39 protein-coding genes, 1 tRNA gene and 1 pseudogene are annotated in these 44898 nt (G+C 67.4%); 17 read left to right on the forward strand and 24 right to left on the reverse strand.

Going from position 1 to position 44898, the window contains the following annotated elements; translation table 11 throughout:
• Window positions 1–85: 85 nt before the first annotated feature.
• From BPODLACK_RS19225 to BPODLACK_RS19245, 5 genes are read right to left on the reverse strand one after another with little or no spacing between them, the layout of a single operon-like run.
• On the reverse strand, window positions 86–751 hold the full coding sequence (locus BPODLACK_RS19225; protein WP_096274709.1) for a GntR family transcriptional regulator: 666 nt from the start codon (window positions 749–751) through the stop codon (window positions 86–88).
• A 6-nt stretch (window positions 752–757) separates the two neighbouring features.
• Window positions 758–1492 (reverse strand): HAD family hydrolase, encoded by a 735-nt coding sequence (locus BPODLACK_RS19230; RefSeq protein ID WP_159405991.1) that lies wholly within the window; start codon window positions 1490–1492, stop codon window positions 758–760.
• Entirely contained in the window at window positions 1489–2364 is an 876-nt protein-coding gene (locus tag BPODLACK_RS19235) for a sulfurtransferase (protein ID WP_096274711.1), read from the reverse strand. Before BPODLACK_RS19235 ends, BPODLACK_RS19230 begins: the two co-directional genes overlap by 4 nt.
• Window positions 2361–3722 (reverse strand): LLM class flavin-dependent oxidoreductase, encoded by a 1362-nt coding sequence (locus tag BPODLACK_RS19240; protein WP_159405992.1) that lies wholly within the window; start codon window positions 3720–3722, stop codon window positions 2361–2363. The genes BPODLACK_RS19235 and BPODLACK_RS19240 overlap by 4 nt, the downstream gene beginning before the upstream one ends.
• 59 nt (window positions 3723–3781) lie before the next feature.
• Entirely contained in the window at window positions 3782–4555 is a 774-nt protein-coding gene (locus BPODLACK_RS19245; RefSeq protein WP_096274713.1) for a hydroxyethylthiazole kinase, read from the reverse strand.
• A 168-nt stretch (window positions 4556–4723) separates the two neighbouring features.
• Here BPODLACK_RS19245 and BPODLACK_RS23630 point away from each other — a divergent pair, with 168 nt between their 5' ends.
• Window positions 4724–4900 (forward strand): hypothetical protein, encoded by a 177-nt coding sequence (locus BPODLACK_RS23630; protein ID WP_232513028.1) that lies wholly within the window; start codon window positions 4724–4726, stop codon window positions 4898–4900.
• Between the two features lie 269 nt (window positions 4901–5169).
• Here BPODLACK_RS23630 and BPODLACK_RS19255 read toward each other — a convergent pair whose 3' ends face one another.
• From BPODLACK_RS19255 to BPODLACK_RS19265, 3 genes are all read right to left on the reverse strand, one after another.
• Window positions 5170–6549: a cytochrome P450 gene (locus BPODLACK_RS19255; RefSeq protein WP_159405993.1), complete on the reverse strand. Its 1380-nt coding sequence runs from the start codon at window positions 6547–6549 to the stop codon at window positions 5170–5172.
• Window positions 6550–6766: 217 nt separating this feature from the next.
• Window positions 6767–7009 (reverse strand): hypothetical protein, encoded by a 243-nt coding sequence (locus BPODLACK_RS19260; protein ID WP_236577720.1) that lies wholly within the window; start codon window positions 7007–7009, stop codon window positions 6767–6769.
• Between the two features lie 248 nt (window positions 7010–7257).
• Window positions 7258–7749: a hypothetical protein gene (locus tag BPODLACK_RS19265; RefSeq protein ID WP_159405994.1), complete on the reverse strand. Its 492-nt coding sequence runs from the start codon at window positions 7747–7749 to the stop codon at window positions 7258–7260.
• A gap of 113 nt (window positions 7750–7862) precedes the next feature.
• On the opposite strand from BPODLACK_RS19265, the gene BPODLACK_RS19270 reads away from it, so the two are divergent.
• Window positions 7863–8276, forward strand: a complete 414-nt coding sequence (locus tag BPODLACK_RS19270; RefSeq protein ID WP_159405995.1) for an ATP-binding protein — start codon at window positions 7863–7865, stop codon at window positions 8274–8276.
• A 1-nt stretch (window position 8277) separates the two neighbouring features.
• Here BPODLACK_RS19270 and BPODLACK_RS19275 read toward each other — a convergent pair whose 3' ends face one another.
• Genes BPODLACK_RS19275 through BPODLACK_RS19285 form a run of 3 tightly spaced genes read right to left on the reverse strand, consistent with a single transcriptional unit; the run spans window position 8278 to window position 10918 of the window.
• Window positions 8278–8922 (reverse strand): TetR/AcrR family transcriptional regulator, encoded by a 645-nt coding sequence (locus BPODLACK_RS19275; protein WP_096274718.1) that lies wholly within the window; start codon window positions 8920–8922, stop codon window positions 8278–8280.
• A 27-nt stretch (window positions 8923–8949) separates the two neighbouring features.
• Entirely contained in the window at window positions 8950–9831 is an 882-nt protein-coding gene (locus BPODLACK_RS19280) for an LLM class flavin-dependent oxidoreductase (RefSeq protein WP_159405996.1), read from the reverse strand.
• Window positions 9832–9874: 43 nt separating this feature from the next.
• A complete protein-coding gene (locus BPODLACK_RS19285) occupies window positions 9875–10918 on the reverse strand; it encodes an alpha/beta fold hydrolase (protein ID WP_159405997.1) in 1044 nt (347 codons plus the stop codon).
• Between the two features lie 212 nt (window positions 10919–11130).
• On the opposite strand from BPODLACK_RS19285, the gene BPODLACK_RS19290 reads away from it, so the two are divergent.
• Both BPODLACK_RS19290 and BPODLACK_RS19295 read left to right on the forward strand, forming a co-directional pair.
• A complete protein-coding gene (locus BPODLACK_RS19290) occupies window positions 11131–12222 on the forward strand; it encodes a Rieske 2Fe-2S domain-containing protein (protein WP_159405998.1) in 1092 nt (363 codons plus the stop codon).
• A 29-nt stretch (window positions 12223–12251) separates the two neighbouring features.
• On the forward strand, window positions 12252–13337 hold the full coding sequence (locus BPODLACK_RS19295; RefSeq protein WP_159405999.1) for an NAD(P)H-dependent amine dehydrogenase family protein: 1086 nt from the start codon (window positions 12252–12254) through the stop codon (window positions 13335–13337).
• A 78-nt stretch (window positions 13338–13415) separates the two neighbouring features.
• Here the strand turns inward: BPODLACK_RS19295 and BPODLACK_RS19300 are convergent, their stop codons facing one another.
• The 3 genes and pseudogenes from BPODLACK_RS19300 to BPODLACK_RS19310 form a co-directional block, all read right to left on the reverse strand.
• The gene (locus BPODLACK_RS19300; protein WP_096274723.1) at window positions 13416–14348 is read right to left on the reverse strand and encodes an oxidoreductase; all 933 of its coding nucleotides are present in this window, start codon (window positions 14346–14348) and stop codon (window positions 13416–13418) included.
• 161 nt (window positions 14349–14509) lie between these two features.
• Window positions 14510–15220, reverse strand: a pseudogene (locus BPODLACK_RS19305) (monooxygenase); the annotation flags it as partial.
• Window positions 15221–15408: 188 nt separating this feature from the next.
• On the reverse strand, window positions 15409–15963 hold the full coding sequence (locus BPODLACK_RS19310; protein ID WP_006437620.1) for a dihydrofolate reductase family protein: 555 nt from the start codon (window positions 15961–15963) through the stop codon (window positions 15409–15411).
• A gap of 158 nt (window positions 15964–16121) precedes the next feature.
• On the opposite strand from BPODLACK_RS19310, the gene BPODLACK_RS19315 reads away from it, so the two are divergent.
• Window positions 16122–18350, forward strand: a complete 2229-nt coding sequence (locus tag BPODLACK_RS19315; RefSeq protein WP_006437619.1) for an acyltransferase family protein — start codon at window positions 16122–16124, stop codon at window positions 18348–18350.
• A gap of 31 nt (window positions 18351–18381) precedes the next feature.
• On the opposite strand, the gene BPODLACK_RS19320 is transcribed toward BPODLACK_RS19315, so the two are convergent.
• The 4 genes from BPODLACK_RS19320 to BPODLACK_RS19335 form a co-directional block, all read right to left on the reverse strand.
• Entirely contained in the window at window positions 18382–19500 is a 1119-nt protein-coding gene (locus tag BPODLACK_RS19320; RefSeq protein ID WP_024497363.1) for an ABC transporter ATP-binding protein, read from the reverse strand.
• A gap of 11 nt (window positions 19501–19511) precedes the next feature.
• The gene (locus BPODLACK_RS19325; RefSeq protein WP_006437617.1) at window positions 19512–21005 is read right to left on the reverse strand and encodes an ABC transporter permease; all 1494 of its coding nucleotides are present in this window, start codon (window positions 21003–21005) and stop codon (window positions 19512–19514) included.
• Between the two features lie 58 nt (window positions 21006–21063).
• Entirely contained in the window at window positions 21064–22089 is a 1026-nt protein-coding gene (locus BPODLACK_RS19330) for an extracellular solute-binding protein (RefSeq protein ID WP_006437616.1), read from the reverse strand.
• 103 nt (window positions 22090–22192) lie between these two features.
• Entirely contained in the window at window positions 22193–22759 is a 567-nt protein-coding gene (locus tag BPODLACK_RS19335; RefSeq protein WP_006437614.1) for a SanA/YdcF family protein, read from the reverse strand.
• Window positions 22760–22920: 161 nt separating this feature from the next.
• Between BPODLACK_RS19335 and BPODLACK_RS19340 the strand changes: the two genes are divergently transcribed.
• From BPODLACK_RS19340 to BPODLACK_RS19365, 6 genes are all read left to right on the forward strand, one after another.
• A complete protein-coding gene (locus BPODLACK_RS19340) occupies window positions 22921–24294 on the forward strand; it encodes a WS/DGAT/MGAT family O-acyltransferase (protein ID WP_006437612.1) in 1374 nt (457 codons plus the stop codon).
• A 235-nt stretch (window positions 24295–24529) separates the two neighbouring features.
• Window positions 24530–27886 carry a (Fe-S)-binding protein gene (locus BPODLACK_RS19345; RefSeq protein WP_006437611.1) on the forward strand — a complete coding sequence of 1119 codons (3357 nt, stop codon included), beginning with the start codon at window positions 24530–24532 and terminating at the stop codon, window positions 27884–27886.
• 122 nt (window positions 27887–28008) lie between these two features.
• Complete coding sequence (locus BPODLACK_RS19350; RefSeq protein ID WP_024497365.1) at window positions 28009–29262, forward strand: pyridoxal phosphate-dependent aminotransferase; 1254 nt, start codon at window positions 28009–28011, stop codon at window positions 29260–29262.
• Between the two features lie 128 nt (window positions 29263–29390).
• Entirely contained in the window at window positions 29391–31172 is a 1782-nt protein-coding gene (locus BPODLACK_RS19355) for an SDR family oxidoreductase (protein ID WP_096274733.1), read from the forward strand.
• Window positions 31169–32095 carry a metal-dependent hydrolase gene (locus BPODLACK_RS19360; RefSeq protein WP_096274734.1) on the forward strand — a complete coding sequence of 309 codons (927 nt, stop codon included), beginning with the start codon at window positions 31169–31171 and terminating at the stop codon, window positions 32093–32095. The genes BPODLACK_RS19355 and BPODLACK_RS19360 overlap by 4 nt, the downstream gene beginning before the upstream one ends.
• Before the next feature lie 9 nt (window positions 32096–32104).
• Window positions 32105–33232, forward strand: a complete 1128-nt coding sequence (locus BPODLACK_RS19365) for a PDR/VanB family oxidoreductase (protein WP_096274735.1) — start codon at window positions 32105–32107, stop codon at window positions 33230–33232.
• Here the strand turns inward: BPODLACK_RS19365 and BPODLACK_RS19370 are convergent.
• A complete protein-coding gene (locus tag BPODLACK_RS19370) occupies window positions 33194–34852 on the reverse strand; it encodes a DHA2 family efflux MFS transporter permease subunit (RefSeq protein ID WP_024497369.1) in 1659 nt (552 codons plus the stop codon). The genes BPODLACK_RS19365 and BPODLACK_RS19370 overlap by 39 nt on opposite strands.
• Window positions 34853–34964: 112 nt before the next feature.
• Here BPODLACK_RS19370 and BPODLACK_RS19375 point away from each other — a divergent pair, with 112 nt between their 5' ends.
• Window positions 34965–35555 carry a TetR/AcrR family transcriptional regulator gene (locus BPODLACK_RS19375; RefSeq protein ID WP_024497370.1) on the forward strand — a complete coding sequence of 197 codons (591 nt, stop codon included), beginning with the start codon at window positions 34965–34967 and terminating at the stop codon, window positions 35553–35555.
• Here BPODLACK_RS19375 and BPODLACK_RS19380 read toward each other — a convergent pair whose 3' ends face one another.
• The 4 genes from BPODLACK_RS19380 to BPODLACK_RS19395 all read right to left on the reverse strand — a co-directional run bounded on the left by BPODLACK_RS19380 (window position 35556) and on the right by BPODLACK_RS19395 (window position 40956).
• Window positions 35556–37271, reverse strand: coding sequence for a hypothetical protein (locus BPODLACK_RS19380; RefSeq protein WP_024497371.1), 1716 nt, complete (start codon window positions 37269–37271; stop codon window positions 35556–35558).
• Window positions 37272–37348: 77 nt separating this feature from the next.
• On the reverse strand, window positions 37349–38785 hold the full coding sequence (locus BPODLACK_RS19385) for a UDP-glucose dehydrogenase family protein (RefSeq protein ID WP_024497372.1): 1437 nt from the start codon (window positions 38783–38785) through the stop codon (window positions 37349–37351).
• A gap of 77 nt (window positions 38786–38862) precedes the next feature.
• The gene (gene dcd / locus BPODLACK_RS19390) at window positions 38863–39435 is read right to left on the reverse strand and encodes a dCTP deaminase (protein WP_024497373.1); all 573 of its coding nucleotides are present in this window, start codon (window positions 39433–39435) and stop codon (window positions 38863–38865) included.
• A 21-nt stretch (window positions 39436–39456) separates the two neighbouring features.
• The gene (locus BPODLACK_RS19395; protein ID WP_024497374.1) at window positions 39457–40956 is read right to left on the reverse strand and encodes an HNH endonuclease; all 1500 of its coding nucleotides are present in this window, start codon (window positions 40954–40956) and stop codon (window positions 39457–39459) included.
• Window positions 40957–41115: 159 nt separating this feature from the next.
• Here BPODLACK_RS19395 and BPODLACK_RS19400 point away from each other — a divergent pair.
• The 5 genes from BPODLACK_RS19400 to BPODLACK_RS19420 all read left to right on the forward strand — a co-directional run bounded on the left by BPODLACK_RS19400 (window position 41116) and on the right by BPODLACK_RS19420 (window position 44440).
• Window positions 41116–41189: transfer RNA gene (locus BPODLACK_RS19400), tRNA-Gly, on the forward strand.
• Between the two features lie 458 nt (window positions 41190–41647).
• Complete coding sequence (locus BPODLACK_RS19405) at window positions 41648–42352, forward strand: Crp/Fnr family transcriptional regulator (protein WP_024497375.1); 705 nt, start codon at window positions 41648–41650, stop codon at window positions 42350–42352.
• A gap of 79 nt (window positions 42353–42431) precedes the next feature.
• Window positions 42432–43001 carry a DUF6448 family protein gene (locus BPODLACK_RS19410; RefSeq protein ID WP_024497376.1) on the forward strand — a complete coding sequence of 190 codons (570 nt, stop codon included), beginning with the start codon at window positions 42432–42434 and terminating at the stop codon, window positions 42999–43001.
• The gene (lepB, locus tag BPODLACK_RS19415) at window positions 43001–43420 is read left to right on the forward strand and encodes a signal peptidase I (RefSeq protein WP_081712367.1); all 420 of its coding nucleotides are present in this window, start codon (window positions 43001–43003) and stop codon (window positions 43418–43420) included. The genes BPODLACK_RS19410 and lepB overlap by 1 nt, the downstream gene beginning before the upstream one ends.
• Window positions 43421–43669: 249 nt before the next feature.
• The gene (locus BPODLACK_RS19420; protein WP_159406000.1) at window positions 43670–44440 is read left to right on the forward strand and encodes an NADPH-dependent F420 reductase; all 771 of its coding nucleotides are present in this window, start codon (window positions 43670–43672) and stop codon (window positions 44438–44440) included.
• Window positions 44441–44451: 11 nt separating this feature from the next.
• Here the strand turns inward: BPODLACK_RS19420 and BPODLACK_RS23635 are convergent.
• The coding region (locus BPODLACK_RS23635) for a LysR substrate-binding domain-containing protein (protein ID WP_236577721.1) at window positions 44452–44898 on the reverse strand (447 nt) is incomplete at its 5' end.

A 44898-nucleotide genomic window follows, 5' to 3' on the forward strand; every position in this document is an offset into this window, starting at 1 on the left:
CCCGGTCGTACTTCTTCCGCTTCTCTGGCATCGTGCTCCTCATTATCGATGCCTCTACGGTTCGGGGGGAACCTCAGACCGCTGTTCAGGGGCTGGGGCTCTCCCCCGCCGCAACACCCATCGTCCGGGAGACGAGCTGCGAGATACGCACATCCCGATCGTGATTCAGGTGTTCGAGCATGAGCAAGCGGGCCTTCTCGGCTGATCCGTCGATGATCGCCGACATGATCTGCTCGTGCTCGCTCACCGAACTCTCGAAGCTTTCGCGACCGGTCGGGGCGAACCACGGTGCGCTGACCTTGATCTGGTCTCGCAGGTCCCGTTCCATGCCGTATATCGTCTCGTTGTGCGCCGCCCGCATCACGCAGTCATGGAAGACGTTGAGTGCGTGTCGAATCTCGACCGGATCGGTGTGACTCGCGCTCTGCGCCAGCGCCTCTCTGAGCCGGGCGATGTCGACCGGTGTGTGGCGTTCGGCGGCCGCCGCTGCGGCACTGGACTCGAGAATCGCTCGCACCTCGAAGATCTCGAGCATCTCCTCGTCGCTGCGGATTCGCAGGACGAATCCCCGCGACGCCGCGATCAGGAGCCCCTTGCGTTCGAGGAGCCCCAACGCCTCTCGAACAGGGGTCCGCGACACCCCGAACTCCTCGCTCAGCGCCTGAGGGATGAGGGTCGCGTCGGCGGGATAGTAGCCGTGCGTCAAACGCTCGTGCAGCGCTTCGTAGACCGCGTCGCGGGCGCTCTTCATCGGCGGTCACCTTCCGTCGGGTGGGGCGGACTCTGCGAGCCCCTCGATCCTCGCAGACAACCCGACAAGCGTGTCGACACGAACCGGCCTCAGGTCGTCGACGACGAGTGCGGTGTCGTCGGCGAAGCGGTGTGAGTCCGTCTGCACGCCGACCAACGGGATGCCGAGGTGCCGGGCCGTGAGTTCGTCCCACTTGCCGTCCCCGAGGATCACCATCCGCCAGTCGTCGATCTTGTGACGACGCGATGCCTGACCGATGGCGTCGCGCACGATCTCGGCGCGGTTGTCGTGCTCGGTACCGGTGGCGAGCTGTGCGTCGTCCGGTTCGACGCCGAGCACGCGCAGTTTGGTGCGGGCCAGGGCACGAAACGACCCGGTGGCGAAGGCACCGTACACATCACGCCGTGTCGCCAATTCTGCCAGCAGCTTTCGTGAACCGGCGATCTCGTCGACCGCTCCCGTGGACACGTGAGCGTCGAACTCCTTGGCGTAGAGTCGCTCCAGTTCCGCGATGAACTCCGGGTCGGCGGGAATGCCGTGCTTGTCCTCGTACACCTCGTTGGTCACCGCCGAATCGGTGTATGCACGGTAGGCCTCCCACGGCTTCGCGAGCACATCGAGGCCATGCCGGGCGAGCACGTCGATCGCCACCCGGTCATGCGTTGCGGCCGAGTCGAGCAACGTGCCGTCGATGTCGAAGATGACCAGCGTCGGCGTCTCCGAAAGGGCTCCGTGGGTCATCGCGGCCGCATTCCCGTCACGAGCGGGAGATCGGGATGACTCCGCCATTCGCTCAGCGAACCGTCAAAGACCCGGGGTTGCGGGTAACCGGCCTCGACGAAGGCCAATGCCGCACCCGCGGCGTTGATCCCGCCGCCGCAGTAGACGATCACTTCGGCATCTTGATCTATCTCACGCTCCTGCAGCGCCTTCCGGGTTCGCTCGGTCGAGAAGGTGCCGTCGTCGTTCAGCAGGTCGGGGTAGGGCACGCTCAGACTGCCCGGGATGTGACCGGGCCTGTCGCCGCCGGATTCACCGGTGTAGTCCGGAGACCGGAGTGCACATACGAGCGTGGTAGACGATCCTTCGTCATCGGACACCGCACGTACCTCGGCGAGGTCGGCGAACACCGGGGTGCCGAGGTCCCGGATCTCCACGCCGGTGGCAGCGCCGACGATCTCGGAGTCGCCGGTGGCGACCGGGTAGCCGCGGTCTGTCCAGCGGGCGAATCCGCCATCGAGCACGCGAGCACCGTCGTACCCGAAGGACCGCAGCACCAGCCACACGCGCGCGGCGTAGGCGCCGGTGAGCTGGTCGTACACGACGATGTCGTCCTCCGGGTTGAGGCCGAGTTCCGCTGCTGCCACGGATATCTGGTCGATGGTCGGCCGCGTGAAAGCAATCGTCGACGACGGATCGGAGAAGGCCGCGAACAGGTCGGCGAACCGGGCTCCCGCGATGTGGGCGGCGCGGAAGACCTCGTGACCGGGACCGAACACCGTCAACCCGGCATCGTCGACCGACCGCGCGATGCTCGCGTCGAGCACGACGACGGAATCGGCGTTGCGGTGCAGCCATTCCGCCGAGACGAGTGCGGAGTCGGCGCGGGTCACGCGCCGGCCTCGGCGACGCCCTTCACCCGGTTGCGCCATTCGCCACGTTCCGGACGGTTGAGACCGAGGTTCTCGCGCAACGTGTCGCCCTCGTACTCGGTGCGGAACAGGCCGCGACGCTGTAGTTCCGGCACCACGTGATTGGCGACGTCCTCGAAAGCCGCGGGCACATGGGTCGCCTGGATCATGAATCCGTCGGCGGCCCCGGCGTCGAGCCACTGCTCCATCGTGTCGGCGATGTCATCGGCCGAACCGATCATGTTGCCCTCGGTGCGCGCACCGTACCAGCGTCCGATCTCGCGGATGGACAACTTCTCGCGCTCGGCGAACTCCACGACCTCGCGGTAATGGCCTTCCACGCCAACCACTTCGAGCGACGGGAGCGGACCGTCGAGGTCGTACTTCGTGAGATCGACGTTGACGTGGTACGCCAAGCGGGACAGGCCGGCCTCGTGGTCGACGAGTTCGAAAAAAGCCTCGTGCTTGGCCATCGCGTCGCGGACGTCGGTGCCGACGACAGTGGTGGCGGCGGGCAGGATCTTGAGCTGCTCGGGATCCCGGCCGTGGGCGGCCGCGCGCCGCTTCATGTCCTGGTAAAAGTCAACGGCACTCTCGAGCGACTCGTGGCTGCAGAACGCGACGTCGGCCCAGCGGGAGGCGAAGTCGCGTCCCGTCGGCGACGCGCCGGCCTGCACGATGACCGGGTATCCCTGCGGCGGCCGGGGCACGCCGAGCGGCCCCTGTACCTGGAAGAAACGGCCCTTGTGGTCGATCGCCTCGACCTCCTCGGGACGAGCGAAGCGGCCGGACTCCTTGTCGTGGATCAGCGCGTCGTCGGACCAGGAATCCCACAGGCGGGTGGTCACCTCGAGGAACTCCTCGGCCCGCGCATACCGCTCCTCGCGATCGGGCAGCTTGTCCTGGTTGAAGTTCTGCGCCTCCGCATCCTGAAAGCTGGTGACGACGTTCCACCCGGCGCGTCCGCCACTGAGGTGATCGAGCGTACCCATGGACCGCGCGAGGTTGTACGGCTCCTGGTAGCCGGTCGACATCGTCGCGGCGACACCGAGCCTGGTGGTCACCGAGCTCATCAGGGTGATAACCGTCATCGGGTCCAGACGCGGTGTGCCGGTACCGAATTTGACCGCCGGCTCGAAGGAGTCGCCGAGACTGCGCGGTACGGCGAGCGCGTCGGGCACGAACGCCACGTCGAACTTGGCGTCTTCGAGGACCCGGGCGATGTGCAGATAGTGCTCCGCGGTGAGGAAGCCGTCCCCGGCGTCGGGATGCCGCCAACCGACCGTCCCCTGCGGGCCGGCATTCATGAATGCGGCCAGGTGGATCTGCTTACGGGACATGTCATTCGCTCCTTTGCGACTGATCTGCGGTTGACGATGGGCGGGGCGCGTCTGCCTCGTCAGAGAGTGGAGAGTTCGTCGAGGAAGGCCACGGCGAACCATCCGGTGCCGGTGGTGCGAGTACCTGCCCGCTCCCCCGCCGCGGCGAATGCGGCGTGCGCGGTGCGTGCTGCGGTGAACGGATCGACGACAGCACAGTACGCCGCGCTGAGTGCACCGAGGCTGCAACCGGTGCCGGTGACCTGAGGCATCTTCGCGTCACCGCCCATGACCGAGGTCGCCCGGCCCGACGGTTCACAGATGTAGTCGACCTCGCCGGACACCGCCACCACCGCGTCGAGGCGGACGGCCAGGTCCTTGACGGTGTCGATGACCTCCGAGGAGTCGAGCGTCGAGTCGACGCCGCTGCCGCCGGCGCCGCCGGCCAGTGCCGAGATCTCGCTGGCGTTGCCGCGGATGATCGACGGCTTGTACTTCAACAGCGACGTCAAGATCTCGTCGTATTCGCCTGCCCCTGCGCCGATGGCCACGGGATCGAACACCCACGGGGTGCCCGCCGTATGCGCGGTCGCGGCGGCCTCCTCCAAGGCCTCTGGAGTCACCGACGACATCAGGGCTGCACCGTTGATCCAGACCGCGCCCGCCCCGGCGGGGAACGCAGCGGTGAAGCCGGGAGCCGCCCCGATCGCGGGACCCGCACCCAGCGCGAGCAGCACGTTCGCGCTCAGGTTGGCCGCAACGTAGTTGGTCAGGCCATAGATGAACGGGGCCTTCTCCCGGAGGCTCGCGATGGCAGTCTTCACATCGGGCGACTCGATCGTCGTCGTTTCCATCGGTACTGCTCCTCGCACTTCGCACTCCGGGACTAGAACTGCATTTAGTTGTATACAGTTGGATGCGAGCCGAGCCAGCCAGTTCGTAGTTAAACTCAGCCCGGTTTCAACACATGCCACGTGCCTCACGGCGACTCCCGGCACAGTGGGCGACGGTATACGGCACGCGTGACCTCACCCCCGACGACCGGCGTGCTGCTGTCTGTGTTCGCCGTTCTGCTCCTGGCCTTCGGCGCCGACTTCCACTTCTCCCGGCGGATCGCGAAACGCCACAAGCTCTCGGCGCGGATCTTCATGACGGTCAACGTGTCGGCGAGCTCGCCACGGCTGTCGCCCTGGTCCTGACATGGGTCGCTCTGTGGAGTCCGGCGGCGTGGGAACGGATCGACAACCTCCTGGTCTTCGGACCTGGCACGGTGGCGATGCTGTGTGTCGTGATCCTCACGGTCGAGACGGTCCTCTCCCGCACGTCGGATGCATGGCGGGGCCATGGGTTTCGACAGGCTCAACCGGCAGAACAACCCCGCCCAACCGGCAGAACAACCGCGCTCAACCGGCAGAACAACCCCGCCCAACCGGCAGAACAACTCGATCCTCGAACTCCCGGCGGGGGGTCACCGGCCGACCGGGACCAGCTCGATCGTGAGGTCGAAATGGTTGATCGCGTGCGGCATCTCGGTGACCCCCGACCGCACGCGCGGCGACAGGACGTTGTCGCGGAAACGGTACTGACGCAGCAATTCTGCGATCACCAGAGAACTGAACAGCATCACGACGTTGCGGCCCGGGCACTCCCCCGGGCCGTCGCTGAACGGCACGACACCGGCGAGGTCCTGCGCTCGACCGTCGAGCCAGGCGTCGGGAGTGAACTCCTGCGCGAAATCCATCGCCTCGTCGTCGCGCTGGAAGAACTCGCCGATGACGATCGTGGTGGCACCGGCCGGCACGACACCGCCGGCCCACCGCACGTCCCGTTTCGCCTCGCGCAGGATCGCCAGCGTGGTCGGCCACAGCCGCAGCGATTCCAGGACCGTCGCACGCACGACGGGGAGCCGGGGCGATCCGCCGGACTCGCCGGCGCGAGCGTCCTCCCGCGCCCGTTCGCTTGCGTCCGGATGGGCGGCGAGCAGGGCGAGCGAACGGTGCACGGCGACCGCCACGGCGTCGAAGGCGAAGAGCCACTGGGGAATCTGACCTACGGGGTCGGCATCGGTCCGGTCGTCGACCGGCGCATCCCGGATGGCGCCGGCCAAAGAATCCTGTGGCGCTCGGGCGACGAGTTGTTCCAGACGACGCCGGAAGCGCGAGTAGGTCGACTTGCGGCGCGGGAACGCGTACGCCCAGTTGGCATCATGACGCAGCACCGTGAGCAGATCGGTGACCTCTTCGTCGTCACGCGCCGCGTCGCCGAAGACGAGTCGACGCACCATCCGCCAATGGGATACGACATACCGATCCCAGGTGAGTTGTCCGTCCGGACACGAGGCGACGAGGTCGTCGACCTCGGACCGGACGATCTCCGCGCACCGAGCATGGAGCGAGTGGACAGGCGAGCTGGTCTGCAGCGCAGACTCGTTCAGCTGTCGACGCACCCGACGACGCTCTCCGTCGGAGATCAGGACTCCGGTCGGCTGGAACCTTCCCACCGCCGCCACCTTCTCCCGGGTCGCCGAGGTGAACGGGTCGGGGGTCGCGGCGAGGATCGTCTGGACCGCGATCGGACGCAGGGCCACGACCATGGCTCGCGGGAACCGCAGGCGCAGCGCGTCGGCCTCGTATCTCTCGCGGATGTCATCGAGGATCCGGGCCGCACGTGCGTGGGTGTCCAACCGCCCGCCGAGGCGCACCAACGCTTTGCGCCTGGCGAGGACCCCTTCGGACACGATCGGCGTCAGCACCCCGCCGATGATGCGTGCGGTGTCCAGCACGCCGGCGGTGGCGAGGCGCGGCGCAGGCGCGGTTTCGCGATCGTCGGTCCCTGGCGATGACGGCAACGGCTCTCCCTTCGTCGAGTACCTTGCTCGCAGGGCACATCGATCCCTGCCTGCGGCAGCCACATGAGATGCTGCCGCGGGCAGCGGGTACCCGCGCACAAGCGCGGCAAAACGAAGACTTCCGGCTCCGCAGACCCGTCAGCTGGTCGAGAGCGAGGCATCGAGCCGGCGGTGGCCGTCCCGGACGAGAACACCGTCGCCATCGACTCGAGTGACGTCACCCCACGGAATCAGAAATGATGTGATCCCGGCACCAGCGCTCCGGCCACGCCAGCTCCAGGTCCTCCTGAGACTCCTCGAGGTCGACCGTCACATCGATGTCGCGCACGCGGTCGATCGGGATGCGATCGAGCTCGTCGACATGCGGTCCCCCGCCGAGCATGCGGTACAGCAGGGCACGACCACTGAGGAGCTGCCGAGACGTGGGGCGGCCCGTCGTCGCGGATCTCGATCTCGACATCGTCGACGACACCAATCGGCACCCCGTCCCGGTCATGGATCTGCCTGTCCAAGAAGTGGATTCGAACATCGATCGTGGTGCGTCGGGACACCTTTCGACTCGCGTGCGAACGACCACCTGCCCCCACGGAGGCTGCAACAGGAAGAAGGCCACCCCGAAAGCCGCAAGGCACAGCCCCACCAAACCGGTCACGTTCTCCATGACCTTGAAGTTGTTGCGCCACCCGATGATCCACACGGCAAAGGCGGCTATTCGAATCGTGTGACAGCGCGGGACGACACCAGCACGCGGGTGGCCTCCGCGATGGCGGCTTCTACACCGGCGCGCATGGGTTCGTCTGCCGCGTCGTCGATGTCGAGATTGACGACGGTTCCGTGCGCCGAGAGCGACTGCTCGATCATGTCATCGAGCGGAACCCGGACGTACTGGGTCGTGGCATCTCCGTCAGCCCAGAGCATCACCCCCTGGTGTGCGGAGGCGACCGCGCTGACCACATCGCCGGACGAATGCGAGAGCTCGGCGGTCGCGCCACCCACGGCCATCCGGTGGCCGAAACGCCGGGCGTGCATACATCCCGCGTCGATGGGTACCCGTTCGCCGAACGCCGCACAGCATCGACACGACCACCATCGCGAGGACTGACGATGAGCACCGACGATCTTTCCGTGCAGTCGACGCACCGGGAGCCGGCCACCGTTCTGGAAGTGTCCGGTGTCCTCGACTCCGACAGCTACCTGCATGTGCGGGACGCCATCGTGACGGCGGCCTCCAGCGCACCGGGATGCCTTGTCATCGACATCCGCGCACTGACAGTGCCGGCGCCGTCGGCGTGGAAAGTGCTGACCAGTGCCGCGTGGCTCATCCGCCCACCACGATCCGTCGCGACATCGGTTCGCCGATCGCCGCGGCACGGGCGGCCGTTGCGGATGCAGTCGGCAAGTGGGACCGCGATTTCGTCTCGCTGGCACTCGTGCTGACCACCGTCCTGGTGCGAAATGCCCTGGTGCACACGTCTGCCGACCCCGAGATCGCGATCGAGGTGCGCGGCTCCGACCAGCTGTTCGTCGCCGTCAGCGATGACAGCTCGGACGTCCCCGCGCGAGTCGAGGACGAGCACGGTCATACCCGGGCCGCGTCCGGACTCGCGGTGCTCACCACGTTGAGCCGCCAGTGGAGCTACACGCCCCGCGGAACCGGCAAGACCGTATGGGCCGTGATCGGACCGGAAGAGGTCGCGCGTTTCACCGATCCCGAGCGTGAGGTCTGACTCAGCCGGCGAGCAGCGCCACTATCGCCCGTGCGAGACCGCGGCGCGCCAGTTGCTGATCCTGGAAGCTGCCCAGTTGCTTCTCCGACACCAGACCTCGCATCGCCCCGGGCAGGAATGCCGCGACCTCGCGAACCCGGTCGGGATCGACGTCGAGATCGGCGAAGGCCCGCTGACAGGAGTCGGTCCACGACGGCCCCCACGAGGCGAGCTCGGCCGCGGCCTTGGGGAACAGCCGCCGCAGTTCGTCAGGATCCCGCGGAAGGGCGGCCCGCAGCGTCTCGATGGCGCGCGACTCGGGGGCCGTCAGCCCCTCGTACATGAGGTCGATGATCGCCTCCACCCGTTCCGCCAGTGGCGCTTCGGGTTTCACACTGACCGGGAGGTCGCCGCGTTGTTCGGCGGTCCGATGCAGCACGGCCGCCCAGAGACCGTCGATGTCGTTGAACTGGTACTTGATCGCACCCCACGTGGCCCCGATGTCCTTGGCTATCCGGTTGCCGGACACCGACGACGGGTCGCCGGAGGCCAGCGAGCTGATCGCGGCGTCGAGCATCGCGTCGCGGGTGGCCTGCCCACGACGATTCGCACGCCGCGCACCGCGCACCGGCGTACCGGTCGGGGTGCGGGCGTCGACGGGTGCCATGATCGCCGATGGTAGCCGCTCGGGCGTTCAGCCCTGGCGTTCGGCGGCGACGAGTTCACGGACGGCCGGCGCCACCTCGTTCGCGAACCTGGCCAGATCGTCAGGATCATCGGTGGCCAGGACGTATGTGCTCATCCCGAGGGTGACCGTGAGATCGGTGAGCTGCTCGGCCCACTGCGCAGGGGTGCCGGCGAGTAGTCCGTCGCCGGAACCGAAAGTACCCGCGATGTTGTAGATCCGGGTGATCTCCGCGGGGTCACGACCGGCCGCACGGGCCGCATCGTCGATGACCATCGATTTTTCGGCGATCTGGTCCGGCGGGACGAACTGCAGGCTGGGAACCCAGGCGTCGGCGACTTCTCCGGTCAGTCTCAACATCCGGGGACCCAACGCGCCGAGCCAGATCGGGATGTCGTGAGCTGGAGCGGGTCCGGCGTGCAGACCGTGGACGGGATAGAACTCGCCGTCGAGATCGACTGTGCCACCGGACCAGAAGGCCCGCATCACGGTGATCGCCTCGGCCAGCGCGTCGACCGCCTCGCCCGGCGACCGGCGGGGCCCGCCCGCGGCGACCACACCGTCCCAGAATGCCCCGGCACCCAGACCGAGTTCGGCGCGGCCCCCGGTCAGGATGTCGAGGCTCGCCGCCGCCTTGGCCAGCATCACCGGCGGACGCAGTGGCAGGTTGGCGACGTTGGGCGACAACCTGATCGATGTCGTGCGCGCGCCGATGACGGACAACAGTGTCCAGGTGTCGAGGAAGCGTCGCTGGTAGGGATGGTCCTGCACGCTGACGAGGTCGAGACCCGCGTCCTCGGCGGTGCCGACAAGCCGCAACAGGTCGTCGGCGCGGTCGGCACGTGGACTCGGAAAGAACCCGAAGCGCAACGGTTGTCCGTAGTCGGTCATGACGTCTCCGTATCGGCGAACCGGGGAGTGACTCCGGGACGACTCAGCTCGCGGCGCCCTCCACCTCCGGAGGAGTCGAGACCGAGTACATGACCCGGTGGATCTCCGCGGTGAAGTCCTCGGCGGCCTCGATGTTGGAGGCATGGCCGGTGTCGAACACGACGAGCTGGTCGAGATATCCGCGGATCGAGAGCGTGTGCGCGATGCGCTGGGTCATCGCATGGGGAAGCAGCAGGTCGTGGCGGCCGCCGATGACCGTGGTGGGTACCGTGATCGCTTCGGCCCCCACCGGACCGAGGGCCAGTTCGACGAGCGCGACCGCAGCCTTCGCCCGTGCCGCAGGGCTGCAGGAGCGGGTCATCGCGAGCACGAACGCGGCATGGTCGATGGTCGCCGCACGACCGTTGAGTATGCGGGTCCGGACGAGACTCCGCGCGACCCGGCCTCCGGGAAACGGGAACGGTATGGCCAGAGCGGCCTGGCCGAGCCAGAGCGGAGCCTTGAGCGGGTTGTTGAGCAAGGGCAGGACGCGGGTCTCGGCAGCTATCCCGCCCCACGTCGTGTTTGCGAGAACCAATGCCGCAGCACGCTCTTCGACCCTGTCTTGATGACGGTGAGCCCAGGCCTGCACGGTGATGCCACCCATGCTGTGGCCGACGAAGACAGCTTTCGACGAGTCCGGCACGGCCTGCTCGACCACCGTCTGCAGGTCATCGGCCAGGACATCGGCGTCGAATTTGCGCTTGCCCCAGGTGCTCTCGCCGTGGCCGCGCTGGTCGTAGGCGATGACGTGGTAGCGCTCGGCGAGGGCGTTGATCTGCGGGTTCCAGTATTCGATGCAGCACGACCACCCGTGGATCAGCACCAGCACCGGCGCCTCCGCCGAACCGTAGTGGTGGACCCGGAGCCGGGCACCGTCGTCGGTGAGCGCCCACGAGGTGCGCTCGGGCTCGCGCGAGTTGAACAGCGCGTTCTCGTACTGTTGGCTACGCAGCCGGCGGCGAGCCTCGGCTGGTCGGACCAGACCGGTCAACAGCGCTCCGGCCGCGGCCAATCGTGCAACGCCCAACGCGCCACCTGCGTTCATCTCGGCCTCCCGACGTCATCACTGTAACTCGCGTCATAGTACCGGCTGATGATACAAACCGGCGCCCAGCGTTCCAACAGTTTCGTTTGAAGAATTGTTTGACACACGAGTAACCAAACCAGGCGGCACTCAAACCACCACGAGAACACCGTCTCGGAGACTTTTCACAGAGCCCTCTTGCATTCTGGGCCGGCCGGTCCTACCGTGACCGCATGGCGAGAACGCCGCTGTCGATGACACCCACCGGGTGGTTTCAGGTCGCATGGTCGACGGAGATCGCCGTCGGCACCGTGCGCACGATGAAGTACTTCGGACGCGAGATGGTCGCGTGGAGATCGCGGTCGGGACATATCTCCGTCTTCGACGCCTACTGCGAGCACCTCGGCGCCCACCTCGGTCACGGCGGCCACGTGGAGGGCGAGAACCTGGTGTGCCCCTTCCACGGGTGGGAGTGGAACCGCGAGGGCCGCAACGTCTGCATCCCGTACGAGAACCACCCCAACAAAGGCCGGCGCATCCGCAGCTACCGGGTCGTCGAACGCAATGAGGCGGTGTGGATCTGGCACGACGTCGACGGACGGCCACCGTACTTCGACGTTCCCGACATCTTCGCCGACTTCGACAGCGACAACGGCGGGGGGACCACCGCCGCCGACTACTATCCGCCGGTTCCCGCGGCGACACTGTTCCGGCCGGGGCTCGAGATCCACCCGCAGTACATCATGGAGAACGGCGTCGACTTCGCCCATTTCAAGTTCGTCCACAAGACGCCGTTCATGCCGGACTTCACCCGGCACGACTTCTCCGGACCGGTGTCCTACGTGGACTTCACCATCGCCTTCGATGAGGGCGCGACCCTCGAAAGCGCCACCAGCGGAGTCGAATCCATCAACGCCGGCCTCGGCTGCTCGGTCACCAAGAGCTGGGGCATGGTCGACAACCGCACGATGCCCGCCGTGACCCCCGTCGACGAGCACACCTCCGACGTGCGGTTCACCGTCTGGATCGGACGCAAGCCCGGCGAGGAGAACGGCGAGATCACCCGGTACGGAAAGACGATGGCCGACCTGGTGATCGAACAGTTCGCCGCCGACATCGACATCTGGGCACATCAGCGCTATTCCGATCCACCTGCGCTGTCCCGCAAGGAGTTCGACGGCTTCACCGCACTGCGGCAATGGGCCCGGCAGTTCTATCCCGACGGCGGCGCGTCGGCCGACGAGTTCGTCCGCATCCGGCGCTCCGAACTCGATGCCCTCCGCGCGGCAGCGCATACCGATTCCCGCGCGGCAGCGCAGCCGTGATCCCAGCCCGCCCCGAAAGGATCTCACCGATGACCACACCCGAGCGAGTCCGGGTCTTCCAGGTCGCCACCGGCAATCTGGGCACCGAGATGATCGATCGAATCCGCAATCATCCCGACCTGGAACTGGTTGGCCTGCACTGCTATACGACGGACAAGATCGGCCGGGACGCCGGTGAGATCGTCGGCATCGGGCCGGTCGGGGTGATCGCGACCGGGACGGTCGAGGAGATCATCGCGGCACGGCCCGACGTGCTCACGTTCCACGGCGTGTTCCCCGACGAGGATCTGTACGTTCAGATCCTCGAGGCCGGGATCAACATCGTGACGACCGCCGACTGGATCACGGGCTTCCACCGGGACACCAACCATCCGCACCACTCCGGACGAAAGGTCAGCGAGGTCATCGCCGAGGCCTGCGCGAAGGGCGGCGCGACCTTCTACGGGACCGGGATGAACCCCGGCCTGGCCCAGATCCTCGGGATCGTGCACACCGCCGACGTCGCCGAGATCGAGAACGTCACGGTCACCGAGTCGGTGGACGTCTCCTGCCATCACTCGGTCGACACGTGGAAGGCGGTCGGCTACGGCCTGCCCGTCGACGACCCGAGCATCCCGGACTCGTTGTACAAGTACACCGCCGTCTTCGCCGACTCCGTGTATCTCATGGCCGACGCCTTCGATCTCGAACTCGACGAGGTCACGTTCTCCTACGAATTGGGCGCCTGCACCAAGGACGTCGACCTCGGCTGGTATCAGCTCCCGGCCGGGTCACTGGGCGGCAGCTACATCAAGTACCAGGGCATGGTCGACGGTGTGCCTCGCGTCGAGTCCCACCTGGAATGGCAGATGACGCCGCACACCGACCCTTCGTGGAACATCCAGGCCTGCTACATCACCCAGGTCACCGGCGACCCCAACATCTACTCCAAGCACATGATCTTCCCGCGCAAGGGATTCGACCTGTCCAAGCCGGAGAACTTCGCGTCGATCGGCATGACCGTCACCGGCCTGCCCGCACTCAACTCGATCCGGTCGGTGGTCGCGGCCCCGCCCGGGATCGTGACCAGTGCCGACCTTCCGCTTCGGAGCTTCGCCGGCCGCTTCACGTTGTGAGTCGGTGCGGGATCGGTGTCGACCTCGGCGAACCCACCCTCGAGAATCCCTCCCTCGAGACTTCTTCGGGAATCCCCTTCAGCCGAGGTCGATACTGACGCCGGTGAGCTCCGCGCCGATGTCCCACAACCGCTCCGCGACCGCGCGATCCTTCGCCTTCGGCGACGGTTCGACCAGTACCGGCGGACCGGCGAGACCGAAACTTCCGGTGGGGCCGTAATACTGGCCTCCCGAGACCTTCGGGTCGGTCGCTGCACGCAGGATGGGCAACGCACCCTCGGGCGGGTCCATGATGAACCGATCGGTGAGCCACCGCAGCGACGGTGCGTGATAGGCCCACTGCAGGAACTTGTTCTGCTCGCGCATCACGCCGGTCCTCGTGCCACCGGGATGGGCGGCGAGTGAGATCGCTTGGAGCCCCGCTGTTCTCAGCCGACGGTCGAGTTCGAGTGCGAACAGCATCTGGGCGAGCTTGGCGCGTGAGTACGCACCGGCGCTGGTGAACGTGCGATCCATCGGAAGATCGGAGAAGTCGATGGTGCCGGCGCGGTGCGCGTGACTGCCGACGGTGACGATCCGCGCGGCGTCGGTCGCGAGGAGCCGGTCCATCAGCAACCCGGTGAGCGCGTAATGACCGAGGAAGTTGGTACCGAAGTCCATCTCGAAACCGTCGGGGGTCAGGTCGCGCTGCGCGCGCATGACGCCGGCGTTGTTCACCAGTACGTCGATGCGGGGGTGGCGTCGCCCGATCTCCTCGGCGGCCGCGCGGACGGAGTCGAGACTGGCGAGGTCGAGGTCGACGATCTCCAACTCGGCACCCGGGACCTCTGCGACGATGTCATCGCGCGCGACGGCCGAGGTCTCGGGGTTGCGGCAGGCCAGCACGACGGTGGCGCCGAGGGTGGCGAGCCCGCGCGCGGCTTCCCGGCCGATCCCTCCGTTGGCGCCGGTGACCACGGCCACCCGCCCGGTCTGTGGCGGCGCGTCGGTCAAGGTCCAACCCGTCTTCACGTGCTCCCCCTCTGCGTTCCGGCACAACAGACGCTGTTGTTCGTATCACATCTCATGTGACATATCCGGGCCGGGTGTCACACGCGACCGCACCCCGACTGCGTCCGGGAACGCGATCGGGGTGCGGATCGACTGGTGGTCAGCGCAACGGAATCGGGACGTCAGACCGTCACGGCCGCCGGTGCGGCGCTGCTGAACCGTCCGGCCGGCGCGAAGCGGGCGAGGACCTGATCATGCGGCTCTGCCACCGCAGTGATGAAGCCCTCGACATCCTCGCGGGTCCGCAGACCGAGCAGCGGATTGGGGTCGGAGAGCAGGCCGAACAGCGCCTGAGCGATGGCCGGACTGACTGCGGCTGCCGGAAACGACAACTCCGCGTGCGTCGCGTAATCGGGATCGCCCAGGAAGAGGCGGGTGACCTCGACGGCGGCGTGGCCGCGACGCTCCCAGTGCTTCTCGAACTCTTCCGCCAGCCAGTCCGCGGTGAACTCACCGTCGTGCGCACGGGCGGCCTTCACCAGCTCGGCAACCTGGATGACCGTGTTCTGCGCCCCCTGGCCGGCGACCGGGTCGACGGCGATGGCGGTGTCGCCGATGGCCGCGACCGGATGTCCGCTCGTGGTGGTTGCCACGGCCTGACGCACGGTCGGGGTGACCGCACCCTTCAGCCACGACACCGGATCGGACTCGATGACGTCGAGCTGCTCGATGACGGGAGCGTCCTCGGGGAAGAACTCCTGGAAGATCCCGGCAATCGTCCGGCGGGCGGTCACCGCGTCGTGGACGTCGTCGATGCGCGGGGCCCATGCACCCGACGGCTTGGCGAACACGATGAACGACCAGGTCGCGCCGACATCCTTGTGCAGGAACGGAGGCCCGCCACGATGATCGCGGCGGATCGTCGTGTCGTCATGTGTTTCTCCCCTGATCGGTTGCATGCGCTGACTGCGTCGATGACTGGGAGACAGGGTGCCGGGGGGATCGTCGCGGCTGAAGGTTTAGACGCAGCACGAACGAATGTGTGGTCGGCGCTGCTCGGCCACCGGAGGGAGGGGCGGGGCTACTTGCGATTCACCCGATGTCTCTCGTAGATCACCTGATCGCCGAACACCCGCGTCTCGACGAGATCGAGGTCGACCCTCGCGGTGACCGGCGGGAAGAACGCCGTACCGCCGCCGACCACGACCGGGTAGCGGAAGACGCGGAGTTCGTCGACGAGGCCCTGCTCGAAGGCCTGCGACGCCAGGTCGGCACCGCCGATCTCGACATCACCGTCGGTCGAGCCGACGACCTCGGCGATCTCGTCCGCCAATGGACGTCGGGCAAGTCTGGCGTTGCCCTCGACGCTGTCGAGCGTGCGGCTGAACACCACCTTGGGAAGTGCCGTCCACAGGTCGGCGAAGGCGATGCTCGCCTCGTCGTGGCGCATCGCCGGGTCGGTTTCCCAGACCCGCATCGTCTCGTACAACCGGCGTCCGAGGATCTCCGCCCCGAGTTCGCGTATCCGGTCGGTGTGGAATTCGAAGAGTTCGTCGTTCGGCACCGACCAGTTGAAGTCGCCGTCACGGTCGGCGACGAAACCGTCGAGCGAGAGGCCCATCGAGAAGAACAGCATGCAACTCCTCACACTGCGGTTTGCGGGGGTCCTCCGAGCGTACGGCCGTATTCCGAGGTCGTCGCGGCAAATCGCCAACCTGCGAACCACCTGTGCGTCCGCCGACACCCGCCGCAGGGGCGGCGTGGCCGGGCCGCCGGCAAGTACCATCGCCCTCTGTGCGCACGCCCGTTCCCGAAGTGACCCCGGTCGTCGCGACGCCCAACGAGGACGCCGCGACCGGTAACACCTCGGGCTATCGGCTCGACCTCGACGGCCTGCGCGGCATCGCGATCGCGCTGGTCGCGGTCTTCCACGTCTGGTTCGGCCGGGTCTCCGGCGGCGTCGACGTCTTCCTGACGCTGTCCGGCTATTTCTTCGTCGCGTCGCTACTCAAGCACGTCCTCGCGACCCAGCCGGTCTCGGCGTCCTGGGGCGCCGCGATCAATCCGTGGCCGCGCTTCTGGCGCCTCGTCCGCCGGTTGCTGCCCGCACTGCTCCTGGTCCTGGCGTTCGTCGCGGCGATGATCGCGCTGGTCATGCCCACCACGCGGTGGGGGCCGCTGGGTGCCGAACTGCAGGCCAGCGCCCTGTACAACCAGAACTGGCATCTCGCCTTCGAGTCACAGGACTATGCGGCCGCCGACTCCGCGAACAGCCCGATGCAGCACCTCTGGTCGATGTCGATGCAGGGTCAGTTCTTCCTGCTCACGCTGCTGTGCGCGCTCGCTCTCGGTGGTGTGTTGCGCGCGCTGTCTGGCCGGATCGCCTTCTTCCGCCGGCCTCAGGTCGTGCGCGGCGTCGTCGGGTCGGCGCTGCTGGGCGTCGCGCTGGTGTCCTTCGCGTGGGCCAACTACCGCCACGGCATCAACCAGCCGTTCACCTACTACGACACCGTCGCCCGCCTCTGGGAGCCGCTCGCCGGCGGTCTGCTCGCGGTGTGGATGCCGAAGCTCGCGCTGTCCGCCCGGATGCGGAACCTGCTGAGCATCGTCGCGCTCGGTCTGATCATCACCTGCGGCTGGTGGATCGCCGGAGTCCAGGAGTACCCCGCGGCGTGGGCGCTCGTGCCCGTGGGCGCGACGCTCATCCTGATCTGGGCCGGCTCTCCGGCCACCGCCCGCCCGGCCGCGGGACAGGCCCCGGTGAGTCGCGGGCTCGCGCATCCTCAGCTGGTCTGGCTCGGTTCCATCGCCTATGCGCTCTACCTGTGGCACTGGCCGCTGCTGATCTTCTACATGGCCTGGCGCTACCAGGATGAGGTGTCCTGGCTCGAGGGCACCGGAATCCTGGGCGTCTCCGTGCTGATCGCCTGGCTGACCACCAAGTACGTCGAGGCACCGCTGCGTTCCGGGTCGTTCCGGCGCACGAAGACCGACAAGGCCACGACCGTCGGCAAGCCTGCGACCGTCGAGAAGACGACGCCCGGAAAGCCGACCAAGCCGGGATTCCAGAACTCGCGCGGCTACCGCCGAACTCTCCTCGCGGTTCTGTTGGTCATCAGCGTTGCCGCCGGCAGCGCCGCGGTGACCTGGCAGCGCGACGCCGCGAACGCAACCCTCGACACCGAGAACCTCGACCCTCGCCTCTACCCCGGCGGTCGCGCCTTCCTCGACGGTGCGCCGGTCCCGAAGGTGACCGCCCAGCCGAGTCCGGACGTGGTCGACATGGACTGGCCGATCACCTCCTACGACTCCATCATCAGCGGCTGGAAGGACCCGACGATCAAGGTCGGGTACTACGGCGACGTGACCGCCACCCGCACCATCGCCCTGGTGGGCGGTTCACACGCCGAGCAGTGGATCACCGCGCTCAACGAGATCGGCAAACGGCACAACTTCCGCGTCACGACGTACCTCAAGGTGGGCTGTGCGCTCACCACCGAGCACGTCTTCACCTGGTTCGGCCAGAAGTACTACCAGTGCAACGACTGGTCCCGACGGGTGATGGACCGCCTCGCCGTGGACAAGCCGGACTACGTGTTCACCACCTCGACTCGTCCGCCCGAGGGATCCGCCAGGGGCGACAGCGTGCCCAAGGACTACAAGGAGATCTTCGCCCAGTTCCGCGATCGCGGTCAGAAGGTCATCGGCATCCGCGACAACCCGTGGTCGACCGGCCAGCTCAAGCCGCCGGAGTGCCTCGCCAGCGGTCGCAAGCCCGAGGTCTGCGGCGTCTCGCGCGCACAGGCCATGGCGCCGACCGACCCGGCCGCCACTCTGGCCGACGAGTTCCCGAACATGACGTTCCTGGACTACACCGACGCGATGTGCGACGACACCTACTGCCCGGCGGTCGTCGGGAACATCTTGATGTGGCACGACTTCCACCATCTGTCCGCGACCTTCGTGCGCAGCCTCATCCCGGCGATGGAAGCGGATCTGCAGAAGACGACCGGGTGGTGGTGAAGCGGCCTCACGCGGACCGCGGGTCAGGTGCTCAGGCGCTGGGACGGAAGTGCACCGGACGCCGCTGCCGGTAGGTGATCCGATCTCCCGGGGCGCCTGCCCATTCCGGTTCGGCGCGGACGGTGAGGTCAGCCGCCGCGCCGTGCTCATCACCATCGGCAACCGGCAACACCGACAGCCCGACCTCGATGTGATCACCGCACGGCGTGACCGCGAGCACTCTCCCGTGACCGCGGTCGGCGCCGTCGGAACCTTCCGTGCTGTCTCCGTTGCCGGTGCCGGTCACGATCTCCAGATCCCCCGGCCGCAGCAGCACCGTGCCCGGCCCACACGCCGGTTGACGCAACCGCAGCACGCCGGCACCACACTGCACGTGGTCGCCGCGAGCCTCGCCGGGGAGTTCCGACACCTCGCCGAACATACGCGCGACCTCGACGTCGACCGGTTCGAGGTAGATCCCTTCCGGGGGACCCACCTGCCGTACCCGCCCGGCCATCAGCACGACGATGCGGTCGGCCATCGACATCGCCTCTTCACGGTCGTGTGTGACGAGTAGGCCACTGGCGCCCTCGGCCAGAATGGTGTCGCGGACATGACGGCGCAGGCGCGTGCGCAGCTGCGCATCGAGGGCGGAGAACGGCTCGTCGAGACCGATCACCGCCGGGCGGGGGGCGAGCGCCCGTGCCAATGCCACCCGCTGCCGCTGGCCGCCGGAGAGCTCGCTGGGACGGCGCGCACGCAACTCGCTGAGCCCGACGACGTCGAGCAACTCGGTGATCCGCGGTGCACGGCCAGGGGTCCGGCGCCACCACGGCCCCAGCCCGAACCCGATGTTCCCCGCCACGCTCAGGTTCCCGAAGAGTGCACCCTCCTGCGGCACAAGGCCGAAGCTGCGCTTCTCGGTGGGCACATCGACACGACGTGTCCCGTCCGTTCGGACCGCGGCGACCTCGGTTCCGCCGATCTCGATGCGCCCCGACCGAATGGGCTCCAGACCGGCGATCGTCCGCAGCAACGTCGTCTTGCCGCATCCCGACGGCCCGATCACCGCGGTGATCGAACCTGCCGGCACCTCGAGCGACACGCCGTCGAGGACCGTCGTGTCGCCGAAGACGACCGAGATGTCCTCCACTCGCACTGCGTCATTCACTGACGTGTCACTCACCGACCACCGGCCTTTCCGAACAGCGCGGACAGTGCCGCGGTGGGTATCGAGGCGACGACGATGAGAACCAGACCCAGGACTGCCGCACGCCCGTAGTTCATGTCGTTGTTGAGACTCCACATGTCGGTCGCGAGGGTCCTGGTGCCGATCGGCGCCAGCATCAAGGTGGCGGGCAGTTCCTTGGCCACCGAGAGGAATGCCAGCGCCGCGCCGGCCAGGACGGCCGGCGCGAGCAGTGGCAGCTGGACGCGGACTGCGGTGGCCACCGGTCCCGCTCGGAGGGTCCGCGACACCTCCGCCATCTGCGGCGGGATCGCATCGACGCCGGAGCGGACCGGCCCCAGGCACACAGGTAGGAAGAGGACCGCGTAGGTCACGATGAGCATCGCCGCGGTCAGGTAGTAATCGGGCAGGAGCCGGGTGCCCAGGAACACCATGGACAGGGCGACCGTCACGCCGGGCAGCGTGTATCCGAGGTAAGACACCACCTCGACGGCGTCACCGGTCCGTGTGCGCGGCCGGGATACGAAGAACGCCAACGGCAGGGCCAGGAGCACGATCACCATCGCGGCCTGGACCGACAACTCCATCGTGGTGCCCGCATACGGCCCGACCCAGGCGAGCAGGTCGCCGAGATCGTCGAAGCCGAGTCGCTGGGATTCGCTGATCTCCGTGCACAACCCGACGACGGGCACACAGACGCCCACCATGACGACGGACGTGACGACACCCCAGGCCACCGGTCGGTCCTGGACCTGTCGCGCTCGCAGCGGCGTGGACCCGGAGTCGACGTCGCGGCGCATGCGGCGTTCGGCCACTGCGAGCACCACGGCGATCAAGGCGAGCACGAGACCGTACAAGGCGGCGACCGATCGGTCCAGGGTTCCGTTGTAGGCGTTGTAGATCCCCACCGTGAACGGCTCGAAGCGCACGATGGCAGGACCGCCGAAATCACTGATCGCGTAGAGCGCGACCAGCAGCCCGCCGGCAATCACGACGGGACGGATGCGTGGGAGCGTGACACGCAGGAACGCTCCGGCCGGTCCGCACCCGAGGGTGCGAGCGGCGTCCTCGTCCGCCCGTCCGGTCCCGGAGATCACCGCCATGACGGGCAGCATGACGAGGGGATAGCAGGCCAGGGTCAACACCAGCGCCGCGGCCCACAACCCTTCGAATCCGGGGAACAGTCGGACCCACACGAACCCCGAGACGTAGGACGGGATCGCGAGTGGTGCAGCCAGGAGCGCGATGACCACCGCTCGTCCGCGGCGGATGCCGTGGGCCACGCACCACGCCAACCCCACACCCACCACGATCGACGCACACGTCACGATGACCGCGAGTTGCGCCGTGCGCCAGAGCAGTTGCCCCGTGCGGGGCCGGAACAGAAGCGCGACCGCCTCATCGATGCCGATCCCCACAACCCGGATCACGAGGTAAACCGCAGGGGTGATCAGCAGCAACGCGATCACGACACTGACCGACCCCAACAGAATTCGTCCCGACCGCGTTCTCTGGCCGGGACGAATTCGGATGCGGGTCAACAGATCAGACAGCGCCGACCTCGTTCAGCAGTTTGTCGGTCCCCGCGACGTCGGCGAGCTCGTCGAGCGTGATCTGCGGCGGCGACAGCTGGTCCAGGGTCGGCAGCCCCGGGACCGGAAGCGGCTCGTTGCCGATCACCGGATATTCGCCGACCTCGGTCGCGAAGTACGTCTGGGTTTCGGGCGTCAGCAGCTGCCGGATGAACTCGAAAGCCTGCTCCTTGTCGGATGCCGTCTTCAGCACACCGATAGCCGCGACATTCACCAGCGCGCCGGGGTCGCCGTCGGAGAAGAAGTGGAGTCGACCGGGCACGTTCTCGATCCCCTTCTCCTGCACTTCCTGAACCCAGTAGTAGTGATTGGTGAGGCCCGCGGCGAGCTGACCGCTGTTCACAGCCTCGACGATCGGGCCGTTGCCGTCGAAGGACTTGGGGTCGTTCGCCAGAAATGCGGAGAGCCAGTCCCGCGCACCCGCGTCACCGCGGGTCAGTCGCAGAGCCGTCACGAAGGACTTGAAGGAAGCATTGGTCGGCGCATAGCCAACCTTTCCGCGCATCTCCGGTGCGAGCAGGCCGTCGATGCCGGCAGGCAGCTGGGCCGCGGGCAGCTGGCGCGGGTCGTAGATCAGCACACGCGAACGTGCGGAGGTGGACACCCAGGTACCCGTCTCGGACCGATAGGCCTCCGGGATGTTCGCGGCGATGTCGGCGGGCAGCGGCTCGAGCAGACCGGCGTCGGCAAGAGCACCCAGCTCACCGGCATCCTGCGCGAAGAACAGGTCGGCCGGCGACCGGTCGCCTTCCTCGAGAATCTGGGCGGCCTTCTTGTCGTACCCGGCTGTCACCGGGATCGTGCCCCCGATGCGCTCGACGAGCGGACCGACCAGCGACTCCGAACGACCCGAGTACAGGACCAGGGTCTCGTCGTCTCCCGATGTGTCGCCACCTCCACAGGCGGCGAGCAGTCCGGCCGCAACGATCGCCGCTGCGCCGATCGCGATCACTCGTCGGGCCCATCTCTTGGCTTCCACCTGTTCCACCCTTCTGTGGAGGTCATGCGGTCGACCCTGTCGCCCGCCAGCATGCGCAGCCTAACCTACGAAGCGTCGTCGACCCCAGCCGCGGTGGTTCAACTCAGCCGATCGCCGTCAGCAGCGCACGCGGACCCGCGAACACCGTCTCGCGAATGTGATTGCGCACCAATGTCCATGACGGACAATCACATTCAGCGACAACACCACGGGCGTCCACCCCTTCGCCGCGACACAGCGCGATGGCACGCCTCAGGTGGAAGTCCTGGGTCACGATGATCAGGCGCCGCACACCGAACACCTCCCGCGCGCGGCGGCAGCTCGCCGCGGTGTCGAACCCCGACGGGTCGTCGAGGATCACCTGCGCCGGTACACCCGCGGCTTCGAGGTACTCCCGCATCACCGCGGGTTCATCACCCGCCTCGGGAGAACCGTTGCCGGAATTGATGATTCGTATGGCACGACCGTCGCGATGCAGCTCCGACGCCGTGTCCAGCCGGCCGCGCACGTAGTCCCCTGGAGAACCGTCCTCGACGAGGGAACCGAGCACCAGGAGCGTGGAACCGGACGGCACCTGACCGGCGTCGAGAATCCGATCCGCAGACACGACGTACATCCACGTCGCCGAGACGGTGATCCACAGCTCGACGACCACCAGCAACACCGGCATGACGAGACGAGCTGCTGACCTCACCCGTACAACCTAGGTGCACGAACACATCTCACCCAAGATGACCATTCGACGCCCCTCCGGTGGTGACGGACCGATACTGGATACATCTGCCGCGCTCAGCCCGATGCGTAAACCGACAACCGTGGAAGAGAGTGTGAATGCAGTACATGCCGGTGACCTCGTCGATATTCCTGCTGGCCGAGACGCGCGAGCAGCCCATGCACGTGGGCGGGTTGCAGTTGTTCGTGCCGCGGGAGGGTCAGTCGTCGGCCGACCTCGCCGAGGAGGTCATCGCAGCCTTCTCCTCCTGTCGCGAGGTCCATCCGCTGTTCCGCAAGCGGCCGGCGTCCCCGGTCACGATCCTCGGCAACCTCGCCTGGACCTACGACGACGAGATCGACTTCGACTACCACGTCCGCCGTGCGGTGCTGCCGCGCCCGGGCCGCATCCGCGAGTTGCTGCGCTACGTGTCGCTGAACCACGGCACCCTGCTCGACCGGTTCCGGCCGATGTGGGAGATCCACGTCATCGAGGGCCTCGAGGACGGCCGCATCGCGCTCTACAGCAAGATCCACCATTCCATCGTCGACGGGGTGTCAGCGCTTCGCCTACTGCAGCGCATGCTCTCGCCGGACCCCGATGACCGATCCGGATCGGCACCCTGGGACCCCGCCCTCGCCGGGAAGAAGCGTCCGCGACCGGCACCGACGCTGCGGTCGCGGATCTCCGGAATCGCCGACGTCGGACTGCAGGTGGCCGGGCTCGTACCCGCGGCCGCGAAGGTGGCCATCGCCGGCCTACGGGAGCCGGACTTCGTGCCGCCGGTGCCTCGCGCCCCGCGAACCATCCTCGACGTGGCGATCGGCAGCGCCCGCCGCTTCGCCGCCCAGCAGTGGGAGATGGAGCGCCTACGTGCGGTCGCCGACGCCCTGGACATCACGCTCAACGACGTCATCGCCGCGATGTGCTCGGGTGCGCTGCGCTCGTACCTGATCGATCAGGATGCCCTGCCCGATTCCTCCCTGATCGCCGCCGTGCCCGTGTCGATGCACACCGACGGGGACAGCGACGGCAACGCCGTCACCGCGATCATGGTCGACCTGGCCACCGATCAACCCGATCCCGAACGCCGGCTCGACGCACTCGTCGCGTCGGCTCGCCAGGCCAAGAACGTCGTCCGTAGTCTGAAGCCACTGCAGGCACTCGCTCTCGGCGCGGCCAATTTCGCGCCGCTCGCCTTCGCGACCGTTCCCGGCTTCGTCCAATACGTTCCGCCGCAGTTCAACATCATCATCAGCAACGTGCCCGGGCCGTCGGAGCAGCTCTACTGGAACGGCGCCCGGCTCGACGGCGTCTACCCGGTCTCGATCGCGATGGAGGGCCTGGCGTTGAACATCACCGTGACCAGTTCGGCCGACCACGTCAACTTCGGCCTGATCGGCGCTCGTGCGCAGGTCCCGAGCCTGCAGCGGCTGCTCACCCACCTCGACACAGCCCTCGAGGAGCTGGAGAAGGTGGCCCGGGTCGGCTGACGCGGAGTGACCGCGGGGGCCAAATGGGATCCTCGACACCCTGACTCGACAGTAAGTTACTCGCGAGTACCATTCGATGTGAGATAGACCAGCGAAAATTAGGTCAACCTTGGCAGCGCGCCGACGGCGCGACGAATTACGGTTACCTGTAGTACACCGCCCTGTGGGAGAGCCCTGCGCACTCTGTGCGCTTCCTCTGTGGCGGACGACCTAGACGAAAGGCCGGTACGCGCCCGTGACAGCCACGACGATTGCCATCGGCACCACAGCAGCGGTGATCAGCCTCTTCTGTTGGTACTTGTTCCTCGGCGGCGTGGTGCGGATGTTCCGCACCATCAAACTCGGCCAGAAGGTCGACAGTTCCCGCTTCTGGCCGATAGGCCCGCGTCTGGGAACGATGATCAAGGAATTCATCGCCCACACCCGCATGGTGAAGTTCCGGACGGTGGGCTGGGCGCACTGGCTGGTGATGATCGGCTTCATGGGCGGCGCCCTGCTGTGGTTCGAGGCCTACGGTCAGTCGATCAACCCGGAGTTCCACTGGCCCCTCTTCGGTGACACCTTCGCGTGGCACCTCTGGGACGAACTGCTGGGCATCGGCACCGTGGTCGGCATCATGGTGCTGATCGTCATCCGCCAGATGAACCACCCGCGCGTACCCGAGCGGCTGTCGCGGTTCTCCGGATCACGCTTCGGCGCGGCCTACTTCGTCGAGGCCGTCGTCCTGCTCGAGGGCCTGGGCATGATCCTGGTGAAGGCATCGAAGATCGCGACGTACCACCACTCGAACGCGTACTCCGATTTCTTCACCATGCAGGTCGCCAAGATCCTGCCCGAGTCGCCGACCCTGGTGTCGATCTTCGCGGTCATCAAGCTGATGAGCGGCATGGTGTGGCTGGCCGTCGTCGGCCTGAACACCGACTGGGGCGTCGCCTGGCACCGCTTCTCGGCGTTCTTCAACATCTACTTCAAGCGTGAGGCCGACGGCGGCGTCGCCCTCGGTGCCGCCAAGCCGATGATGAGCCAGGGCAAGGTCCTCGACATGGAGACCGCCGACCCCGACGTCGACGCCTTCGGTGCGGGCAAGATCGAGGACTTCTCCTGGAAGGGCTGGCTCGACTTCTCCACCTGTACCGAATGTGGCCGCTGTCAGTCGCAGTGTCCGGCCTGGAACACCGGCAAGCCGCTGTCTCCGAAGCTGCTCATCATGTCGCTGCGCGACCACGGCAACGCCAAGGCCCCGTACCTGATGGCCGGTGGCCGCAAGGACATGGGCGGGGACGAGGTCGGCCTGGTCGACGCCGACGGCAACGTCCTCGAGGACAAGCTCAACGCGATCCCCGAGGCCGCTCGTGCCGAGGCATCCCGCAAGCTCGTCGGCGAGTCGAAGGGCAGGCTCGGCGGCGGCGAGGGTCTCGAGTCCGCGGACGGCGAATTCGATCCCGAGGCGCTGGGTGCGGTCATCGACACCGAGACCCTGTGGAGCTGCACCACCTGTGGTGCCTGCGTCGAGCAGTGCCCGGTCGACATCGAGCACGTCGACCACATCCTCGACATGCGTCGCTACCAGGTCCTGATCGAGTCGGACTTCCCCACCGAGCTGGCCGGCATGTTCAAGAACCTCGAGAACAAGGGCAACCCGTGGGGCCAGAACGCCTCCGCGCGTACCGCCTGGATCGACGAGATGGACATCGACATCCCCGTCTTCGGCAAGGACGTCGAGTCGTTCGAGGGCTTCGAGTACCTGTTCTGGGTCGGCTGCGCCGGCGCCTACGAGGACCGCGCGAAGAAGACCACCAAGGCGGTCGCCGAGCTTCTCGACATGGCCGCGGTGAACTTCATGGTTCTCGGCGAGGGCGAGACCTGTACCGGTGACTCCGCACGACGCGCCGGCAACGAGTTCCTCTTCCAGATGCTCGCGCAGCAGAACATCGAGATGCTCGGCGAGGTCTTCTCGACCGCGCCCGAGCAGCGCAAGAAGGTCGTCGTCACCTGTGCGCACTGCTTCAACGCCCTGGGCAACGAGTACCCGCAGCTGGGCGCCAAGTACGAGGTCGTCCACCACACGCAGCTGCTGAACCGACTGGTCCGCGAGAAGCGGCTCGTGCCGGTCGCCCCGCTCGGCGAGGGCGTCACCTACCACGACCCCTGTTACCTTGGCCGCCACAACAAGGTCTACGACGCCCCGCGCGAGCTGATGGGTGCCGCCGGATCGACCCTCACCGAGATGCCGCGTCACGGCGAACGGTCCATGTGCTGTGGCGCCGGTGGTGCCCGCATGTGGATGGAAGAGCAGATCGGCAAGCGCATCAACCTCGACCGGGTCGACGAGGCGCTGGACACCCTCGGTGACACCACGGGTGACCAGGTCAAGAAGGTCGCCACCGGTTGCCCGTTCTGTCGCGTGATGCTGACCGACGGTGTGACCGCACGGACCAGCGGCACCGAGTCCGAGGGCAAGGTCGAGGTCGTCGACGTCGCGCAGCTGCTGCTCGACTCGGTCAAGCGCGGCCAGACCGAGGTCAAGCTCGGCGGTCGCTTCCTCGGACCGCGTCCGAGCGCCCCGGAACCCGAGCCGGAACCGGAGCCCGAGAAGGTTCCTGCGGCCGCCGCCGCAGCTGCGACGGCCACCACCGAGGCGGCTCCGAAGCCGAAGGTCGGCCTGGGCATGAAGGGCGGCAAGAAGCCCGGTGCCGCGGCCAAGACCGAAGCACCGGCCGCCGCACCTGCCGAGGCGCCCGCCGAGAAGAAGCCCGCGTCGAAGGGCTTCGGAATGAAGGGCGGCAAGAAGCCGGGTGCTGCGGCCGCGGCACCGGCTGCCGAGGCGGCACCCGCCGAGACGACGGCAGAGGCAACCGCCGAGACGACGGCCGCGCCGGCCGAGAAGAAGCCCGCGTCGAAGGGCTTCGGCATGAAGGGCGGCGCGAAGCGTCCGGGTGCGGCGAGCAAGCCTGCCGCGTCGGCCGCTCCCGCTCCCGCCGAGGCCGAGTCGTCGGAGGCCGTGAAGGCCGAGGCGCCCGCGGCTGAGAAGCCTGCCGAGGCCAAGCCTGCCAAGGCCAAGGGCTTCGGTATGGCCGCCGGCAAGCGTCCCGGTCAGAGGACGGCCACCCCGAACGCGGCAGCTGCCGACGCCGGAGTGACCGCGCCTGCCGAGAGCAAGGTCGCCGAGGCCGAGTCGGCACCCGACGCGGCTCCGACCGTCGACACCGAGTCGGCCACGGCAACCGCGGCAACGGGCACCGCTGCCGCGACCGAGGAGAAGCCGGCCAAGGCGAAGGGCTTCGGTATGGCCGCTGGCAAGAAGCGTCCGGGCGGGATCGGCAAGGCCGCCCCCAAGCCGGCCGCGGAAGCACCGGCAGCCGAGGCACCGGCTGCGGCGGCTCCGGACGCCGAGGCTCCTGCCGAGGAGACCGAGGCGACCCCGGCAGCCGAGGCACCGGCAGCGGAAGCCCCGGCCGAGACGAACGGGGCCGAGGTCCCGGCTCCGTCGAGCAACGGCTCGGGCGATGCCCGCACCATCGCCGAGACGGGGGCGTCGAAGGCCAAGGGCTTCGGCATCGCCGCGGGCAAGAAGCGGCCCGGCCACCAGTAGTCACCAGCGATACCGCGAAACGGGCTCCGACCACCACGGTCGGAGCCCGTTTTCGTAGGCGGGGCCACTACCGCGCCGCACTGGCGGAAACCGATTTGCACGCGGCTGCGACAATTGAACTCGTGAGTAGGCCCCATGTGTCGCATCTGAACCAGAACCTCAAGCCGCTCGAGCAGTCGCTCAAGCTGCAGAACGTGTGCTACGAGATCCGCGGTCCCGTACACGAGCACGCGCAGCGGCTCGAGGCAGAGGGCCATCGCATCCTCAAGCTGAACATCGGGAACCCGGCGATCTTCGGGTTCGAGGCACCCGACGTGATCATGCGCGACATGATCCATGCACTGCCGTACTCGCAGGGCTACTCCGAATCGGCAGGCGTGCTGTCCGCGAGACGCGCCGTCGTGACACGGTACGAGCTCATCCCCGACTTCCCCTACTTCGACGTCGACGACGTCATCCTGGGCAACGGTGTCTCCGAGCTCATCACGATGACGATGCAGGCGCTGCTCAACGACGGCGACGAGGTGCTCATCCCGGCCCCCGACTACCCGCTGTGGACGGCGATGACCTCGCTGTCCGGCGGCCGTCCGGTGCACTACCGCTGCGACGAGGAAAACGGCTGGAACCCCGACATCGCCGACATCGCGTCGAAGATCACCGACCGCACCAAGGCGATCGTCATCATCAACCCCAACAACCCGACGGGCGCGGTCTACTCACGCGAAATCCTGCAGCAGCTCGTCGAACTGGCGCGTGAACACTCGTTGCTGATCCTCGCCGACGAGATCTACGACAAGATCCTCTACGACGACGCCGAGCACATCAACGTCGCCTCGCTGGCGCCGGATCTGTTGTGCCTCACCTTCAACGGCCTGTCCAAGGCGTACCGCGTATGCGGTTACCGCGCCGGTTGGGTCGTCTTCACCGGCCCGAAGGACCATGCCACGGGCTTCCTCGAGGGCATGGGCATCCTCGCATCGACCCGCCTGTGTGCGAATGTGCCCGGCCAGCACGCGATCCAGGTGGCGCTGGGTGGGTACCAGTCCATCGACGCGCTCGTCTCCCCGGGCGGTCGCCTCTACGAGCAGCGCAACGTCACCTGGGAGAAGCTCAACGAGATCCCTGGTGTCAGCTGCGTGAAGCCCAAGGGGGCCCTGTACGCCTTCCCGCGCCTCGACCCCGAGGTACACGAGATCCACAACGACGAGCTGTTCGTCCAGGACCTGCTACTGCAGGAGAAGATCCTCGTCGTGCAGGGCACCGGGTTCAACCTCGAGGACCACAACCACTTCCGCATCGTCACGCTGCCGTGGTCGCGGGACCTCAAGGAGGCCGTCGAACGGATCGGCAACTTCCTGTCGTCGTACCGCCAGTAGGTTGCGGAGCGCCGTCTCGAAGGGCCCGGTCTTCTGACCGGGCCTCTTTGTCTCCTCCAGGGTCTGGACATTTGTGTAACCGTTGGTAACGTGTACCTCCAATCGGGGTCTACAACGAGGTGACACGGATGTCCGAACATGCAGTGCAGGTGCGTCCCGACTGGCGACGGGGAACGGTGACCGGCGACGGCGTCACCCTCGCGACCTTCGAACTCGGGGACCCGGAGAATCCGACGGTCATGCTGGTGCACGGCTGGCCCGACACCCACCATCTCTGGACCCACATCGCACCTCGGCTGGCCGAGAAGTATCACGTGGTCGCCTATGACTGCCGCGGATTCGGCGAAAGCGACCGTCCAGGCGAGGTCGGTGCGTACCGGCTGGCCGAGCTCGCCGACGACCTCTTCGCCGTCGCCGAAGCGGTGAGTCCCGACGCTCCCGTGCACGTCGTCGGTCACGACTGGGGTTCGGTCCAGGCCTGGGAGGCCGTCAGCCGACCGAGGTCGCACACCCGCATCGCATCCTTCGTCTCGGTCTCCGGACCCAACCTCGACCACCTCGGTCAGCTGTTACGCGAAGGACTGACCCGCCCGACACCCCGCCGCATGCGAACCATTGCGACGCAGTCACTCTCATCGGCCTACACGGGACTGTTCCAGCTGCCGGTGCTGCCGAACGCCCTGCTGACCGCACTGGGAAGTCCGCGGGCGTGGAAGCAGTTCCTGCACACCATCGAGGGCACCCCACCGGAGAACGTCGTCGTCGCCGAGACACTGCGCCGCGACATGATCACCGGACTCGCGCTCTATCGCGCCAACATCCGCCAGAAACTGGCCCGCCCGGAGCCCCGCTCGACCGCGGTGCCGGTGCTGCAGGTGGTCAACGAGCGCGACATCGCCCTGCGTCCGGCCATCTACGACAACACCCCGACCTATGCGGCCAAGCTGTGGCGGCGCGACACCCCGACCGGCCACTGGCTGCCGTATACCAAGCCGGGCTACCTGACCGACACGATCCTGGATTTCCTTGCCGCGCAGACCGACAACGAGGCGCCGCCGACCGTCGAGCGGTCGCGGGTGTTCGCCGAACCGAAACCGTTGGCCGGAAAGCTGGTCGTGATCACCGGCGCGGGCAGTGGCATCGGTCGGGAGACCGCACTGCTCCTCGCCGAGCGCGGGTGCGAACTCGTGCTCGCCGACCGGAACCTCGACACCGCCGCCGAGACGGCGCAGGCCTGCAAGATCGCCGGCGCGGTGGCGCACGCCTACCTCCTCGACGTGTCCGACACCGACTCGTTCACGTCCTTCGCCGCGACGGTCCGGGAGAGCCACGGGGTACCCGACATTGTGATCAACAACGCCGGGATCGGCTTGGCCGGTGGGGCTCTCGCCGCAACCGACGAGCAGGTCGATCGGCTCTTCGACGTCAACCTGCGCGGGGTCATCACGGGGAGCCGCGAGTTCGGCCGTCAGATGGTGGACCGCGGAGTGGGCGGGCACATCGTCAACGTCTCCTCGGCCGCGGCGTTCACGCCGTCGCGCAGCCTCGGCTTGTACTCGGCGTCGAAGGCGGGGGTCCTGCTGTTCTCGGAGTCGCTGCGCGCCGAACTCGCCGAGCACCGCATCGGTGTCAGCGCCATCTGCCCGGGCATCGTCGACACCAACATCGTGTCGTCGTCGCCGATCGCCGGACTGGACGCCGATACCGAACAGGCACAACGAGATCGGCTGAACCGCTTCTACCAGCGCCGAGGTTTCACCCCGGATCGGGTGGCCGTCGAGATCGTCTCGGCGATCGAGCACAACAAGGCAGTCGTCCCGGTGACGCCCGAGGCGAAGGTCGGTTATCGCATATACCGTTTCGCGCCGTGGCTGTCGCGCATCGGCGCCCGACAGAAGGTGACCGGATGAGCACCGTCGAACGCCCGCGTCCGGACCTGAGCCACACCGATCAGACGAGTGCTGATCAAGCCGATCCCGGCCCGGTCGAACTGCATGCCCGCAACGTGGCATTCGACTGGGACGACGTGCCCCTGCACTGGATTCCCGGCCACCCGGTGGCGTCCAACTTCATCAGCGTGTTGAATCTTCTTCTCCCGGAGGGGGAACGCTGGTTTGTGCAGACCTACAACGAGGCGCTGCCGCTGGTGGCCGACGAGGAACTCGCCTCTCGCATGCGGGGTTTCATCGGACAGGAGGCGATGCACGCCGAAGCTCACGACCATGTGCTGTGGGAGTTCCTCGATCACCACGGCATCGATCCACGTCCGTACCAGCTGCAGATGGAGTGGGTCTTCCGCAGAGTTCTCGGACCGGCGACGAGCGGCCCGCCGCAAGCGCGGCACAAGCACCTCATCGAGCGGTTGTGGCTGATCGCCGCCCTCGAGCACTACACCGCGGTGCTCGGCGATTTCGCACTGAACAACAACTGGATCGAGACCGGCGCGCATCCGACGATGGCCGATCTGTTCATGTGGCACGGCGCGGAGGAAGTGGAACATCGGGCCGTCGCGCACGACGTCGCAGCCTATTTCGGCGACAGTTACCTCCGCCGCGGGCGCGCGATGCTCGCCGTCCTCCCGATGCTGCTGTTCCTCATACAGCGCGGCTACCGGTTCATCATGAAGCAGGACACGTCGGTGTCCTACAACTACATCCAGAAGAAGTGGCAGTTCCACCGCGGCGTGCGCGCCAACGTCCTGCCCCCGCTTCGGAGCATCGTCTTCTCCACATTCAGTTACTTCCGGCCCGGCTTCCGCCCCGAACAGATCGGCAGCACCGCCCAGGCCGTCGCATACCTCGCCAAGTCACCGGCCGCACGCAACGCGGCCTGAGAGACTCCGATGAACCAACGCGCACATCCGCATTCGACGAGTCTCACCCAGCCACCGCCACATCTGTACGGGCGGTGGCGCCGCGATCCGATCCTCACCGTCGGGACCGCGTTCATGCGGGCGTGGTGGCCGGCCTGGCGGCCGCTGTCCCCGCTGAGGCCGGCGCCGGTCAACGACGGGATCACCCACGTCCGCATCGTGGACCGCGAGGTCGTCGCACATGACGAGAACGTCATCGCGCTGACCCTCACGGCCGCGGACGGCGGGGTGCTGCCGTCGTGGCACGCGGGTGCCCACATCGACGTGCTGCTCCCGTCCGGCCGCATGCGCGAGTACTCGTTGTGCGGCGACACCGCGGACCGTGAGCACTACCGCATCGCGGTGCGGCGCATCCCGGACGGCGGTGGCGGTTCCATCGAGGTCCACGACGCTTTGGAGATCGGCGACGTGATGTCGATCAAGGGACCGCGCAACGCTTTCCCCCTGGCGGTACCCGGCCACGGATCGCCCGCTCGCCGGATTCGCTTCATCGCCGCCGGGATCGGCATCACGCCGATCCTGCCGATGCTGACGGTGGCGGAGCGCTTCGGGCTGGACTGGTCGATGATCTACACCGGTCGCTCGGCCGACTCGATCCCCTTCCTCGACGATGTGGCGAGGTTCGGCGACCGCATCACCATCCGCACCGACGATCGGCACGGACTGCCGACGATGTCGGAACTGGTCGGTCCGGTCCCGGATTCGGACGCCGACCTCGCGGTGTACTGCTGCGGACCGGTTCCGATGCTGGAGAACCTCCGCCGCCACCTGGCCGACCGCGCGGACATCGAACTGCACTACGAACGTTTCAGTCCGCCACCGGTGGAGGACGGCACACCGTTCACGGTGACGCTGGCGTCCACGGGGGAACGGATTCCGGTGGCCGCCGACGAGTCGGCGCTCGCCGCGCTCCGGCGAGTGATGCCGTCGGTGCCTTACTCGTGTCAGCAGGGCTTCTGTGGCACATGCAAGGTCAGGACGTTGTCCGGCGACATCGACCACCGTGACAACATCCTGACCGAGCCCGAGCGGGAGGCCGGGACCATGCTGACCTGCGTGTCACGCAGTGCCGGCGGGAACCTCACGCTCGATCTGTGAGGTGGCCACTTCTCCCTGCGGACGCACCCCCGCTCCCTGAGGAGCATCCGGAGCTTGCGGAGGATGCGTCTCGAAGGGCCCTTCCTGCGAATCCGGCGCCGCGTGACGTCCGGCGACGGTGCCGCGCAACAGGACTACCGCTGCCACACCGGCCGTCGCGGTGATGACCACCGCCGCCCACACCGCGTTGTGCAGACCGTCCATGAACACCTGCTGTACCGCGACCCGGACCGTCTCGCTCATCGCGGCGGGCACCCGACCGGCGACCTCCACCCCGGCCATCACCGACTGTCCCGCGGTCGCGACCACCTCTCGTGGCAATCCGCTGTCCGACAGCCGATCCCCGATTCCCGCGACGTAGACCGAGGTCAGGATCGAGCCGAGCACCGCAACCCCGAGGGTGCCGCCGATCTCACGGGTGGTGTCGTTGACCGCGCTGCCCGCACCGGCCTGCTCCGGACGCAGAGCATCCATGATGAGCTGCGTGCACGGTCCCGAGATGAAGGCCAGGCCGGCGGCCATCAGCGACATCGACCAGACGATGAGCTCCCAGTAACCCGAAGCGCGCGAGGAGATCTCGACGAGCGCGAAGCCACCGGACATGAGGAAGGCACCCGCCACGGCGACGAAGCGTGGGCCGAACCGGTGGGACAGGGCCATCGCCACCGGCGACAGCACCGCCATCACGATGGCGAAGGGCAGGGTTCGCACACCTGCGGCCAGCGGACCGTATCCCTTGACCGCCTGGAAGAACTGGGTGATCAGGAAGATGAACCCGAACAGTGCGAAGAACGCCACGCTGATCATCCCGGCTGCGGTGGCGAACTGCCGGTTGGCGAACAGTCGCACATCGAGGATGGGGTGGGCCATGCGTAGCTGCGTCACCACGAACACGGACAGGATCGACAGGGCCGCAACGATTCCGAGGACGGTTCGGACCTCACCCCAACCGACGTGAGGTGCCTCGATCAGCGTGTAGGTGAGAAGCCCCAGACCGGCAACCGACAAGCCCACTCCGACGGCGTCGAATCGCGGCACCGCCAACGGCCGGGTACCGGGGACGACCGCGAGGATCACCGCCAACGCGGCCAGACCGAATGGGACGTTGACCCAGAAGACCGAGGTCCACGAGAAGTGCTCGAGCAGCCAGCCACCCAAGACGGGACCGATGGCGACGGCCACACCGGAGACGGCCGCCCAGATACCGACGGCCGTCGCCCGCTCCCGGGCGTCGACGAAGATCGTCGTGATGATCGCCAGCGTCGCCGGGAACACCAGTGCGGCAAAGAGTCCCAGGCCGCCGCGCGACGCGATGAGCTGGCCCAGGTTCTGCGACGACGCCGCCAGGATCGAGACCGCCATGAAGCCGACGACGCCGGTGAGGAGCATCCGCCGGTGGCCGAACCGGTCACCCAGATAGCCACCGGTCAAGAGCAGGCCGGCGAACACGAGCGTGTAGGCGTCGACGATCCATTGCAGGCCGGAGATCCCGGCGTCGAGGTCGCGGGCCAGCGTCGGCAGAGCGACGTTGACGATCGTGTTGTCGATCATGACCAGCAGTTCGGCAAAGCTGAGGGCGCCGAGCGCCCACCAGCGTGAGCCCATACGTCCTGTACGCATCGGCATTCTCCTGTTCCGTGAGCTGATGAAGTCCAGATGAAGTAGAACCTCGTCCTACAGTTATAGAACATTGTTCTATTCCAGAAGAACACCGTGCTAGTAGATTGTCAATATGCCCACCGCAAAGCCGCGCACCCGAACCTCCGCCGCCGACGTCCGGTCGGCTCTGCTGCGCGCCGGTCGTGCGATCCTCGAGCGCGACGGCGAAGCCGGGCTCACCGTGCGGGCGGCCGCAGCTGAGGCGAAGGTCGCGCCGATGGGCGTCTACAACCACTTCGACGGTCGCGATGGACTATTGGATGCGCTGGTCACCGATGGTTTCGCCGAGTTCGCACGAGCAGTGGGAGCCACCGACGACGACCCGGTCGCCCGCTTACGGAACTCCGGTCGCGGTTACCGCGAGTTCGCCGTGTCGAACCCCGTTCTCTACGGGCTGATGTTCTCCACGCGCTGCACGCCGGATCTCGAGGTGGCGGCGCATGCATTCGACGTACTCGTCGACGTCATCCGGTACGGACAGGTGGCCGGCGTCGTGATGGCCGGCGATCCCGCCGATCTCGCCATGCAGGCCTGGTCAGCGGTTCACGGTGCAGTCAGCCTGGAACTCGCCGGCACGCACCCGCCACAGGTCGACGGCGCGGCGAACTACGAGAGGGTACTGGCGTTCGTCGCGCGAGGCCTGGCGCCGAGCCCCGCCGACTGATCACGGCAGGACGATCGGCGGCAGTCCGGGAATCGGATTCGGGATCGTCACGCCGCGCTGCGGACGCGGTGCGCGGGATCGTGGTCGCGGTGCCGGCCCCTGCTCGTTGGTCACCACCGGCGGTGGCGGTGGGGTGTAGCGCTGCGCGGGCTGACGCGCCTCGGCGACGATGGCCGGGTCGGCGTACTCCTGGCCGGTCGGCGCCGCGGTGGTGGGCGCCGTCGTGGTGGGCGTGGTCGTGGTGGGAGCAGCAACGGGCGCCTGCGAGGAGTCATCGTTCCCCGTGGCCAGTGCGACCGCGACCGCGGTGATGGCCAGCGCACATACCAGCGCCAGGCCTGCCAGGACCGTGCGTCGCGAACGGGACGGCACCGGAGCAGGTCGGCCGTAGGGCGAATGCTGTTCCGGCGCAGGGAACGTGCGATCGGCCGGGATCATCGGGGCGGTGCCGACGGCCTGCGGACCCGGGTCAATTCGCCGTGCCGCGTACTCGAAGGCCGTCGGCATGTTCACGTGCTCTCGAACCGGCGCAGGGTCTTGCGCGGGTGGAGTTCCGAAGACAGAGGTCGCTGTGGCACCGAATGCCGTTGCGGGCGCGGGATCCACCGGACGTGAAGGCTGCTCACTGGATATGCGGTCAACATCGACGACCGGGAAATCGCCTGAGCGACCAGGGCTCCCGATCGCCGGCTCGGTCACCTCGTCGGCCACAAGGTTCGGCGTCGTGTCGACGACTGATTCTGCGTCGAGTTCGACGGTGGCATCGACAACATCTTCGACCTCGACTGCGACCCCGGACTCCTTGTCGGGGTCGGCACCGGCACGCGCAGCTTGTGACTCTTCGGCGCTCTCGGCCGCCACGGCGTCCGGCTCGGTCGATGTGTTGTCGGTGCTGTAGCTGGTGTGCGCGGCGGCGCTGTTGTCTGTATCGACGCTGTGGTCTGCGGCGGCGCTGTTGTCTGAATCGGCGCTGTGGTCTGCGTCGGCGGCGGGCGCGGTTCCGTCGTTGTCGGGGTCAGCGGACGTCGCTGCCTCGGCGTCGGGGGCGTCGGCAGCCGCATCCGGTGTGTGCGCTTCCCGCGGGCCGCTGAGCGGTACAGCCGGCACCGTGGCCGTCAGCGGACTGGGAGCAGCGTCGACGACCGGTACCTGTACGGCTTTGGCGATCCCGTCGCGCAGGCCGGGCCACACGCTCAGACCGTCGGTGATGACGACTGCGGGGGCCTGCGCACCGGCCACTGCTGCGCGCGCCAGTTCCTCACCGCGTGCGATGAGCGCGCCGCCCGCCTCCTCGACATCCCGGCGTGCCAGGCGGAACAGCCGAATGTGTCGGCGTCCCATAAGAAATGTGCCGTCGGAATCCTGCAGGCGTTCGCGTCCGCGGGCGATGAGATCGAAGAGTTCGTCATGCCATTCCGGCGATGTCGGTGACTCGACGCGCCCGATCTTGATCAGATGGTCGGCGATGGCGCGGTCGAGCGCACCGACGGACAGGGCCACGTCGGAATAGGTGTCGGCGACCGCGCCCCGGGAGGTGTCGAACCGCCCGACGGACACGCAACCGTTCCCGTCGAGACCCAGCAGTACCACCTCAGGGGCGTCGAGCCCGCGCTGACGGAGTGTGGCCCGCACGTCGTCGAGCACGGCGGGATGAACCGAGACCTCTGCAGACGCAGAGGCCGGCCCCAGGGCCGCATCGAACACCGTGTCGGTCATCTGATCAATTCCTGCACTTGTGTGCACCTCGCCCTACACGCCCCCACGGCGAGAAGGTGCCCCCGTCAATCGCGGGGTTAACCTAACACGTCCACTCGGGGAACCGCTTTCGACGAAGCCCCGTTCACCTGCGTGAACGAACTTGTTGTCCCAATTTTTCGCGCCGGCACCGGACCGCCCAGCGCCCGGTAGTCCCACCCGGCGTCCCGCCAGGCCTGTGGGTCGAGGCAACGACGGGTGTCGACGATGCGCTTGTGGCGGACCACGGGCGCGAGCTCGTCGGGTGACATGTGGACGAACTCCGCCCATTCGGTGGCGATGACGACGACATCGGCGCGATCGCAGGCCTCGCGCGCCGACGCCGCGTAGCCCAGCGTCGGCTGCACCCGGCGCGAATTGCCCATTGCCTGCGGGTCGAAGACGGTGACCGAGGCCCCGTCCAGCGCGAGACGGCCCGCAACGGCGAGCGCGGGAGAGTCGCGGACGTCGTCGCTCTCGGGTTTGAAGGCGGAACCGAGTACGGCGACATTGCGGCCCAACGCTTCTCCGCCGAGCGCCTCGGCGACGAGTTCGGCGGCGGCGCTGCGCCGACGCATGTTGATGGCGTCGACCTCGCGCAGGAACCCGACCGCGCGAGGGGCGCCCATCTCGTCGGCGCGGGCGGTCAGCGCTCGGATGTCCTTGGGTAGGCAGCCGCCGCCGAAGCCCAGTCCCGCGTTGAGGAACCGCCGGCCGATCCGGGGATCGTGGCCCATGGCGTCGGCGAGCGTACCGACGTCGGCACCGGCGATCTCGCACAGTTCACTCATCGCGTTGATGAACGAGATCTTGGTGGCGAGAAACGCATTGGCAGACACTTTGACGAGTTCAGCAGTGGCCCAGTCGGTCTCGATCAGAGGCACACCGGTTTCGAGTACCTCGCGATAGATGTCTCGGACCACCTCGCCGGCCAGCGACACCGCCGGTGCGGCCTGCGGGTCGTCGACGAGCCGTCCGGCACCGAGGACCAGCCGGTCGGGCGACAGGGTGTCTTCGACGGCGAAACCCTCCCTCAGGAACTCGGGGCTCCACGACAGCTCGACGTCGGCGCCCGGCGCCGAGAGTCGCGAGATCCGTTGCGACAGTTCCTCACACGTGCCGACCGGGACGGTGGACTTGCCGATGAGGACGTGCTGGCCGCGAAGTGTGGGAACCAGTGTGTCGACGGCCGCGTGGACGTGGGACAGGTCGGCGCGGTGTCCGCGGTCCTCCTGCGGGGTGCCGACGCCGATGAAGTGGACCGAGGCGTGGTCGGCGGCGATCGAGTGGTCGGTGGTGAATCGAAGCCGTCCGGCGTCGAGGTTGCGGCGAAGGATGTCGGAGAGCCCGGGTTCGAAGAACGGGACGTCACCGGCCTGCAGGCGTTCGACCTTCCGCGGGTCGATGTCGATGCCCACGACGTCGTGTCCGAGCTCGGCCATACAGGCCGCGTGCGTCGCGCCGAGGTATCCGCATCCGATCACCGTGAGCTTCATGGTCGCAACGATTACCCAGGCGGGTGTGCCGTGAACCAACCGCGGCGTTGCGTGTGGTGATCGGTCGGGTGAACTTCTCAGTCGTTCTTGAGGAAGTTCAGGTACGCCTTCGACGGGGTGGGTCCGCGTTGCCCCTGGTACTTCGAGCCGACCTTCGCGCTGCCGTAAGGGTGCTCGGCCGGGCTGGTGAGGCGGATGAGGCACAGCTGGCCGATCTTCATGCCAGGCCACAGCGTGATCGGCAGGTTGGCCACATTGGAGAGTTCCAGGGTGATGTGTCCGGAAAAGCCGGGGTCGATGAAGCCGGCGGTCGAGTGGGTCAGGAGGCCGAGCCGCCCGAGCGAGGACTTTCCTTCGAGGCGTCCGGCGAGGTCGTCGGGCAGGCTGCACACCTCGAGGGTGGAGCCCAGCACGAACTCACCCGGGTGCAGCACGAAGGGCTCACCCTCGGTCGGTTCGACGAGGGTGGTCAGTTCGTCTTGGCGTTGGGCCGGGTCGATGTGGGTGTACCGGGTGTTGTTGAACACGCGGAACAGACTGTCGAGCCGGACGTCGACGCTGGAGGGCTGGACGAGCGCAGGATCGAATGGATCGATGGCGAGGCGCCCGTCAGCGATCTCGGAGCGGATGTCGCGGTCGGAGAGCAGCACGGTGTCGAGGTTATCGAATGGTCAGGGTGGATCTGCGCCGGTGTCCGTCGGCCCAGACGCCTCGTCCTGCCCGTGACCACTCGACCGGCGTCGACGGGCATCGGCTCGCATCCGGTTGAGGACCTCGTCGGTGCGGTTGGCGTGATTGACCTTCGGGGTCTGATCCGGGTGCGACGTCGGCGGGTGCCAGACGACGCGACCTGCGTCGACCCCATCGGTGGCGATCGTGGTGGCCCACTGGTCGTCGCCGGGGCCGACCGCACGGTTGTGCGGTCCGCATGCGGTGGTCATGTTGTCGATGTCGGTGGGGCCGTCGTCGGCTGTCCATTCGGCCACGTGGTGCAGTTCGGAGTCGAAGGACGACCGCGTGCAGCGTGGACACGTGCAGCCGCCATCGCGACCCACCGCGGCGATCCGCTGCGCCCGGGATGCCAGGCGCTTGGCCCGTCCGAGGTAGAGGACCTCACTGGTGTGGTCGCGGAATACCTCGAGGTACTGCTGCGACTCGGCGGCGAGTTCGACGACATCCTTGATCGGGAGTAGCGCCCCCGTCGCGGTGCGCGCGGGAGCCCCGGCCCGGTTGCGGAGCGCCGATTCGGTGATCGTGACGATGACGTGCGGCGGCAGTCCGTGATGGGAACGACCGAGCGCGCCGTCGTCGAGTGCGTACCGGAGCAACGCCGAGAAGGCGTCGTGGTTGCGTTTCGCGGTCGACCGGTTGTCGCGTTCGGCAGCGGCCGCGAGGGCATCGGGATCAGCACTGCCGGGGTCTCCGACGGGTGACTCCGGGTCGTCGGGGTTGTTCATGCCCGGCGCTGCCCACACCGCCAGTACGACGTCGAGCATCGCCCGGGTCTTGGGGTCGAGGTCGGCGGTGAGCTTGGACATCAGCTGTGCGTCCTGAGGGCCGAGGCGCATGCCGCGCATTCGGGCACGGTCGCGGTCGTCGGTCAGGGTTCCGTCGGGATCGAGGTGGGCGAGAATCCGCCCGCCGAGTTCGCGCAGCGAGGACGGGTCGTAGTCGCGGGCGTAATGCGCAAGCGTCGCCTCGGCGGCTTCACGGTCCGCCGGGTCTGCGGCGGCCGGGACCTTCTTCATCACCTCGACGATGACGTCGACGTTCCGCCCCGAGATCTCGCCTTGGGCAACACCTTTGGCGGTCTCCGGGAATCGCGGCTCGAGTGCCTCGCCCTGCATGTCGGGGAACTTGCCGATCGCCCACACGCGGTTGAGTAGCCGGGTGGCCTCTCCGCTGCGGTTGAGCACGCTGGTGACGAAGTTGGTGACGGTCTGGCTGCCGGCTTTCCGGTATGCGGAGCGTTCGTCGATGTCGATGATGTGGGCGGCGAACGACGTGAGCATGCGACGCTCGGCGCGTTCGTGCTCCATCGCGACCTTGAGCAGGTCTGTGTCGGAACAGTCCGTGGACGCCGTCTCGCTGATCTCGTCCAGCAGCGCGTGTAGACGCTCGTACTGGTCGAGAAGAAGTGGCTGTGATGCAGATGGCTCGCCTAAAGCCATGATTTAACCCCCGTCATCATGGCTTTACTCGAAACTATGTTCGATAGTACGGGCGTCCGCGCCGGTGCGCAACCCCGGCTCGGAAAGAATCTTCGCGCCGCTCGCGAAGACCCCGACGCCGGTTTGCTAGGCTTTCGGACGCGAGCCCAGCGCTCGCACGCCGATGTAGTTCAATGGCAGAACATCAGCTTCCCAAGCTGAATACGCGGGTTCGATTCCCGTCATCGGCTCCACCAGCACCGCCTTGGAGCGATGTTTCGCAAGTCTCGGCCGACACCTCAGAGTCGATCACACCGAGCTCCGCGTTGATCCAGTGGTGTTCGGTGTCGTCGGGTTCGCCTCGGCGTGAACGACTCTCAGCACCGGAACCGCCCCTAAGCACAACCTCCAAGACCTGTTCGAATCCTTTGGGCGTCACGTCCACTTCCACTGCCGTCTTCGCCGAGAGCCCGCGCGATCCAGCGCATCGCGGCGAGCTTCACCGCTGCGGGGGTATCGTCGTCGGTGGCGATACCGACGTTCAAGACCGGTACGTCGCCGAAGGCCCAGCACAAACCTGCCGGTAGTGGGCGGGGTTAGCCAGGTGCCCTTGCGAGGGGCGCAGGCGACGCCTCTCTTGCCGGGCGGGAGGCCATCGGGCCATGCACGACACTCCCACGACCGCTCGCACGCGCACCTACACTGAGCTTCGATGAACCGGCCGCACGAGCACCACCACCACGGTGAATCCTGCGTGGCCAGGGTTCCGCTGTTCTCCCGGCTGAGCCACGACCAGCAGGACGAGGTGGCATCGCTGGCACGACCTGTACGCGTGGGCCGCGGCGAGACTTTCGTGTGGGCGGGCCGGGACACCGCCAAGCTGTTCGTGGTGCACGAGGGCCTGGTCAAAGTCGGGCGCACCGCCGAAGACGGGCGTGAGGTCACGCTGCGCCTGCTGGGGCCCGGCGACGTCGAAGGGGAGGTCGGCTTTCTCACCGGTGCCCGGCCGGAGAACGACTACATGGCCCTCGAGAGCTCCACGATGTGCGTGTTCGACCACAGCATGCTGACCGAGCTCGTGCACCGTTACCCGGACATAGGGGTGGCGATGCTCCACTCGCTGGCGACGCGACTACAGGAGACCGAGCGGCGGCTCGCCGCCCGCACCCTCGTCGACGTCAGCGCCCGCATCGCGTCCTACCTCCTTGACCTGCCGGCGACGCGGAGCCTCGACGGAGCGCTGACCGTTCGGCTGCCCGTGTCCAAGAAAGACGTGGCCACCTATCTCGGCACCATCCCCGAGACGCTCAGCCGACGGCTCGCGGCGCTCGAGCGCGAGGGACTGATCGATGTGCGTGGTGCCGAGGTCGACCTGCTGGATCTCGAGGGCCTCGAGCGGCGGTCCGGCGGCTCTTGACCTAGGTCATGGAGCCAGGACGGACACCGGTCTAGTTTGGTGATTGCACCTGGTAGGCAACCAAGGAAAGGAGCCCGCCATGAGCATCAGCACCGCGGTCCACCGGCTTCTCGCGCTGTTCGCACGCGATGCCTCCGCCCACTGCGACACCGAGAACGGCCCAGCCGCCACCGACGGCCGCCGGGCGCTCGAGAGCGGGAACGTCAACATCGCGCTCAAGTGGGTCCAGCCCAGCGACGAGAACGAGATCCGGGCCGCTTTCGACAAGGTCCTGCGTGTCCGTGCCGCCGGCGGGGAGGCCCGCGAGGTGGCCGACCGGTGGTTCCTCGAGACCCTGGTCAGGGTTCACCGGGCGGGCGAGGGCGCCGGCTTCACCGGTCTCAAGCCCGCCGGCGAAGGCGTCACCGCGCAGGTCGCGGCAGCCGACGAGGCGCTGGACCTCGGCAGCATCGAGCCGCTGCGCGGACTCGTCGCCGACGACCGCTGGGACGAGCTCGAGCGCCGGTTCGATCGGGCCATGGCGCTCAAGGGCTTCGACACCGACGACCTGGACGCCGCTCGCGAGTACATGGACGCCTACGTCCGGTACTTCAAGTACGCCGAGGGTCACGAGCACGAGCACGGGCACGCGCACGCCGGGCACCACTGATGTGCCGGCTCACCAGGGTTCGGTCACACTCGATGGCGCCGACCCTGTCGGACGGGCGCTTCGCACTCACCAGGTCGCTCCGGCGATCGACCCCGATTCACCGGGGAGACCTGGTCGTGGTGGACCATGCCGAGACGGGCGGGCGGATCGTCAAGCGCGTGATCGGCCTACCGGGGGAGACCGTGGAGATCGACGGCGGCGCGGTTCGGATCGACGGCGTGCCGCTCGACGAGCCGTACGCCTCGCCCTCTTACTATCGCGGCATTTTTCACGTCCCCGCCGGGCACTACCTCCTGCTGGGCGACAACCGCGATGCTTCCGACGACAGCCGCACGTGGGAGCAGCCCTACGTCGAGCGGGCGGTGCTGACCGACCGACTGGTCGTAGTCCGCAATCCATTCGTCTCCAGGTCCCGCTGAGTCGATCGCGCTCCTCAACCCTCGCCCTTCGACGGTCCGGCGGGTGGCCGTAGGAGGGGCAGCGTCGGAGATGCCTTTATGCCGCGCGAGGCGTCGCCACGAGCCGTGCCTGCTGCACGTCCGCCAGGATGTTGATCCGCCGCTGCAGATAACGCGAGCTCAGAGTTGATACGGTCGTACCAGACGGAATGGTGAGCGTGCCCAGCACAGACGCCGGATGGTGGCTCACGTGACAGGCCACTGGGCTCGATGACATTCCACCACCTACTCCGCACGAAACCCGCGCACCGGGAATGCTCGGACCGCGACCACTGTTGCGCCCAGAGTCAACGACATCGTCGAAGAAGAGGTGCAGCAGTGAACATCGGGATCATCGGAGCGGGATTCATCGGCGGAACACTCACTCGTCGGCTCACCGAACTGGGACATGAGGTACGTGTTTCGAATTCTCGCTCACCCGAGACCCTTTCGGAACTGGCTGCCGAGACCGGCGCCACGGCGGTGTGGGCCGCCGAAGCCGCACACGACGCCGACCTCGTGATCGTGTCCATCCCGCAGAAGAACACCCCTCACCTGGCCGCCGGCATCGTCGACGCACGCAAATCGGGCGCACCGGTCATCGAGACCAACAACTACTACCCGCAGCAGCGCGACGGGAAGATCGAGGCGATCGAGAACGGCACCCCCGAGAGCGTGTGGGTGTCCGAGCAGATCGGTGCGCCCGTCTACAAGGTCTTCAACGGGATCTACTGGAAGCACCTGCTCACGAAGGGGCGCCCGGCCGGCGCCGAGGGCCGGATCGCACTGCCGATCGCCGGAGATCACCCGGGCGGAAAGAAGATCGTCTTCGGCATCGTCGACGAACTCGGCTTCGACCCGGTCGACGCCGGATCGCTCGCCGAGTCGTGGCGTCAGCAGCCGGGAACACCCGTGTACGGCAAGGACTTCGGCGTCGACGACACCATCACCGCACTGGCTGAGGCCTCGCCCGAGCGCACCGGGGAGTGGCGCGCCGCCTGACGTGCCGTCGGTCACCGCCGCTTCGGACGCACCCCGGGCTTCTTCCGTGCGCTCTTCCCCGGGATCTTCCCCGCGGACTCCCGCGCGGCACGCTTCGCGGCGGCCTTCTCCCTGGCCGATCGTTTCGGCGCCGGTTCGGATTGCCCCCGCGACGAAGTCGCCTTGCGACCGCGGACGATTCCGATGAATTCGTCGGCCAACTCGGTGGTCGGATCGGGCCACAACAGGCCGACGGTGCCGGTCGGCGCGTCGGACACCGGACGGTAGACGAGATCCTTGCGGTGATGTAGTCGCGCCAGGGACTGAGGCACGAGAAGGACACCGATACCGGCGGCCACGAGTTCGATTGCATCCCCGGTGGTTTCCGGACGGTGGTCGATCGCGGTGCCGGGACGACCTCGATACGCGGCGTCCTCGCTCCGCTCGGTCGGCGCTACTCGGCCAGCAGAACCACCCGC

The sequence above is a fragment of the Gordonia sp. YY1 genome, from assembly GCF_009872315.1.
In the GTDB taxonomy this organism is placed as follows: Bacteria; Actinomycetota; Actinomycetes; order Mycobacteriales; family Mycobacteriaceae; genus Gordonia; species Gordonia amicalis.

Bases quoted from the DNA above. Each gene is read 5' to 3' on its own strand.
- BPODLACK_RS19225 (WP_096274709.1), bottom strand. From the start codon at position 751: ATGAAGAGCGCCCGCGACGCGGTCTACGAAGCGCTGCACGAGCGTTTG.
- BPODLACK_RS19230 (WP_159405991.1), bottom strand. From the start codon at position 1,492: ATGACCCACGGAGCCCTTTCGGAGACGCCGACGCTGGTCATCTTCGAC.
- BPODLACK_RS19240 (WP_159405992.1), bottom strand. From the start codon at position 3,722: ATGTCCCGTAAGCAGATCCACCTGGCCGCATTCATGAATGCCGGCCCG.
- BPODLACK_RS19245 (WP_096274713.1), bottom strand. From the start codon at position 4,555: ATGGAAACGACGACGATCGAGTCGCCCGATGTGAAGACTGCCATCGCG.
- BPODLACK_RS19260 (WP_236577720.1), bottom strand. From the start codon at position 7,009: ATGTCGAGATCGAGATCCGCGACGACGGGCCGCCCCACGTCTCGGCAG.
- BPODLACK_RS19265 (WP_159405994.1), bottom strand. From the start codon at position 7,749: ATGCAGGTAGCTGTCGGAGTCGAGGACACCGGACACTTCCAGAACGGT.
- BPODLACK_RS19275 (WP_096274718.1), bottom strand. From the start codon at position 8,922: ATGGCACCCGTCGACGCCCGCACCCCGACCGGTACGCCGGTGCGCGGT.
- BPODLACK_RS19280 (WP_159405996.1), bottom strand. From the start codon at position 9,831: ATGACCGACTACGGACAACCGTTGCGCTTCGGGTTCTTTCCGAGTCCA.
- BPODLACK_RS19285 (WP_159405997.1), bottom strand. From the start codon at position 10,918: ATGAACGCAGGTGGCGCGTTGGGCGTTGCACGATTGGCCGCGGCCGGA.
- BPODLACK_RS19290 (WP_159405998.1), top strand. From the start codon at position 11,131: ATGGCGAGAACGCCGCTGTCGATGACACCCACCGGGTGGTTTCAGGTC.
- BPODLACK_RS19295 (WP_159405999.1), top strand. From the start codon at position 12,252: ATGACCACACCCGAGCGAGTCCGGGTCTTCCAGGTCGCCACCGGCAAT.
- BPODLACK_RS19310 (WP_006437620.1), bottom strand. From the start codon at position 15,963: ATGCTGTTCTTCTCGATGGGCCTCTCGCTCGACGGTTTCGTCGCCGAC.
- BPODLACK_RS19335 (WP_006437614.1), bottom strand. From the start codon at position 22,759: ATGCCGGTGTTGCTGGTGGTCGTCGAGCTGTGGATCACCGTCTCGGCG.
- BPODLACK_RS19340 (WP_006437612.1), top strand. From the start codon at position 22,921: ATGCAGTACATGCCGGTGACCTCGTCGATATTCCTGCTGGCCGAGACG.
- BPODLACK_RS19355 (WP_096274733.1), top strand. From the start codon at position 29,391: ATGTCCGAACATGCAGTGCAGGTGCGTCCCGACTGGCGACGGGGAACG.
- BPODLACK_RS19360 (WP_096274734.1), top strand. From the start codon at position 31,169: ATGAGCACCGTCGAACGCCCGCGTCCGGACCTGAGCCACACCGATCAG.
- BPODLACK_RS19365 (WP_096274735.1), top strand. From the start codon at position 32,105: ATGAACCAACGCGCACATCCGCATTCGACGAGTCTCACCCAGCCACCG.
- BPODLACK_RS19370 (WP_024497369.1), bottom strand. From the start codon at position 34,852: ATGCGTACAGGACGTATGGGCTCACGCTGGTGGGCGCTCGGCGCCCTC.
- BPODLACK_RS19375 (WP_024497370.1), top strand. From the start codon at position 34,965: ATGCCCACCGCAAAGCCGCGCACCCGAACCTCCGCCGCCGACGTCCGG.
- BPODLACK_RS19380 (WP_024497371.1), bottom strand. From the start codon at position 37,271: ATGACCGACACGGTGTTCGATGCGGCCCTGGGGCCGGCCTCTGCGTCT.
- BPODLACK_RS19385 (WP_024497372.1), bottom strand. From the start codon at position 38,785: ATGAAGCTCACGGTGATCGGATGCGGATACCTCGGCGCGACGCACGCG.
- BPODLACK_RS19395 (WP_024497374.1), bottom strand. From the start codon at position 40,956: ATGGCTTTAGGCGAGCCATCTGCATCACAGCCACTTCTTCTCGACCAG.
- BPODLACK_RS19405 (WP_024497375.1), top strand. From the start codon at position 41,648: ATGAACCGGCCGCACGAGCACCACCACCACGGTGAATCCTGCGTGGCC.
- BPODLACK_RS19410 (WP_024497376.1), top strand. From the start codon at position 42,432: ATGAGCATCAGCACCGCGGTCCACCGGCTTCTCGCGCTGTTCGCACGC.
- lepB (WP_081712367.1), top strand. From the start codon at position 43,001: ATGTGCCGGCTCACCAGGGTTCGGTCACACTCGATGGCGCCGACCCTG.
- BPODLACK_RS19420 (WP_159406000.1), top strand. From the start codon at position 43,670: ATGACATTCCACCACCTACTCCGCACGAAACCCGCGCACCGGGAATGC.